At 60.2% G+C, this 40,376-nt stretch carries 39 protein-coding genes and 1 pseudogene; 16 read left to right on the top strand and 24 right to left on the bottom strand.

What is annotated here, in order from left to right:
- Nucleotides 1-208: 208 nt before the first annotated feature.
- The 3 genes from M0D69_RS34510 to M0D69_RS34500 are packed head-to-tail and all read right to left on the bottom strand — an operon-like array spanning nucleotide 209 to nucleotide 3,080.
- The gene (locus tag M0D69_RS34510) at nucleotides 209-1,003 is read right to left on the bottom strand and encodes an ATP-binding cassette domain-containing protein (RefSeq protein ID WP_301786311.1); all 795 of its coding nucleotides are present in this window, start codon (nucleotides 1,001-1,003) and stop codon (nucleotides 209-211) included.
- A complete protein-coding gene (locus tag M0D69_RS34505) occupies nucleotides 1,003-2,004 on the bottom strand; it encodes an ABC transporter permease (RefSeq protein WP_301786310.1) in 1,002 nt (333 codons plus the stop codon). The genes M0D69_RS34510 and M0D69_RS34505 overlap by 1 nt, the downstream gene beginning before the upstream one ends.
- Nucleotides 2,001-3,080, bottom strand: coding sequence for a sugar ABC transporter substrate-binding protein (locus tag M0D69_RS34500; protein WP_301786309.1), 1,080 nt, complete (start codon nucleotides 3,078-3,080; stop codon nucleotides 2,001-2,003). The genes M0D69_RS34505 and M0D69_RS34500 overlap by 4 nt, the downstream gene beginning before the upstream one ends.
- Nucleotides 3,081-3,739: 659 nt before the next feature.
- Between M0D69_RS34500 and M0D69_RS34495 the strand changes: the two genes are divergently transcribed.
- The 4 genes from M0D69_RS34495 (at nucleotide 3,740) to M0D69_RS34480 (ending at nucleotide 7,362) form a co-directional block, all read left to right on the top strand.
- On the top strand, nucleotides 3,740-4,399 hold the full coding sequence (locus M0D69_RS34495; protein ID WP_301786308.1) for a M24 family metallopeptidase: 660 nt from the start codon (nucleotides 3,740-3,742) through the stop codon (nucleotides 4,397-4,399).
- A gap of 35 nt (nucleotides 4,400-4,434) precedes the next feature.
- Nucleotides 4,435-5,382, top strand: coding sequence for a LysR family transcriptional regulator (locus tag M0D69_RS34490; RefSeq protein WP_301786307.1), 948 nt, complete (start codon nucleotides 4,435-4,437; stop codon nucleotides 5,380-5,382).
- Between the two features lie 208 nt (nucleotides 5,383-5,590).
- Entirely contained in the window at nucleotides 5,591-6,793 is a 1,203-nt protein-coding gene (locus M0D69_RS34485) for an NAD-dependent formate dehydrogenase (protein WP_047848380.1), read from the top strand.
- A gap of 65 nt (nucleotides 6,794-6,858) precedes the next feature.
- Entirely contained in the window at nucleotides 6,859-7,362 is a 504-nt protein-coding gene (locus M0D69_RS34480) for an HPP family protein (RefSeq protein ID WP_301786306.1), read from the top strand.
- A gap of 14 nt (nucleotides 7,363-7,376) precedes the next feature.
- Here M0D69_RS34480 and M0D69_RS34475 read toward each other — a convergent pair whose 3' ends face one another.
- Entirely contained in the window at nucleotides 7,377-8,165 is a 789-nt protein-coding gene (locus M0D69_RS34475; RefSeq protein WP_301786305.1) for an aldolase, read from the bottom strand.
- Between the two features lie 18 nt (nucleotides 8,166-8,183).
- Nucleotides 8,184-8,897: a haloacid dehalogenase type II gene (locus tag M0D69_RS34470; RefSeq protein WP_301786304.1), complete on the bottom strand. Its 714-nt coding sequence runs from the start codon at nucleotides 8,895-8,897 to the stop codon at nucleotides 8,184-8,186.
- Nucleotides 8,898-9,011: 114 nt separating this feature from the next.
- Here M0D69_RS34470 and M0D69_RS34465 point away from each other — a divergent pair, with 114 nt between their 5' ends.
- Nucleotides 9,012-9,851 carry a LysR family transcriptional regulator gene (locus M0D69_RS34465; RefSeq protein WP_301786303.1) on the top strand — a complete coding sequence of 280 codons (840 nt, stop codon included), beginning with the start codon at nucleotides 9,012-9,014 and terminating at the stop codon, nucleotides 9,849-9,851.
- A gap of 68 nt (nucleotides 9,852-9,919) precedes the next feature.
- Here the strand turns inward: M0D69_RS34465 and M0D69_RS34460 are convergent, their stop codons facing one another.
- The 3 genes from M0D69_RS34460 to M0D69_RS34450 form a co-directional block, all read right to left on the bottom strand.
- Complete coding sequence (locus M0D69_RS34460) at nucleotides 9,920-11,392, bottom strand: aspartate/glutamate racemase family protein (protein ID WP_301786302.1); 1,473 nt, start codon at nucleotides 11,390-11,392, stop codon at nucleotides 9,920-9,922.
- Nucleotides 11,389-12,666 (bottom strand): dicarboxylate/amino acid:cation symporter, encoded by a 1,278-nt coding sequence (locus M0D69_RS34455; RefSeq protein ID WP_301786301.1) that lies wholly within the window; start codon nucleotides 12,664-12,666, stop codon nucleotides 11,389-11,391. Before M0D69_RS34455 ends, M0D69_RS34460 begins: the two co-directional genes overlap by 4 nt.
- A 191-nt stretch (nucleotides 12,667-12,857) precedes the next feature.
- The gene (locus tag M0D69_RS34450) at nucleotides 12,858-13,760 is read right to left on the bottom strand and encodes a LysR substrate-binding domain-containing protein (RefSeq protein ID WP_301786300.1); all 903 of its coding nucleotides are present in this window, start codon (nucleotides 13,758-13,760) and stop codon (nucleotides 12,858-12,860) included.
- Between the two features lie 479 nt (nucleotides 13,761-14,239).
- Between M0D69_RS34450 and M0D69_RS34445 the strand changes: the two genes are divergently transcribed.
- Nucleotides 14,240-14,629 carry a DUF2917 domain-containing protein gene (locus tag M0D69_RS34445; RefSeq protein WP_301786299.1) on the top strand — a complete coding sequence of 130 codons (390 nt, stop codon included), beginning with the start codon at nucleotides 14,240-14,242 and terminating at the stop codon, nucleotides 14,627-14,629.
- A 46-nt stretch (nucleotides 14,630-14,675) separates the two neighbouring features.
- Here M0D69_RS34445 and M0D69_RS34440 read toward each other — a convergent pair whose 3' ends face one another.
- The gene (locus M0D69_RS34440) at nucleotides 14,676-15,599 is read right to left on the bottom strand and encodes a LysR family transcriptional regulator (protein WP_301786298.1); all 924 of its coding nucleotides are present in this window, start codon (nucleotides 15,597-15,599) and stop codon (nucleotides 14,676-14,678) included.
- A gap of 122 nt (nucleotides 15,600-15,721) precedes the next feature.
- Here M0D69_RS34440 and M0D69_RS34435 point away from each other — a divergent pair, with 122 nt between their 5' ends.
- The gene (locus M0D69_RS34435) at nucleotides 15,722-16,660 is read left to right on the top strand and encodes a DMT family transporter (RefSeq protein ID WP_301786297.1); all 939 of its coding nucleotides are present in this window, start codon (nucleotides 15,722-15,724) and stop codon (nucleotides 16,658-16,660) included.
- Nucleotides 16,661-16,682: 22 nt separating this feature from the next.
- Here M0D69_RS34435 and M0D69_RS34430 read toward each other — a convergent pair whose 3' ends face one another.
- Nucleotides 16,683-18,152 carry a mannitol dehydrogenase family protein gene (locus M0D69_RS34430; RefSeq protein WP_301786314.1) on the bottom strand — a complete coding sequence of 490 codons (1,470 nt, stop codon included), beginning with the start codon at nucleotides 18,150-18,152 and terminating at the stop codon, nucleotides 16,683-16,685.
- Nucleotides 18,153-18,262: 110 nt separating this feature from the next.
- On the opposite strand from M0D69_RS34430, the gene manD reads away from it, so the two are divergent.
- The 4 genes from manD to M0D69_RS34410 all read left to right on the top strand — a co-directional run bounded on the left by manD (nucleotide 18,263) and on the right by M0D69_RS34410 (nucleotide 22,904).
- A complete protein-coding gene (gene manD, locus M0D69_RS34425; protein ID WP_301786296.1) occupies nucleotides 18,263-19,471 on the top strand; it encodes a D-mannonate dehydratase ManD in 1,209 nt (402 codons plus the stop codon).
- A gap of 52 nt (nucleotides 19,472-19,523) precedes the next feature.
- The gene (locus tag M0D69_RS34420; RefSeq protein WP_301786295.1) at nucleotides 19,524-20,561 is read left to right on the top strand and encodes an L-idonate 5-dehydrogenase; all 1,038 of its coding nucleotides are present in this window, start codon (nucleotides 19,524-19,526) and stop codon (nucleotides 20,559-20,561) included.
- Between the two features lie 54 nt (nucleotides 20,562-20,615).
- On the top strand, nucleotides 20,616-21,914 hold the full coding sequence (locus M0D69_RS34415; protein ID WP_301786294.1) for an MFS transporter: 1,299 nt from the start codon (nucleotides 20,616-20,618) through the stop codon (nucleotides 21,912-21,914).
- 120 nt (nucleotides 21,915-22,034) lie between these two features.
- Nucleotides 22,035-22,904 carry a GntR family transcriptional regulator gene (locus tag M0D69_RS34410; protein WP_301786293.1) on the top strand — a complete coding sequence of 290 codons (870 nt, stop codon included), beginning with the start codon at nucleotides 22,035-22,037 and terminating at the stop codon, nucleotides 22,902-22,904.
- A gap of 24 nt (nucleotides 22,905-22,928) precedes the next feature.
- On the opposite strand, the gene M0D69_RS34405 is transcribed toward M0D69_RS34410, so the two are convergent.
- The 10 genes and pseudogenes from M0D69_RS34405 to M0D69_RS34360 all read right to left on the bottom strand — a co-directional run bounded on the left by M0D69_RS34405 (nucleotide 22,929) and on the right by M0D69_RS34360 (nucleotide 32,256).
- Nucleotides 22,929-23,213 (bottom strand): cupin domain-containing protein, encoded by a 285-nt coding sequence (locus M0D69_RS34405; protein ID WP_301786292.1) that lies wholly within the window; start codon nucleotides 23,211-23,213, stop codon nucleotides 22,929-22,931.
- Between the two features lie 29 nt (nucleotides 23,214-23,242).
- Nucleotides 23,243-24,424, bottom strand: a complete 1,182-nt coding sequence (locus tag M0D69_RS34400; protein ID WP_301786291.1) for an amidase — start codon at nucleotides 24,422-24,424, stop codon at nucleotides 23,243-23,245.
- 7 nt (nucleotides 24,425-24,431) lie between these two features.
- Nucleotides 24,432-25,454 carry an ABC transporter ATP-binding protein gene (locus M0D69_RS34395; RefSeq protein ID WP_301786290.1) on the bottom strand — a complete coding sequence of 341 codons (1,023 nt, stop codon included), beginning with the start codon at nucleotides 25,452-25,454 and terminating at the stop codon, nucleotides 24,432-24,434.
- Entirely contained in the window at nucleotides 25,451-26,515 is a 1,065-nt protein-coding gene (locus M0D69_RS34390; RefSeq protein ID WP_301786289.1) for an ABC transporter ATP-binding protein, read from the bottom strand. The genes M0D69_RS34395 and M0D69_RS34390 overlap by 4 nt, the downstream gene beginning before the upstream one ends.
- Nucleotides 26,515-27,384 carry an ABC transporter permease gene (locus M0D69_RS34385; RefSeq protein WP_301786313.1) on the bottom strand — a complete coding sequence of 290 codons (870 nt, stop codon included), beginning with the start codon at nucleotides 27,382-27,384 and terminating at the stop codon, nucleotides 26,515-26,517. Before M0D69_RS34385 ends, M0D69_RS34390 begins: the two co-directional genes overlap by 1 nt.
- A gap of 15 nt (nucleotides 27,385-27,399) precedes the next feature.
- Entirely contained in the window at nucleotides 27,400-28,353 is a 954-nt protein-coding gene (locus M0D69_RS34380) for an ABC transporter permease (RefSeq protein WP_301786288.1), read from the bottom strand.
- A gap of 64 nt (nucleotides 28,354-28,417) precedes the next feature.
- Complete coding sequence (locus tag M0D69_RS34375) at nucleotides 28,418-30,073, bottom strand: ABC transporter substrate-binding protein (protein ID WP_301786287.1); 1,656 nt, start codon at nucleotides 30,071-30,073, stop codon at nucleotides 28,418-28,420.
- Nucleotides 30,074-30,142: 69 nt separating this feature from the next.
- A complete protein-coding gene (locus M0D69_RS34370; protein WP_301786312.1) occupies nucleotides 30,143-30,550 on the bottom strand; it encodes a FadR/GntR family transcriptional regulator in 408 nt (135 codons plus the stop codon).
- Between the two features lie 66 nt (nucleotides 30,551-30,616).
- Nucleotides 30,617-30,796 (bottom strand): annotated as a pseudogene (locus M0D69_RS34365) (FadR/GntR family transcriptional regulator); the annotation flags it as partial.
- A gap of 575 nt (nucleotides 30,797-31,371) precedes the next feature.
- Entirely contained in the window at nucleotides 31,372-32,256 is an 885-nt protein-coding gene (locus M0D69_RS34360; RefSeq protein WP_301786286.1) for a LysR family transcriptional regulator, read from the bottom strand.
- Between the two features lie 123 nt (nucleotides 32,257-32,379).
- On the opposite strand from M0D69_RS34360, the gene M0D69_RS34355 reads away from it, so the two are divergent.
- Genes M0D69_RS34355 through M0D69_RS34340 form a run of 4 tightly spaced genes read left to right on the top strand, consistent with a single transcriptional unit; the run spans nucleotide 32,380 to nucleotide 35,593 of the window.
- On the top strand, nucleotides 32,380-33,228 hold the full coding sequence (locus M0D69_RS34355) for a transporter substrate-binding domain-containing protein (RefSeq protein ID WP_301786285.1): 849 nt from the start codon (nucleotides 32,380-32,382) through the stop codon (nucleotides 33,226-33,228).
- A gap of 13 nt (nucleotides 33,229-33,241) precedes the next feature.
- The gene (locus M0D69_RS34350) at nucleotides 33,242-33,925 is read left to right on the top strand and encodes an amino acid ABC transporter permease (protein WP_301786284.1); all 684 of its coding nucleotides are present in this window, start codon (nucleotides 33,242-33,244) and stop codon (nucleotides 33,923-33,925) included.
- On the top strand, nucleotides 33,915-34,577 hold the full coding sequence (locus tag M0D69_RS34345) for an amino acid ABC transporter permease (RefSeq protein ID WP_301786283.1): 663 nt from the start codon (nucleotides 33,915-33,917) through the stop codon (nucleotides 34,575-34,577). Before M0D69_RS34350 ends, M0D69_RS34345 begins: the two co-directional genes overlap by 11 nt.
- A gap of 50 nt (nucleotides 34,578-34,627) precedes the next feature.
- On the top strand, nucleotides 34,628-35,593 hold the full coding sequence (locus M0D69_RS34340) for an agmatinase (protein WP_301786282.1): 966 nt from the start codon (nucleotides 34,628-34,630) through the stop codon (nucleotides 35,591-35,593).
- 39 nt (nucleotides 35,594-35,632) lie between these two features.
- On the opposite strand, the gene M0D69_RS34335 is transcribed toward M0D69_RS34340, so the two are convergent.
- From M0D69_RS34335 to M0D69_RS34320, 4 genes are all read right to left on the bottom strand, one after another.
- Nucleotides 35,633-35,983 (bottom strand): helix-turn-helix transcriptional regulator, encoded by a 351-nt coding sequence (locus M0D69_RS34335; RefSeq protein WP_301786281.1) that lies wholly within the window; start codon nucleotides 35,981-35,983, stop codon nucleotides 35,633-35,635.
- A gap of 71 nt (nucleotides 35,984-36,054) precedes the next feature.
- Nucleotides 36,055-37,308 carry an MFS transporter gene (locus tag M0D69_RS34330; protein ID WP_301786280.1) on the bottom strand — a complete coding sequence of 418 codons (1,254 nt, stop codon included), beginning with the start codon at nucleotides 37,306-37,308 and terminating at the stop codon, nucleotides 36,055-36,057.
- Nucleotides 37,309-37,360: 52 nt separating this feature from the next.
- A complete protein-coding gene (locus M0D69_RS34325; protein ID WP_301786279.1) occupies nucleotides 37,361-38,176 on the bottom strand; it encodes a siderophore-interacting protein in 816 nt (271 codons plus the stop codon).
- A gap of 32 nt (nucleotides 38,177-38,208) precedes the next feature.
- Nucleotides 38,209-38,919 carry a PadR family transcriptional regulator gene (locus M0D69_RS34320; protein WP_301786278.1) on the bottom strand — a complete coding sequence of 237 codons (711 nt, stop codon included), beginning with the start codon at nucleotides 38,917-38,919 and terminating at the stop codon, nucleotides 38,209-38,211.
- Nucleotides 38,920-39,218: 299 nt separating this feature from the next.
- On the opposite strand from M0D69_RS34320, the gene M0D69_RS34315 reads away from it, so the two are divergent.
- Complete coding sequence (locus M0D69_RS34315; RefSeq protein ID WP_301786277.1) at nucleotides 39,219-40,238, top strand: ABC transporter substrate-binding protein; 1,020 nt, start codon at nucleotides 39,219-39,221, stop codon at nucleotides 40,236-40,238.
- Nucleotides 40,239-40,376 lie beyond the last annotated feature (138 nt).

Genomic DNA, 40,376 nt, shown 5'->3' with positions numbered 1-40,376 from the left:
ATTTGAACCCTGAAACGACCCGAGAATCTGCCACGCAATACAAACAAGCTGCGTAACGGTTCACGCGACAACTAGCCTGACATGGGGGGATAGTGATAAAGAGAACAGCTGACATATAACCCGCGAAAGCCTAAGCAGCAACGACCCGGCACCAAACCCCGCCCGCCCCAAAACCCCCAAACAGAACCCCGAGTGCGAACGAAAAAACCTATGGCGCACCCGTCCGCATAGACCGGTATTCACGCCGCACAATATCCATCAACTCGGCGACCGATGTGCTGGCTGCCTCCCGCTCGTAAGTCACGCGGCCTCGCTGCATGAGCATGACGCGATCCGCAATATCGAGCGTCTGGGCGTAGTTGTGCATGATCATGACAATAGACAGCCCCTGCTTGTCCCTCAGCCGCAAGATCAGGTCGATGATCAGTCCCGCCTCGCGGGCGCCCATTGCCGCGAGCGGTTCGTCCAGCAACAGAATCCTTGCATCCGAATTGACCGCGCGAGCGACAGCGATTGCCTGCCGCTGACCGCCCGAGAGTTGCTCGACCGGCAGATCGACCGACGGCACATGCACACCGATTTCTTCGAGGCATTCCGCAGCACGGGCCCGCATCGCGCGATTATTCAACAGGCGGAACGGGAATGGACCGCGTCGCACAATCTCCCGATTCAGGAACATGTTGTGATAAATGCTGAGCGAGTTGGCCAGCGCCAGATCCTGATAGACGCATTCAATCCCTAGCGAGCGGGCGTGGTCGACGGAGCGAAGCATCGTTTCCTCGCCGCCTATAAATAGCTTGCCGCTCGTCTGCTGATGAAACCCCGTGAGGATTTTTATCAGCGTCGATTTGCCCGCGCCGTTGTCGCCGAGGACGCCAAGGATCTCGCCTTGCCTGAGCGTGAGCGACACGCCGTCGAGTGCGGTGACCGCGCCGAAACGCTTGACGATATCTTCGCCTCGCAGCGCCGCCGTCCCCGCTGAAGCCAATGCGGCGGCGGACATCAAAGGTCCCCTTTACGCGCGAGACGAACGACGTGGATATTGAAGATCATGGCCGCCAGGATCGCAGCGCCGAGAATCATGTTGAAGGTGAAGGCGTTGATGCCGATGAGCGTGAAGCCGTCGTTGAGGATGCCAAGCACTGCCGCACCGATCAGCCCGCCAATGATCGTGCCCGAGCCGCCTGCCAGTGGCGTGCCGCCGATCACGGCCGCGGCGACGGCGAGGAACATGATCTGGTTGCCGCCTGCCTGCGGATCGATCGAGGTTATCCGGAAGCCTTCCAGGATGCCGGTGAAGCCCGCAAGCAGCGCAGCAATTACAAAGTTGCCGAGTTTCAGGCGCTTGACGTGAATGCCCGCTTCGCTCGCACCTAACGGATTGGCGCCCGCAGCGATGGTATGCAAACCCCATCGCGTATGACGCAGCAACACATGCATGACCGCGGCGATCGCAATCGTCCAGATGATTTCGCTATAACCCCACGCGCCCATGAACGCCGAAAAATTCGCACCCTCCGGTGGCGAAACCGGCGTGCCGCGTGAAATGGTCAGCGTAAAGCCGTTGACGAAAAAGAGCGTGCCGAGCGTGGTCACGAAGGAGGGGATACGCAGGTACACCGTCACCGCCCCGTTGATCAGGCCGACCACACCCGCCGCCAGCACGCCGGCCAGCAATGCGAGCCACGCGGGCGCGCCCGCTTCGCTCGCGAAGTGCATGACGAAGGGCGCGAATGCGAAGACCATGCCGGCGGAGAGATCGATCTCCCCGCCGATCATCAGCATGATTTCGCCGCAAGCAATGATGGCTACCGGCGCGATGAACTGCGAGAGGTTCTCAAGACTCGCGCTCGTCAGCAGGAAGTCATGGTTGGCCGTCTCGAAGTAGATGCTGAGGATCACCGCGACCGCGAAGATGCGGATCTCGCTGGATCGCCTGATCGCGCCCGGCCATAACCTTGCGCGCCGGCTCGGTTTACCGGCATCCGTCACGGGAGATGTCACGCCTTGATCGGACCTGTGCGCGGCACGATCTGCGGTTTCGTGCTCTTGCCTTCGTAGCGCGTCTCCGTGGTGAGGTATGGATCGACCGTGCCTTTGGTGACGAACTTCAGGCCCGTGTTGATATTGGCAGGCCCAACAAGTCCGCCGGATGCAAGGAAAACGAATGCTTCCAGCACGGTATAAAAACCTTGCACGTAGGGTTGCTGGTCGATCGTGAAGTCGAGAAAACCTTCGTGAATCAGCTCGACCGTGCGCGGCAACAAATCGAAGCCGCCGCCGTGCACGCCCTTGGACGGCAGGTTGGAATCCTTCATGACCTGAGCCACGCCTTGCGTGCTGCCTGCATCGACGGCAAACATGCCTTTCAGATCCTGATGCCCCAGGAAGAACGACTTGATCTTCGAGAGTTCCTCGTTGACGGTCGCCCCGGTCGCGATGGTTTGCGCATCGATTTTCTTGCCCGACTTCTTGATTGCGTCGAGTGCGCCGTCCAGCCGCGGCTGGATGTTGAGCTGGCCGGGCGTCGCGATAAAAAGTCCGACGAGACCGCTATCCACGAGGCTTACGATGCGCTCGCCCATCTGGTAGCCCGACAGATACAGATCCTGGCCGATATACGCAAGGCGAGGATTGGCGCTGCCACTGGGTGCATCGGCGTTGTATGCAAATACTGGGATCCCTGCGTCGAGCGCTTTCTGGATCGGTGTGTTGAACGCCTTGGGGTCGACAATAGGAACCGCGATTGCATCGGCTTTCGCGGCAATCGCCGCGTTGACCGCATTGACCATCTCGCCCACGTCGGCATTGGCTGAGCCGGTCCATTGGTAGTCGAGCCCGAGCAACGCGGCCGCGTCCTGAATGCCGTATTGCGTCGGAACGAAGAATGGATTTGTCGTTACGTGATTGACGAATACGATCTTCCAGCGCTTGTGCGCCGGGAACGAGCCGGCTTCCGCAGCTTGCGCCGGGGTGATTGCGCCGCCTAGCAGCGCTAGCGCCGCCGTCAGGCCGGCACCTTGCAGCAGGCCGCGACGCACGCTCTGTACGTCACCCTGCTCTTCCCGATCTTGCGCCATGTCATTCTCCCGTGTCGTAGTTTTTGAACATCTCGATTCTCATGACGGCGCGGGCCGGGGAAGCGCCGGTGCCGGGCGTCGACGAACTCCGCGAAACTCGCGTGCTCAAGCGCACGCACGGTCGAATGACGACGTATCGACATGCTAGAACAGGCACTTGGCCAATTAATCAATGTATACCCTTAACAAGTCCGACTATTTTTGATGAGTCGCGGAAGAGCGGGGCGTTTGACGGGGGGCCGAGGTGGGCTTAGGAAACGGCCGGCTTGTCGGTCATTCCAGTATCTGGGAACGTCGCGACGGCGGAGTTGGCGATCGTGAGTTGATCCGCCTTACGACGGTGCTTTCTGAATGGCTGAAAACTGGAGGCGCGCTGTCTTTTTCCAGGCGTTTGTTGTTCCGTCAATATATGTAGTAGTCCGTATATCGCTCGCTCGCACCTTTGCCCCCTCGCAATCAATTCCGGCTGGCGAAGGCGAGCCGGACAGCTAAGCCCGCAACACGGAGCCGAGCAGATACTGCGCAAGCCGTTGCCGCGTAGAATATGGCCGTGGCATGCAGAAATTACGCCGCCGGATCTAATGTGAAAGCCGTGAAAATAGACTTTCTACGCGGCCATCGATATATTTATCAGGATATAACGAAGCAGGAGAGCTTCAGTGAGCAATAACGCGCAACAAGCAGTCGGGGAGAAATTCGTTCTCGACTCGATGCACTACGCACGCAACAAGACGTGGGAGGTAGTCGAGCAGGTAGCCGCCAGAATTCAGCCCGGAATGCTGGAATCGGAAGCCGTGACTGAGTGCAAGCGGGTTCTTCAAGAAATGGACATGGAGCGAATCTGGCATCCCATACTGATCCGGTTTGGAGAAAACACCTTGAGGACGTTCAAGCAGCGTTCCGAAGAAGATCCGCGACTGAAGGACGACGACATTTTCTTTGTCGATCTTGGCGTCGTCTGGCAGGGGCATGAAGGCGATGCGGGCGCGACGTTTGTAGTCGGCGCAGACGCCGAGATGAAAGCGTGCGCGGACGCGGCAAAAACTGTTTTCGACGAAGTCGAACATCATTGGCGAACGACGGGAGCCGGCGGCAAGGCGCTGTACGACTACGCGGCAGAACGTGCGTCGGCGCTTGGGTGGAAGCTCAACCTCGATATCAAAGGGCATCGCGTAAGCGATTTTCCGCATGCCATCTTCAAGGCGGGCAATCTCGGGAATTTCGAGCCGCATCCGGACGCCGGGCTCTGGATCCTGGAGATTCAACTGGCTCATCCAACACGGCCGTTCGGCTCGTTCTACGAGGACCTGCTTGCCTGATTGTTGTCGAGGGAGAAAAGCTAACAAAGGAAGCAATGTTCATTCGTCAACTCGAGTATCTCGTCACGCTGGCCCGCGAAAAACATTTCGCGCGGGCAGCAGAAGCCTGCCACGTTTCGCAGCCCGCGCTGTCATCGGCTATTCGTACGCTTGAAGCCGAACTAGGGCTGGTCATTGTCGAGCGGACGCGGCGCTTTGTAGGTTTCACGGAAGACGGCGAGCGCGTGCTGGGCTGGGCGAGGCAAACGCTCGCATCGCTGCAAAACATGCGGCACGACGCGTCCGCTGCGCAAGTCCGGCTCATCGGGACGCTTCGGATTGGGGCTATACCGACCATCATGCCGGTGACCACCCGCATGCTTGCACCGTGCATGCGCGAGCATCCGCATATGCATTTTGAGGTTCGTTCTCTCAGCTCCGACGCGATCCTTCGTCAACTCGACGAGTACGAACTCGATGTCGGCCTGACCTATCTCGACGATCAGGTGCAAGCGGGCTTCAGTGTGTTGCCGCTCTATCTCGAACGCTACATGCTCTTGTCACCCTCGAGCGCCGGCGACCGTTTCAACACGGGTACCGTTCAATGGAGCGACGTTGGCGGATTGCCGCTAGGTCTGTTGACTGCCTCCATGCAGAACCGGCAAGTGATCAATGCGGCGTTTCGACGGGAGAACGTGCCGCCAACCGTGGTTCTCGAAACCGACTCGCTGTTGTCCCTCTACGCGCACGTGCAGCATGCCGGTTTGTTCAGCGTGTTTCCCCATAGTCTTTTGAGCGTCCTGCCTGCGGGCGGCGGCGTGCGTGCCTCGCTGTTACTACCGGAGTTGACACGCGGCATTGGTCTCATCGCACGCAATCGCAATACGCTGCCGCCGCTGGTCGCCGCCATGTGGCGAACCGCCGAGCGGCTTGATCTGCAGCGGGAATTCGACGCGTTGCTACCCGAGGCCGTACGCGCATCCCGGGGATCCGTGACCATATAGGACGCTCCACGAGCAACGCCAGCAGCCCTCTGCAAGCGGCTGCCCGCCGTGATAACAAGCGCTTATCACCTGATTCATCCAAACGATTGGACCCTCTGCGAGTACTTGGAGACACTGCTCCTCGTCGACGTGCCAGCCCCACGATCGGCGAGGCGGCACCTGGACTTCAGGGCCGGTGTTATTCAAATCAGAGCGGAGTGAGACAGTCATGGCCAAAGTTTTATGCGTTTTATATGACGACCCTGTCGACGGTATGCCCAAGAAGTACGCCCGGGACGACATTCCCGCCATCACGAAGTATCACGACGGACAAAGCGCCCCGACGCCCAAAGCAATCGACTTCAAGCCGGGCGAGTTGCTGGGCAGCGTGTCCGGCGAGCTGGGCTTGCGCAAGTTCCTCGAATCACAGGGACACACCCTGGTCGTCACGTCCGACAAGGACGGTCCCAACTCCACGTTCGAGCGCGAGCTGGAGGATGCCGAGATTGTCATTTCCCAGCCGTTCTGGCCCGCCTATCTGACGGCTGAACGCATCGCCCGGGCGCCGAAGCTCAAGCTCGCACTCACGGCTGGCATCGGCTCGGATCACGTCGATTTGCAGGCCGCGATCGATCGCGGCATCACGGTTGCCGAAGTTACCTTCTGCAACAGCATCAGCGTGGCCGAGCACGTCGTCATGATGATCCTGTCCCAGGTCCGGAACTATCTGCCGTCGCATGAATGGGTCAAGAAGGGTGGCTGGAATATCGCGGATTGCGTCTCGCGTGCATACGATCTTGAAGGCATGAACGTAGGGACCGTGGCGGCCGGACGGATCGGTGCGGCGGTGCTGCGGCGGCTCAAACCCTTCGACGTCAAGCTGCACTACACAGACCGGCATCGTCTGCCGGAACAAGTCGAGCGCGAACTTGGCGCAACCTGGCATCCCACTGCTGAATCCATGGCGCGTGTGTGCGATATCGTGACCATCAACTGTCCGTTGCACCCGGAAACGGAACATCTCTTCGACGAGAAGATGATCAGCAAGATGAAGCGCGGCGCTTACATCATCAACACGGCGCGCGGGAAGATTGTCGATCGCGACGCTGTTGTGCGCGCGTTGGAATCGGGCCAACTGGCGGGTTATGCAGGCGACGTCTGGTTCCCGCAGCCTGCACCGAGTGATCACCCGTGGCGGACCATGCCGAATCAGGGCATGACGCCGCACACGTCGGGCACTACGCTTTCGGCACAGGCGCGTTACGCCGCAGGCACGCGTGAAATTCTCGAATGCTGGTTCGCCAAACAACCGATTCGTGAGGAGTATCTGATCGTCGACGGCGGACGTCTTGCCGGTGTGGGTGCGCACTCGTACAGCGCAGGCAATGCGACGTCGGGCTCGGAAGAGGCGGCTCGTTTCAAGAAGGCTTAACGCCGTGGGCACGCTGGTCAGGTTATTCATGGTCAGCGTGCGCATTTCAATGGGCTTAAAACACGATGAACGAACAGATCGCCCACGCGGCGCCCGCGGTTCCTTTCGCGCCATTTAAACAAGCGGCATTCGGTTTCTTAGGTGGTTTCCTGGCGATTGGTGCGATTACTCTGCTAGGACATGTGACAAGCAGCCCCTTGGTGATCGCGCCATTCGGCGCATCGAGCGTCCTGCTATTCGGCGCACCCTATAGTGCGTTCGCCCAGCCCCGCAATCTTGTATTCGGACATCTGCTTTCCACAGCCGTAGGGTTGGCTGTGTATTGGTTCGCCGGACCAGGAATGTGGCAAATGGCGCTGTCTGTGGGGCTTGCCATTGCCTTGATGCAGCTCGCACGTTGTGTACATCCTCCTGCGGGTGCTGATCCGCTAGTGATCATGCTAAGCGGTAATGCATCGGTCGGATTCTTTTTTGTCCCGGTCCTGAGCGGCGTGTGCGCGCTGCTGGTTATAGCGTGGCTGTTCAATAACCTCGTGCGCGGCCGGCGATGGCCCGAGCGATGGTCATGAGGCGCTTATTGGTCTTACTGGTCGAACCCGATCCCTTGACTGCGTAATATCCGCATCGAGCTGTCGAGATGCGCGCGAGCACTTTGTGCATCGCCCAAGCGCATTTGCTCATAAGTGAGCTGTGCTATTTCGTGCGGCACCGGCTTGAGCGGCCGGTTGCTGCTCATCGCTTTGAGCTGAACCTCTGCCGCACGTTCCAGATAATAAAGATCGTCCCAAGCCTCAGCGATGCTCGGGCCTGCCACCATCACGCCGTGATTCTTCAGGAACAGGATGTCGGCGTCTCCCATGGCTTCGGCAATGCGGTCGCCCTCTGACTCATCCAGCGCCAAGCCGTTGTAATCCTCATCGACAGCCGTGCGGCCGTAGAACTTCAACGCCGTTTGCCCAAGCCACAACAGCGGCGGCCCTTCCAGCAGGCAGAGCGCCGTCGCGTTCGGCATATGCGTGTGAAACGCCGCTTTCACGCGCGGCTTCGCCCGATGCAACCTTGCATGAATATAAAACGTCGTGGCTTCCGGCTGGCCGTCGCCAGCGATCACGTGCCCCTCGAAGTCGCAGACGAGCAGGCGGGACGCAGTGATCTCGCTAAACCCGTATCCATAAGGATTGACGAGAAAGAGATCGTCATGACCCGGGACGACTGCCGAGAAATGATTACAAACCCCTTCCTCGTAACCCCGCTGCGCCGCAAGCTGAAAGCATGCGGCAAGCTCGATGCGCGCCTGCATGACAGCGTCGGAATCGAGCCGCACGATATGCGATGGAGCAGTGGAACTGCCAACTGAAAGCGAGTGAGCCATGATGATTGCCTTGAAGATTTACCAGCCGAATTGCTTGAAAAGCGCAGGCACCTGGTCGAGCGTTGCAAGCGTTGCGTCGGGCGTATAACCCGGCAGCGCGGTGCGGCCCGTACCGCGATCGATCCACACGCAACGAAAGCCGATCTCGCGCGCGGCGGCATGATCGAGGTGCGGACTTGCGCAGATATGAACGACCTCGTCCCCGGTTACGCCAAGCTTGTCAAAAGCATAATCGAACAATTTCCGCGATGGTTTGTAAGCCCCGGCTTGCTGCGCCGTGATGACTCGATCGATCAACCCGCCAAGCTGCGCGACGTTGCCGGCGATGATGTCGTCGTCCGTATTCGACACAGTACACAAACGATAACCCGCTTCCTTAAGCTGCCCTAAAGCGCTGATCACTTCCGGAAAAGGCGGCATTGCGGCGATGCTGTCCGTTAGCATGCGGACGTCGTCTTCGCTGCTCTGCAAGCCCAGCTCTTCTAGTGCAAGACGTAATGCATCCGCTGTCACGCTGCGAAACGTGCGATGCGGCGGCGTCTGCTCAAGCGCATGTTCATGCCGATCATAGATGCTGATCAGCCGGGCGGGATCGACCGGGTGCGTTTGTTTAGCGGACAGGATCTTGCTGACTGCGGCTTGCAATCCTTCATCCCACTGGATCAAGGTGCCGTAGCAATCGAACGTGAGCCATTGGGGTCGGAGGGTGTGTTCAAGCGCTTCAAGAGCCATGATGTGCTCGCTTGGTTAAGTGAATGTCGCCAGACTAAAGGGATTGCTTGATATTTGGAAATTAAATTAAACTCTATAGGTCAATCGAAATAAAAATAACGAGGCGGCCCGCTCATGCTAGATCTCGAGTTGTTAAACACCTTGGTTTGCGTGGTCGATGAAGGCAGCTTTACGCGCGCCGGCGAACGTGTGCACCGGACGCAATCGACGGTCAGCCAGCAGATTCGCAAGCTGGAAGAAGCGGTTGGCCGCGCATTGCTGCTGCGGGACCGGACCGGCAATCACGTGACCGCCACGGAGCATGGAGAGCTGCTCGCGCACTATGCGCGGCGGCTGCTGACATTGTCGCGTGAGGCGGAGGATGCGCTGACCAGCGACGTGGCGCTGGAACCGGTACGCATTGGCGTACCCGAGGATTTCGATGCGCGGCGCATGTCCGCCATGCTGTCGGGTTTTGTCAAGACGCAACCCGGCGTGCGGCTCGAAACGGTAAGCGGCATGAGTGCCGATCTCCAGCGCAGGCTTGCGGCAGGCGAGGTCGAGATTGCGCTGGTCAAGCGCGAGCCGGGTAGCGGGGAGTGCCTTGCGTCATGGCCTGAATCGCTGGTGTGGGTAAAGGGCGAGGGCGTGGAGTTGACGGACGAACCGGTCCCGCTTGCGTTGTTTCCGCAAGGTTGTGTGTACAGGCAGCGTGCCATTCGTAGCCTCGACAAAGCGCGCCGGCGTTGGCGCGTTGCGTTCGGAAGTCATAGCCTGACCGGCATCCAGGCGGCGGTTTCATCGGGGCTCGGCGTGTCGGTGTTACCCACAACGGCCGTGCTGCCTGAGCATCGCGTATGTACAGATTTACCGGACTTACCGCCGACCGAGCTTGCGCTGGTGAGCTCGGGCGGGGTGCTCAATGCAGTGCAGCAGGCGTTGATCGAATTTCTGCGTGCTGAGATAAAGGCTTAGTGCAGAAGTGCAGAAGTGCAGAAGTGCAGAAGTGCAGAAGTGCAGAAGTGCCGGAGTGCCGGAGTGACTTAGTGCTGGGATTCCGGCTGAACCGCGGCCGTGGCGTAGACAACGCAGCGTTTCGCCAGGATGTCAGTCGGATCGACCAGTGTGATTGTTTGTCCGCTAGCGCTTAGCCAAAAAGCGTGCGGCAGAAGCAATGGCAATTCGGTGCATCCGAGGATGACGACTTCGGCCCCTTCGTCGGCTAAGCCTTGAAGCGCGGCGTGAATGTCGTCCAGACATTGACCCGTGGTGTAACCCGCTTTCGCGCCTTTTTCGCCGTAGATCGCATTCATCACTCTGGCCTGCAACGCCGGACCGGGCACGATCTGGCGCAGCCCCTCCGCTTTAAGTGCTTCCCGATAAACCCCGCTTGCCACCGTCCCAGAGGTCGCAAGGAGCCCGACTTCGCGAAGCGAAGGAAACGAATCGCGAAGCGTCTGAACCGTCACGGTCAGCATGTTGACGATCGGGATGTTGAGATACGGCTGGATCCGCTGCACAAACGCATGCGCCGTGTTGCATGGAATCGCGATGATGTCCGCGTCGCCAGTTTCGAGTTTCTTGCATGTGGCATACAGGGAGATGGTGGGGTCCGGGCCATCGCCGATCAGATTGTCGGTGCGATCGGGGATCTGCGGGTTCTGCTCGACCAATAGCTTGATGTGATCCTGATCCCGCTTCGCCGACGTATTGCGGACGATCTTCTGCATGAAGTCCACTGTCGCCGCCGGGCCGATACCCCCTACCACGCCAACCTTGAATAGCTTGGCGGGCGACTCGTATTGCCCCGATACGACGTACTGGGCGTATGTCAGATTCGAGTCGATCAGCGGTACGTCCAGCTTGCCGATCTCGTTCGCGATGAGAGCGATCTCGGTCATGCCCGGCACGATGACCTCCGCGCCCTGCGCAATGAGGTCGTTGCAAGCGGCTCTTAGCAGCGCGACTGGCTGGCCCAGCAAATGGCCCGATTTGATGCCGTCTTCTCCGTACACGGCGCGCGTGACGAGATCGGTGGTTTCATCGATTCGCGGATGGACGACTTCGAATTCAGGTGCGGAAAAATACCGCTCGAAGAGACCGTTCTGCCGTGTGTAGTCCGATGCCAGCACGCCGACGCGACGAACCGAAGGGAACTTGCGCCGTATATGGTTTCGCAATGCCTCGATCATGTCCACGATCTGCAGAGGCGAGTTCGCCTTCAGCTCGTCCATGAACGTGTGGCTCAGGAAGCAGGGCAGCACCACCGTATCGATACCGCGCTTCTCGAACGCACGAATGAGATCGAAGATGTACAGCTTGCGTTCGATCGTCGCAGCGCTGGTGGCGCCGGCTCCGCGAAACGGATGCTGCTCGAATATGACGTCGAAGTGATCGGCATCGCCGGTCGCGGGCGTCGACTTGACGAGCTTGAAAAATACGTCGGCGCTGGCGAGCGGGCCGAGTCCACCAATGACGCCAAATGAGCGGCGCCCCTGCATGTTGTCCCCAATCATTTCGCTTCGCTCGGCAACTGATCGAAGCCTCTTGCTTCCGTTTGCGTGACCCGAGCCGTCTCCCACTTTGCGATGACGGCCGTTGCAATGCTGTTGCCGATCACGTTGGTCGCGGTGCGTCCCATGTCCAGTATCTGGTCGATCGCGAGGATCATCACGACGCCGGACGGAGGCAGATGGAACATCGGCGCAACGGCTGCCACGACCACCACCGAGCCTCGTGCGACTCCGGCCATGCCTTTGCTGCTGACCATCAGCACAAGCAACATCAGGATCTGCGTGCCCACCGGCATATCGATACCAAAGGCCTGTGCAATGAAGATGGCTGCAAACGCCTGGTACATCATCGAGCCGTCGAGATTAAAGGCGTATCCAAGCGGCAGCGTGAAACCGACGACCTTCTTGTCCACGCCGAATTCTTCGAGCTTTGCCGTCAAACGCGGATACGCGGCTTCGCTGCTTGCCGCCGAGAACGCCAGCATGGCGGGCTCACGTACCGCTTTGAGCAACGACCAGATGGACTTGCCGAGGAACACGTAACCCGCACCGACCAAAATGATCCACAACAGCACCAGTCCGACATAGAAACTGCCGATCAGCTTGCCGTAAGTCACCAGCACGTCGAGACCATGCAGCGTGACGGCCGAGGCGATTGCACCGAACACGCCGACAGGCGCAAGGCGCATGACGTAGTCGGTGAGCTTGAGCATGGCGGGGACGAGCGCGTCGATGGCTTGCACAAGCGGCGTCACCCGGGCGTCTGCCTTGATCGCGCCCAGCACAATGCCGAACAGCACGGAGAACACCAGGATCTGCAGGATGTCGTTGCGCGCCATGGCGTCGAGAATACTCGTCGGAAATGCGTGCGTGACGAAGTCCTTGAAATTCAGCCCTGCGGTGTTCAGGCCCGTTGTTACATCGGAACTGGTCTGGACCATGTGAAGGCCGGCCCCCGGTTGCAACAGGTTGGCGAGGAAGAGGCCGAGCGCAAGCGACATCAACGAAGCGCAGACGAACCAGCCAACCGAACGAATGCCGATGCGGCGCACGTCGCTCGTTCCCTCCATTCCCGCAAGACCGGACACCAGCGTGGCGAATACCAGCGGCGCAATGATCATCTTGATGAGCCGCAGGAAGATGTCGGTGATGATCGAGAAGTAGCCGGCCATCTCTTTGGCTGCATTTGAATCCGCGGCGGTCTTGTGACAGACGTAGCCGACCACGACGCCAAGCACCATGCCGACGACGATATAGAGCGTTAACCGGTTCTTCATTTTGATCCTTCCAGGTGTGTCTCGCACGAAGATGGGCCTGCGCAACCGTGCGATCGGTTTGACGGAAAGTGCCTTGCCTATGGGCCTTTTCTGTCGCTGGACGGATAGTAGAAGTGGACAAAAAAACCGCGATGCTGGTTTTGCATGTCGTTATGCGAGTGCCGCATAACTAGGGTAAACGCTAGGAAAATTCAGGCTGAGGAGCGCAGGTATCGCCACAGGGTTTCAATGAACTCGTTTCTGTTCGAGGCGTCGCGGTACACGCGAAGCTCGACTTCGAGATTCCATTCCTTGCCGCCGGCCGCCACGAGCTCGCCATTTTTCAGTTCTGTTTGTATCGAGCTTTTTGGCAACCAGGCAATCCCTTCGCCCTCCAGCACCATCTTCTTGAGCACTTCCGCCATATCCGATTCGTAGTGCGGGCGCAGTGCCGGTTGCGTCTTGGCGCGGCGAAGCAGCAGGGCCAAGCAGCGGCCGAAATAGCTGGTTTCCGTGTACGAGATGAGCGGCAAAGGGCGACTGGCGGTTCCGGGCAAGCGCAGCGAAGGGGCAGACTTTTGATTCGGCTTGCAGACGGGCATGAATGTGTCGATGCCTACCGTCAGGTACTCGTAGCGCGTGGGATCGAGATGAAGCGGCAGGTCGGGGTGGTGATAAGCGAACATCAGTTCGCAGTTGCCGTTCACCAGCATCAGGATGGAATCATGGACGTTGGTGGGAATCACCCGCGCCCTGACATCGCGGAATTGCGCGGTCAGCGTGTTCAGCCAGGCCGGAAGAAAACTCAGCGCAATAGTGTGGCCCGCTGCAATCTGCAGCCCGATGCCGGGCATTCGCTGCTCCGTGCGAATGATGGCGCGCGTGTCGAACAGGCGGTTGAGGATGTCGTCGGCGGCTTCCCTGAAGAGACGTCCTGCGGGCGTCAGCGTGGGTGGATAGCTGCTGCGATCGATCAGGTCTGCCCCGACCCATTGTTCGAGCGCCTGGATGCGCCGGCTGAAACCGGACTGCGTGACATTGCGGACCTCAGCGGCGCGCGAGAAACTTTGGTACTGCGCAAGAGCGACAAAGTCCTCGATCCATTTAATCTCCATACCGCTCCCCGTTCTGCTTCTCTTAAAGAAGCGAGTGTGTCCATGTCAAGCGAGCCATTACCTGTTACTCGCGCGCGATGTACGGAGTGTAAGAAGTGGCAAGATGCTTAAGCGGGTTGATCGTCTCGCAATGATTGTATGCGAGGTCGATACACGTTACCGCCGTAGGCAAATTGGCTAGGGAGTCTTGAGCATGCTCAATTCACTTGGGCGTGGTATCGCTTGTTGCCTGGATGTTAGCGCTTGGAGAAAATTTGTTGACAAGCTCTAAGCGATATCTGAAACTCATCAGCATGCAAAAACACACGTCCACAGTAGTTATTAAACGAACGAACGCCCATTGGGGCAGTTCTTCGGGGACGTGTTTGCGTTAGAAACAGGTAAAGATGCGCAATCACCAGGCCCTGCCGAAATACGGTTGGGCCTTTTTTGTTTGTGGGTGCCTCCTCCGTCTTTCGGCTTAATCGACGGAGAAGATGATGGTTGGATCAAGAGAGCAGTTTGTCTTTCGAGCGGCACCCCAGGCTACCGCGTCAGCGCATAAGCTGTCGCCGGAGATGGTCATTCGTTTTGCTGTATTGCCGGGGCAAACTGCATCGTGGCGCGTGCTGGCGGATTCCGAGCTGCGCGTGGGAAACGCGCGAGTCTGGGTCACCCGGATTTTTTCACCCTACGACTACTGGCTGCAAACCGGTGACGTGCTGCGTTTGAAGCGGGGCGAGCGAATCTGGTTGAGCACCGACGCCAATGTATTGGCGGAGATTTCGCTGACAAGTGCTTATGCGGTTGCACGTAGACCGTTGTTCAAGTGGATCGAGCGGCTTAGAGATTGTCTGGCCGATATTTCGCTATTGCGATCACGCGGATGACAATGCGGCCGGTTCTATTCCGGCCGCATTGTCTTAAGAGCGCCGCTTAAGGATCGCGGTCGTGAATATGCTCGACCAGATAATCGATCAATGCCCGCACCTTGGGCGGCAGGAAGCGGTTTGGCGGATAGAGCAACCACACCGAGCCCACATAGGCCCGCGCTTCGAGATCCCAGTCGGCAAGCACTTGCACGAGTTCACCGCTCTGCAATGCACCGGCCGCTGTGAATTCAGGCAGGTTAGCGATGCCGAAATCCTGCTGCGCCGCTTCGAGTCGCGCGCCCGCATGATTGGCGATGTAACGCCCGCTCACTTCGACGGTCTGCGTTTCCGTGCCGCGACGAAAACGCCAGCGGTTGTCGTCGGTGGTTTCGCCCAGATACAGGCAATCGTGCTGCGCGAGATCGCGCGGATGCATGGGTGTGCCGCGCGCCTGCAAATAAGCCGGCGATGCACACAGCACCCAACGCACCGAACCAAGCCGCCGTCCCGCGAGACCGGGCGGTGGGCGTTCCGTCAACCGGATCACGAGATCGAGATCGTTGTCGAGCGGATCGACCTCATGATCGGCGTATAGCAACTGGAGATCGACCTCCTCGTAAGTCCGCAAAAAGCCCGGCACGAGCGGATGAATCACCGTTTTTGCAAAGGCCGTTGGCGCGCTCACGCTGACTTTTCCCTGCGGCCGGCCGGCCAGCGAACCGGCTGCATCCACGGCGCCCGACGCTGCGGTGACTATGTCGCGGCAGTATCGGACCACCTGCTCACCCGACTCCGTTACTCGTACCTTACGCGTCGAGCGTTCGAGCAGGCGTGTTGCCAGCGCTTCCTCAAGCCGCTTGATCTGACGGCTGACCGTTGACGGTGTGCTGCCAAGCTGGCGCGCGGCCACTGAGAAGTTGCCGGCATCGACAACACGGGCGAATACGGCCATGTCGGGCAGCAATGCAAAGAGTTCGGTTGGATTCATCGGGCCGTCGCGAGTGGGGCGCAAGATTAATGCATCTGCGACATAAAGGCTTTGCGCATCGACCCGATTATCGTCGCATGTGCAACGCTCGACAATACGGACTCATCTCCCGAGGTCCAAACATGTCGAAGCAAGACCGCCCGTTATTACTGTCCGATCTGATGCTGCTCGTGGTCGCGGTCGTCTGGGGAACCAGTTATGGAGTCGTCAAGAGCGCGCTCGTGTTCTATCCGGTGCTCGGCCTGCTGGCGCTGCGATTCGGCATCACGTTCGTCATGTTGTCGCCCGCGTTGCGGAGTCTGCGTCACGCTGATGCGCGTACCTTGCGCGGCGTGTTCATCGCGGGCGTGCTGCTGTTCGGCATCTTCCTGAGCGAAACCTTTGGCGTGCTGCTCACACGCGCCGCTAACGCTGCGTTCCTGATTAGCCTGTGCGTGGTGCTGACGCCGTTAGTCGAGTGGATGCTGCTCAAGCGCAGGCCTGGCCGTATTGAATGGGCGGCGGTCGCGCTCTCGCTGTTGGGCGCGTGGCTGCTGGCCGGGGATGGTGCGATTGTCCTCAATCCCGGCGATGCACTGATCTTGTTCGCCGCGTTGCTGCGCGCGCTGAATGTATGCGTAACGAAGCGCGTGATGCGTGACTCGGCGTTGCCGCCTTTGTCAGTGACGGCCGTGCAGTCGGGTGTGGTGGCGTTCGGCAGCGTCGCGGTGGCGCTCCTGTTCGCGCCGCAGCAGTGGCAGCACGTGCCGTCGTTCACCGGACATGAGCCGTTTTGGGCTAGCGTGTTTTATCTGGTTTTTGCGTGCACGCTGTTCGCGTTCTTCGCGCAGAACTACGCGATCAAACGCAGCAGTCCAACCCACGTCGCGTTGCTGATGGGCAGTGAACCCGCGTTCGGTGCTTTGTTCGCTTGCCTGTGGCTGGGCGAAAAAATATCCCTTACGGCATGGGTCGGCGGTGGTTTGATTGTCGTGGCGTCGATGCTGGCGACCGTGCGCTGGCGCAATGCGCGCAAGACGATGGCGGTCGTTGTGCCGCGTGCTTCAGAGGCCGCGCGTTGACGGATACGCAGACATCTCGCGCTCATCCGAACTTGGCGGCGTTTTCGATGGCCGCTTTCGCGCCGCCACTCAGCTGAGTGACCGCTTCAATCAGCGCGCGCCGGAACACCTCGTTCGAAGCGAGTTCGGAACTGAATACGTCGCGGCAACCGAGCAGTGCATCGACCAGACTCTCCGGCGCATTTCCTGCATTTGTCGCAAGCGCGGTCAGGCGTGAGGCCAGCGGATCGCTGATCGCAAACGGCGTGCCGTCGTCAGCGCGGCCGCGCAAGAAAACGAACCATGCTCCAACGCCAAGCGCCAGCCGTGAAATCGGCTGACCTCGCTCCAGGCGTGTTGCAATTGTCGCGAGAAGGCGTGGCGGAATCTTCTGGCTGCCGTCCATTGCGATTTGCGCGCAGCGATGTTTCAGCGCCGGATTCGCATAACGTTCGAGCAGCGCATCGCGGTATGCCATCAGGTCGAAAGACGGCGGAACACTCAAGGTCGGTGCGATCTCGTGCGTCATCATTGAATGGATCAGCGCGTGCAGCGGTGCGAAAGAAATCGCTTCGTCGATGGTTGCAAAACCGGCCAGCATCGACAGGTAGGCGAGTGTCGAGTGGGTGCCGTTCAGCATACGCAGCTTGGCGAGTTCGAATGGCATCACGTCGTCCACCAGCTGCGCGCCCACTCGCTCCCACGCGGGCCGTCCAGCGGGAAAGCGGTCTTCGATCACCCATTGCCGGAACGGCTCGCACGGGACCGGCACCTCGTCGCGCAGCCCAAGCGCTTCGGCCGCGGCATCACGATCTGCGTCCGTTGTGGCGGGAACAATGCGATCCACCATCGTCGACGGGAACGCGACTTGATGTTCGATCCAGGTTGCGAGCGCCGCATCGAGCGCGCGTGCATGAGAGCAGACGACCTGGCGTAGTGCTGCGCCGTTGTGCGAGAGGTTGTCACACGAGAGCACGGTGAAAGGCGCGATGCCGGCATCGCGTCGCGTTCGTAATGCGGCGACGAGGATGCCCGGCACCGTGCCTGGTTCCTCAGGATGTTTCAGGTCATGCGCAACGCCGGGATGATCGAGGTCGACATCGCCTGTCTGCGTATCGCGGCAATAACCTTTCTCCGTGACCGTCAACGAGACTATCCGCACGTCCGGGGCGGCGAGCAGGCCGAACAGGCGCGCGCGATCGTACGGCAGCGCAAGCACCTCACGCAGCGCGCGCACAACTATCGTCTTCACACCCTGCGGTCCGCGTTCGACAACGCTATACAGGCCGTCCTGCGCCATCAACGCATCGCGTTTCGTCACGTCGCCCTGCAGCGTGACACCGCAGATCGCCCAGTCGCCGGCGGCGGCAAGCATTGCCTCTTCCGTATAAACCGCTTCGTGCGCCCGATGAAAATTGCCGATGCCCAGATGGACGATGCCGATGCGCGGCTCGCGCCACTCAGGCGCGAACACATGACCCTCGATTGACGTAAGCGTTTTGCGGCAAAGCATGGATTCAGCGTTCATTTTCAAGAGCCTGGAGCGGGAAAACCCGCGATTGACGAAGACGTCTACTTGTATGGTAGCATCAATTCCAACGATCGCACCTCAAGGAAATCCCCATGAAAATCGTCCGCGCCGATGTCATCGTCACCTGTCCGGGACGCAATTTCGTCACGCTGAAAGTAGTGACGGATGAAGGCGTATATGGAATTGGCGACGCCACGCTCAATGGTCGCGAACTCGCGGTTGCGTCTTATCTCAGGGACCATGTCTGTCCGCTGTTGATTGGCCGCGATCCGGGCCGGATCGAGGATATCTGGCAGTTTTTATACAAAGGTGCGTACTGGCGGCGGGGACCCGTGACCATGACGGCCATCGCGGCGGTGGACGTGGCGTTGTGGGACATCCTCGGCAAGGTTGCGAACCTGCCGTTGTACAAGCTGCTCGGCGGCGCGTCGCGTGAGAGCGTGATGGTCTACGGGCATGCAACCGGACGTGATATTCCTGAAGCGCTCGACCGCTACGCGGAGCATGTCGAGCAGGGTTATCAGGCCATCCGCATTCAGTGCGGCGTGCCCAATATGCGCTCGGTTTACGGGGTATCCAAGGGCAATGGCATGTACGAGCCTGCGACCAAAGGCGTGGTGGAAGAGCAGACGTGGTCGTCGGAAAAATATCTCGACTTCGTGCCGAAGCTCTTCGAAGCCGTGCGCGACAAGTTCGGTTTCGACACCCATCTGCTGCACGACGTCCATCACCGTCTCACGCCGATAGAAGCTGGGCGCCTTGGCAAATCAGTCGAGCCTTACCGGTTGTTCTGGATGGAAGACCCGACCCCCGCCGAAAATCAGGGCGGCTTTCGATTGATTCGCCAGCACACCGTGACACCGATCGCGGTGGGTGAGGTGTTCAACAGCATCTGGGATTGCAAGCAACTGATTGAAGAGCAGTTGATTGACTATATCCGCGCCACGCTCACACATGCAGGCGGCATCACGCATCTGAAGCGCATAGCGGACTTTGCTTCCCTTTATCAGGTTCGCACCGGCTGTCACGGGCCGTCGGATCTTTCGCCGGTTTGCATGGGCGCGGCGCTCCATTTCGACCTGTGGGTGCCGAACTTCGGCGTGCAGGAATACATGGGTTTCCCAAAGGAAGCGCTCGACGTGTTTCCGCATGCGTGGACCTTCGAGCGCGGACTGATGCATCCGGGCGAGGCACCGGGTCATGGCGTTGACATCGACGAGGAACTCGCGGCGCGTTATCCGTACGACCCGGCTTATTTGCCGGTTGCGCGACTCGAAGACGGCACGCTCTGGAACTGGTGAGCGGCGCCTCGACATGTCGATAAACATACGCTTGAAATCAAGGAGTCGAACCATGCTTGCAGCCGTCCTTCACGAACCGAAACTCCTGCGCATCGACGAAGTCGATGCGCCTCAACCGCAGCCGGGTCAGGTCCAGATCCGCGTGCGTGCCGGCGGTATCTGCGGGTCGGATCTGTCGTATTACTTCAAGGGCAAGAGCGGCGATTTCGCGGTGCGAGAACCGTTCGTACTCGGTCACGAAGTCGCGGGTGAAGTCGCTGCGCTTGGCGAGGGTGTGACCGGCTTGCGCGTCGGCCAGCGCGTTGCCGTGAATCCTGGTCTCAACTGCGGAGAGTGCCGGTTTTGCGTCAAGGGCATGACCAATCATTGTCTGAACATGCGCTTCATGGGCAGCGCTTCGACGTTCCCGCACATGCAAGGCATGTTCCGCCAATACATCGCCGTTGCCGCGCGGCAATGCGTGCCCGTGCCCGACGCTTTGGACTTTGCACAGGCATCGATGGCCGAGCCGCTCGCCGTTGCATTGCATGCGTTGCGGCACGCAGGATCGCTGGTCGGCGCACAAGTGCTGGTGATCGGATGCGGGCCGATAGGCTGCATTTTGTTGTCGGTGGCGCGGCGTGCCGGTGCGCATCGTCTCGTCGCACTCGACCTCGCTGAGAAAGCGCTGCAGATGGCCGCCACGCTTGGCGCGGACCAGACGGTACTCGCGACTGATCAGGCGCAGGTCGAAGCGTGGTCGCAGGCACGCGGCACCTTCGATGTCGTGATCGAAGCTTCCGGCAGCCCCGCCGGGCTCGACACCGCACTGTGCGCGGCACGCGCGGATGGCGCTGTGATCCAGGTGGGCAACCTGCCCGCGGGGCAGTCGCCGGTCGCGGCTAATCTCGTGATGGCGAAGGAATTGCGTTATCAAGGCTCGTTCCGTTTCACTGATGAATACGCCATCGCCGCCGAAGAAATCGCCACGGGAAAAATCGATCTGAGCCCGCTGATGACCCATGTTTTTCCGCTCAGCGATGCGAACCACGCATTCGAAGTGGCGCATGACCGCAACCAGTCGATGAAAGTGCATTTGCAGTTCGACTGAATCACCCATTACTCGAACGCCCGGTAACGAAGAGGCGTATCCCAGGAGACATTCATGTTCAGAAGCCAGCGCTGGTTCGTGGTCGGTTTGCTGTTTCTCGCCGGCGTGATCAACTATCTCGATCGCGCTGCGCTCTCGATCGCCGCACCCCTGATCCAGAAGGACCTCGATTTTTCGCATGCGCAAATGGGCATTGTGTTCAGCAGCTTTTTCATCGGCTATGCGCTGTTCAACTTTGTCGGCGGTGTGCTGTCGGACAAGATTGGTGCGAAGAAAGTGTTCGGGGCGGCGATGGGCATCTGGTCGATATTTTGCGGCGCGACCGCGCTGGCAAGCAGCCTCGTTTCGTTGATCGTCCTGCGGGTTCTGTTCGGCATGGGCGAGGGGCCTTTCAGTTCGTCCAACAGCAAGATGGTCAACAACTGGTTTCCTCGACGGGAGGTGGCGAGCGCGATTGGCGTAATCAGTTCCGGTACGCCACTGGGCGGCGCGCTCGCCGGGCCTGTGGTGGGCTACATGGCAATCCGTTTCGGCTGGCGCTGGGCGTTCGTCGCGATCATGTTGCTCGGTCTGGTGTGGCTCGTGGTATGGACGTTGACCACGACTGAACAGCCGCAGCAGGACAAACGCGTGAAACCCGAAGAACTTGCATTGATCGTTGCGGGGCAGCAGCAGGCTTCATCGATGGAACACGCACCCGAAGGCGAGAAAGTGGGTCTGCGGTACTACCTGAAGCAGCCGATCATTCTCGCAACCGCGTTCGCGTTTTTTGCCTACAACTATGTGCTGTTTTTCTTCCTGTCATGGTTTCCCACGTACCTGACGGAAGCACACCATATGTCGTTGCACGACATGAGTATCGCGACGGTGATTCCGTGGGTGCTCGGCAGCATCGGCCTTGCGGCCGGGGGGTTTATCACGGACATGATCTTGCGCATCACCGGTAAACCGTTGCTTGCACGGCGGATTGTCTTGTCGGTATGCCTCGGCGTAGCTGCCTTATGCGTTGGATTTGCCGGCCGCGTTGAAAGCATGGAGGGCGCGGTCGCGCTGATGTCGGTCTCGATCTTCTTCCTGTACGTCACGGGATCCGTCTATTGGGCCGTGATCCAGGACACCGTTCGACGCGAGAATGTTGGGGGTGTCGGCGGTTTCGTGCATCTGCTAGCTAACCTCGCGGGCGTGATCGGGCCGGCGGTGACGGGCTTCATCGTGCAAGCGACTCATGGTGCGTATGGCAGTGCGTTTGTGCTTGCAGGCGCGGTCGCGGTGCTGGGCTCGCTATGCTCGATGATCTGGATTCGCGAGCCGCGAAGCGGCAAGCTCAAGGCTCGCCGCGCGCTTGTATCGTAGGCGCGTTTGCGCTCTGTGGACGCCTGGATCCATTGCTGCGGCGTGGTAGTATGGTAGATGACAAGATGAAGGTTGAGCTCCATCTTTGTCCTCTCTTTACTCTTCGTTCAGGTGTGGGTCATGGTCACGAAAAACGTCTTGCCGCCGCCGTTGCGACGTGACGCGTCCTCGTCAGACGGTGTTAATAGCAATGCAATAGCGTTATCTTCTGCGCCGCCGGCCGCGGCGACCCGTGGCCGTGGCCGCGCGACTGAACCGCGCGTAGCGCTGCCCAACCTGCGCGGTCAGCTGCGTGTCGATTCCCACGAACCGATCGGCAAGCAAATTTTTCGCGCATTGCGTGAAGCCATTTTTTCGGGTGCACTGGTGCCGGGCACGCCGCTTTCCGAAACCGAGGTTTCGGAAATGTTTCAAGTCTCGCGGCAGCCGGTTCGCGAGGCTTTTATCAAGCTGGTGGAATCAGGCGTGCTGCAGGTGCTGCCCCAACGAGGCACCTTCGTTAAGAAGATCTCACCGCGACGAGTCCGGGAAGGCAGATTTATCCGGGAAGCGATCGAGGCTGCGGTGGCCCGCAAGGCAGCGCTTGAAATCACGCCGGAGCAACTTGCCGACCTCGCTGAAAATCTACGCGATCAAAAAACTGCAGCCAAGGTCAATGACACCACGTCGTTTCTCGCACTCGACGAGCGGTTTCATTTCCTGATCGCGCAATCCATTGACTGCGTTGCTGCGTGGGACACCATCCAGGACATCAAGGCACAGATGGATCGTGTGCGTTATTTGAGCTTGCCGGAAGTCTCACCGCTTGAATTGCTTATCAAGCAGCACGCACGGATTGTGAGTGCGTTGAAAGCGCATGACGCCGATGGCGCAGAAGAAGCGATGCGTGCACATCTGCGCGAGATCCTGGTCTCGCTAGGACCTGTTGCAGAGCGCAATCCGGATTGGTTCGAACCGGACGAAGGCGAGCGCGTCCACCTTGCTAACTAGTTTGTTAGCGCTCGCGTCCTGTTCTCAGAGAATCTCGATCTCGACGAACACAACTTCGTGTTCACTCGCGTTGACGACGTTGTGTTCAATGCCCTTCAAGCCGGCATAACTCTGCCCGGCATGTAGTGCGGAAACACGATTTCCTGTTTTAGTTTCAAGCAGCAGTTCACCGTTGGTTTGCGGAACGACAATGTAATCGTGCCCGTGAACATGCCAGCCGGTCTCGGCTCCCGGAGCGAATCGCCACTCGGTGACGATCGCGCGTTCATTCAGAACCTGCTGCGTGGGAACTGCCGGTGTGCGGGTCATGCGGTTTCCTCCTGTGGATGTGTATGGCCTCAGGCCAGCAGCCTGCGGCCCAGTTCGATCAGCCCTTTGTCGCTTCCCGGCGGCCCGATCAGCGAGAACCCCAGCGGCACACCGTCTATCTGCATCAACGGCAGCGAAAGCTGTGGGCATCCGCTGAGTCCCGCTACACACAGCATCTTGATCGCCTGGTTACGGTAGGACTCAAGTGCTTCGTCGCTATCTGAGAGCAGTGGAGCGACGTCGGGCATCGTGGGCATGAGAATGATGCGCCCGCCGCCGAGCATGCTCAACAGGTTCTCGCGGAAATGCTTGCGTACACGCTCGCTTTCCTCGTTCTGCGCAGGCGTGATCGCGCGCGACCATGAGAAACGTTCGCGTACACCCGGGCCGAGCTGGAAGTCGAAACGGTCGATCGCCACGCCGTGACTTTGCCATGCCTGAAAACCTTGCGCGTGGCGGAAGGCCCAATAGAGCGCGTCGACGGAGGGCGTCATGATATCGATGCTTTCGATCGATCCGAACCGCGGCTTGAGGCGTTCGAGCGTCGCGGAGAAAACCTTGGCGACAGGTTCTGGCAAGCCCGCGAGCACCTCCCGCGGCAAGTAGGCATCCGGTGCCGCAGGGAGCGCCACCGTATCTTCGCCGAGCAACACGTCGCCCACGCGCGTGAAGGTTTCGATGTCGCGCGTAAACCAGCCGCAGGTGTCGAACCCTGGTGACAGCGGCATGCAACCGTCGAGCGATACGCGAGCATGGGTTGGCCGCAAGCCGATCAAACCGCAGTGGCTTGCCGGCGCGCGGACCGAGCCGCCGGTGTCGGTGCCGAGCGCGAAGTCGCACAGTCCATTCGATACCGCCGACGCCGAGCCCGAACTGGACCCCCCGGACACGCGATCCGGCGCGGCGCCATTGCGCGGAGCGCCAAAGTGCGCGTTCTTGCCGGTCATCGAGAACGCGAGTTCCTCTGTGTAGGTCTTGCCGGCGAAAATGGCGCCGGCGGCGAGCAGCGTGTCCACAACCGGCGCGTTGGCTGTCTTGATACCCGACATTGCCAGCATGTGCGGGTTGCCACAGCCGGTAGGATAGCCTGCCACATCGAAGATGTCCTTCACGCCGAACGTCAGGCCCGTGAGCGGGCCGTTGGCGGCATTGGGTACGGCAGCATTCGGGTAGGGTACGAAAGCGCGATATGAGGCGAGATCTGGAGTCATGTCGTGATTAGTGGGTGGGGGCGGTTTCAGTCGTCGGGTGCAGCGTGGCAATTTCATCGACCCGGATGCAACGGGCCGAATGCGCGTTGCCTACACCGCGTTCTTCAGGCTGTGTCTGCAAGCAGCGGTCGATCGCATGCGGGCAGCGCGGAGCAAACGCGCAGCCGGGCGGCAGTGCGGAGAGGTCAGGCGGCGCGCCGCCTATCGTCTCCAGCCGCACGCCTTTTTTCATCGCGCCTTGCGTGCGGCCTTTGAGCAGCGCAATGGTGTAGGGATGCCGGGGCTCGGTCAGCAGCGCAAGCGCCGGTCCCTGCTCGACGATACGACCTGCATACATGACTGCGATACGATCCGCCACTTCGGTCGCCGCACCAATGTCGTGTGTGACGAACACGATGGAGAGGCCCAGTTCCTGTTGCAGGTCCCGCAAGAGCAGCAGGATCTGGATCTGCACGGTGGCATCGAGCGCGGTGGTCGGCTCGTCGGCGAGCAGGACACGCGGTTCGCATGACAGCGCGAGGGCAACCATCGCGCGCTGGCGCATGCCACCGGACATCTCATGCGGATAAGCATCGAGGCGGCGTTCAGGGCTTGGAATACGGACTTTTTCGAACAACGCGAGCGCGCGCTTGCGCGCTTCGGCTTTCGATACCCCCTGATGCCGCCGCACCATTTCTACAATCTGCGCGCCCAGCGTGTAGACCGGATCGAGGGCGAGCAAGGGCTCCTGGAAGATCATCGATACGACCTTGCCACGCAGCTCTGAAAGCTGGTTGCGCGAGAGTTTCAGCACGTCATTGCCCTCGACGTCGAGACCGCCCTCCATCTGCGTGGTCTTCTCCGAATGCAGCCGCATGATCGCGCGCAGCGTGACACTTTTGCCCGAGCCCGACTCGCCAAGCAACGCGACTACTTCGCCGCGTCCCACCTCCAGATCGACGCCGTTGACCGCGTGGATCGTCCGGCCTGGTGTGATAAAGCGGACCTTCAGGTCGCGCAAGCTGATGCTGACGTCCTGCTTCGTGTTCATGACAGCACCTCCTGCGCAGCCACAACCGATATTGGAACGTAGCCGCTGCCCGGCTCGTATTCAAGGCATGTCACCTGTCCTGCACCTACTGTCGAGACGGCCGGTGCGCGTTTGCTGCAGACGTCCTGTGCCTGCGGACAGCGCGTATGAAAGCGGCAGCCGCTGGGAGGGTCTATCGGATTTGGCGGATCGCCGAAGAGCGGTGCGGCCGTTGTGCGACGGGTCGGATCGACGCTTGGCATGGAATTGAGCAAAGCCCGCGTGTACGGATGCAGCGCGTGCGCGAACACGTCCTCTGCCTCGCCGATCTCGACGATCTCGCCAAGGTACATCACCACCAGGCGATCCGAGATGTAACGGACCACGTTCAGGTCGTGGCTGATGAAGACATAGGTCAGCCCGAACTCCGCTTTGAGATCGGCGAGCAGATTCAGCACCTGGGCTTCGACGGACTTGTCGAGCGCCGACACGGCCTCGTCGAGGATCACGAGGCGTGGACCGAGCGCCAACGCCCGCGCGATATTCACGCGCTGCCGCTGACCACCCGACAACTCATGCGGATAGCGGCCCGCAAAACGCACCGGATCGAGTCCGACACGCGCGAGCAGGTCGCGTCCCCGCGCAATTGCGTCTTTCGGTGAAACACCGTGAACGGTCGCGCCGAACGCGATCGAATCCTCGATTGTCATGCGAGGATTGAGCGACGAGAAACTGTCCTGGAACACCATCTGCACCTGGCGGCGAAACTCGCGCAAGGGCAGGGCGCGCGAGCCCACGGTCTCGCCGTCGAAGATGAGTTCGCCGCTATCCTGCAGCAGCAGTTGCATCATCACCCGGGCCATGGTGGACTTGCCGCAGCCCGACTCGCCGACGACTCCGAGGGTTTCACCCTTCAGTACATTGAAGGAGATGTCGTCGACGGCGCGCACCACGTTGCGTGTGTCTTTCAAGAACGGCAGTCCCTTGTTCCCGAGCGGAAAATGCCTGACCACATTCTTTACGCTCAAGAGCGGTTGCGCAGGGCCGCCGATGTCACGTTCGTCTGTCATGAGCGCGGCCATCACTTGATCTCCATCGCGGCGCGCAGGCCGTCGGACAGCAGGTTGAACGCAATTGATGTCGCGAAGATAAACAAGCCCGGCAGCGCGGCAAGCCAGGGCTGGATATAGATCGCGGTGCGCAACGTATTGAGCATGAGACCCCATTCGGGGTTCGGCGGCGTGACGCCCAGGCCGAGGAACGAGAGGCCGGAGGCGAGGATCATCGAGACGGAGATGAGGCTGGTCGAGAACACGAAGATCGGGCCGATCACGTTGCCGAGCACATGCACGCGCACGATCGTGAAAGCGCTTGCGCCAGAAGCGCGGGCGGCATCGACGAAATCGCTGCGGCGGACTTGCGTGGTCACGCTCTCCGCAATCCGCGCGATCTGCGGAATGAACACCACGGTCAGCGACACCAGCGCATTGCCGATGCCCGTGCCCAGCGCACCAGACAACGCGATGGCAAGCAGCACCGACGGAAAGGCGTAGAGCACGTCGATGGTACGCATCACGAGCGCGTTGAGCAGGCCGCCCGCGTAGCCCGCCATGATCCCGATCGCCCCGCCGATACCGAACGCGAGCAGCACCGGCGTCACGCCCATGAAAAGCGATAACCGTGCACCGAGGATCAGGCGGGACAGCATGTCGCGGCCGAGTTCGTCGGTGCCGAGCACATAACCGGGGGTGCCGATCGGCTTCAGGCGGTTGAACATGGAAGCGGCGAACGGATCGGCCGGCATCAGGAGCGGCGCGGCAACGGCCATGATCAGGAAGACGAGGATCACGGCGGCGCCGAGCATGGCCTGGGGATTACGGACCAGGCGCCGCAGTACGTTTGCCCCGTGTCCGCGCGAGCGAAGCGGTGTGACAACGGGCTGGGTAGTCATAGTGGTAGTCACGGCTCAGCCCCTTTCGATACGCGGATCGAAGACGGTTTGCAGGATGTCGACCAAGAGGTTCAGGATCACGAAGAATAGTGCGAGGACCAGGATCGTGCCCTGCAGGAGTGGCAGGTCGCGCTGAAAGATCGCGGCGTTGAGCAGGAAGCCAGTGCCTGGCCACGAGAATACGGTCTCGATCAGGATCGAGCCGCCTAGCAGATAACCGAGTTGCAGGCCCATGACGGCGAGCGCGGTCGGCGCGCAGTTCTTCAGCACGTGCCGGAACAACGCGAATTCGCTCAAGCCTCGCGCTCTCAAGCCGACCATGAATTCCTGCGCCAGCGTATCGGCGACCAGCGCCCGCATCGTGCGCGCGATGATACCCATGGGTATGAACGACATGGTGACGGCAGGCAGGACGAGGTATTGAAAGTGCGCCCAGTCCCACTGCCAGTCGGCCGAGCCATCCGGCCCTGCGCCGGTGGCAGGCAGCCACATCAGTTTTACCGAGAACACGATCACTAGCACCATGCCCAGCCAGTAATGCGGCACGCTCACGCCCGTGACGGAGATGAGCGAAGCGGCGCGGTCGATCCACGAGCCGCGCATATACCCTGCGACAAAACCGAACAGCGCACCGAATGCAAAGCCGATCAACGTTGCGAGTGCGGCGATCATCATGGTGTTGCCGACGGCCTTGATTACTTCGCCGGCGACGGGGCGGCCGGTTGCAATCGAGGTGCCGAGGTCGCCATGCAACGCGCGCCAGACCCAGCTAAAGAACTGAACCGGCAGCGGCCGGTTAAAGCCGTAAAGCTCCATCAGTTGCTTCTGCAGGTCGGCCGAAGCATCGGGCGGCAGGATCGAGACCAGCGGATCGCCCGGCGCGATGTGGACCAGCATGAAGCAGAGGAACGCAACGCCCAGCATGATCGGCAACGCATAGAGCGCGCGTCGTAGAAGATAGGAAAGCATGAGGTGAGGCCCGGTTGCCACCGCTTGGGTGCGGACTTAGCGCCTAAGCGACGGCGGGTTCGGATCAGTTTATCGACATGGTGGCGATGTCGATAAACCAGCTCTTCGGTTGCACTACGCCGTGCACCTTGGCCGAGATCGCGCGCGGACCGGTGTCGTGCGCGATCCAGATGAACGGCGCGTCGTCGACAATATCGCTGTGCAACTGCGCCAGCAGTACGTCACGCTGCTTCGCGTCGAAGGTCGTGCGGGCCTGCTGGATCAGTGCATCGATCTTCGGATTGCCGTAATAACCCCAGTTGTTCGATACCGGCGGAAAGGCCTTCGTGCTGACGAAGCGGACCATGGCGAAGAACGGGTCCATTGACGCGAAGCTCACATTGGTTGCATCCGCGCCATGTGCCGAAGGGTCCTTCGCACCGAGACGCCAGTTGGTGTACAGCGTGTTCCACTCGACCACGTCGAAGCTGACATCGATGAAACAGGCCTTCAGGTTCTGTTGCACGAATTCGTTCATGGGCAGCGGCTGCATCTGACCGGAACCCGAGGCGGAGATCTGTACCTTGACCTTCAGCGGTTTGGCTGCCGAATAACCTGCTTCGGTCATGAGCTTGCGGGCTGCATCCGGGTCGTACTTGATCTGGAAGGTGGGGTTGCCGCGCCACGGATCGCCCGGCTCGAAGGTGCCGGTCGCCTCGCTCATCATGCCGCCGAGCAACTGCTTGAGCGCGGGACGGTTCACGCAGAGGTTAGCCGCGTAACGTACGCGCTTGTCGAGCCACGGCGAACCTGGCAGGAAGGAGAGTTGCCACGGCCACACGTGCGGCTGCGGGTTCGAATAGATCTTGAAGCCGCGTGACTTGATGGCGTCCATCGAATCAGGCGCGGGCGCCTCGATCCAGTCGACCTGTCCTGACAACAAGGCCGCCGTGCGCGTGTTTGCCTCGGGCAGCGGCAGCAGGACCACGCGATCGATCTTCGGCTTGCGCGCCGGGTCCCAGTAGTCGGTGTTCTTGACCATCTCCAGCCGTTCACGCGGCACGAAGCGCGCCATCTTGAACGGGCCTGTCCCCGACGCGTCGGCCGCGAACGCGATCCATGCCTGCTTGTCGCGCTCGGCGGGATCGGTGACCGTTGCCGGGACAGCAGCAAGTGTTTTCTGCCACTGTGCAGGCGAGGCCATGTACAGGTTGGTCAAGTTGATCGGCAGGAACGAGTCCGGCTCTGAGGTTGTCAGCTCGACAGTCAGGTCGTCGATCTTGCGCGCCGAGCGCAGCGTGGGCATGCGTGACGCGGTCACGCCGACCTGGCTTGGATCGAAGTTCGGTGCGCTTTTGTTGAGGACTTTATCGACGTTCCAGACGACTGCGTCGGCGTTGAATGGTGAGCCGTCGTGGAACTTCACGCCGGGACGCAGTTTGAAGACCCATTTGGTTTGATCCTTGGAATCGACTTGCCACGACATAGCGAGATCGGGGATCAGTTCACTTGGGCCTTTCTCATGGCTTAGGTCCCATTGGGTGAGGCCGTCGTACATCGTGATGCCGGTGAAGCGGTTACCCTCGTAACCTTGGTCCGGTTGGCCCAGCGTGCGGGGGATGTCGCCTGCTGTCATCGCGATTCTCAGCACTTTCTCTTGTGCCTGTGCAGAGGCGGGAAAGACGGCGCCGCATGCCAGCGCGCAGGCTAACGTCAGCAAACTCGATTTGATGAAGTTCATGCAAGTACTGTCCTTTATGGAGATTGATCTTTGGTGGAGGCTTACGAAACCGGTTAGCAGTACAGTTATTTATGGAATGGTGAAAGCGACGCCGGCACGTTCCGCTGCGCTTCGCAAATGGTGTTGCATCGCGCTTAATGCGGCGCTGGCATTGCCGCCGACAATCGCGGCAACGATGTGTTCGTGTTCTTCGAACGCTTCGATCAGGCGTGGAGTATTGGCGAGGGGAAAGCGTTGGCTTTTACCGATGCGATCCTCGAACGAATGGGAGATTTCCGCGAGGATGTCGTTGCCGGAATAGGTGGCGATTGCCTGATGGAATGTGAGGTCGCAACTGGCTGCGTCGATGAGGTCGTTGCGTAGTAGGGCGTCTTTAAAGCGTGCTTGCATGTCGCGGAACTGCGTTGCCGCGCGGGGGCCGCTTGTTCTTGCTGCGAGTGCGGCGGCGGAGGGTTCGATGATGTAGCGCAGTTGCATTGTTTGTTCGGCGCTGCGGGTGGCCAGGCCTGCGTCGTGTTGTCCGCGATGTGCGACGAATGTGCCTTTGCCGGGGATTGAGCGAAGGAAGCCTAGTGTTATCAGAACCGATACTGCTTCGCGCAGAGCGCCGCGGCTTACGCCTAGTTGGCCTGCGAGTTCGCGTTGTCCGGGCAGCATTTCGCCGGGCGCGTATACCCCTGACAGGATGCGTTGCTGCAGGGTTTGCGCAACGAAATTCGGCATGCTCATGCGGCGCACTCCTACCGGTAGGACCGGCGGTTGCTATGCGCGAACCATGCCAGGGTGTAGTAGGCTTTTAAAAACAAAGGGTTGAACTGATGGGCGCGGGCAAGGCGCGGGCGCGTGCACTAGTTGCATGCGACCGGTTCGGTGCAGCGCACGAAATCAGGGCAAAAAAAGAGGCCCTTCGTTCTTGAGCTGTTAGTACGCGGATAGCGCGGGGTGAACTAGTGGCAGGTTCAGTCACTGGTGGCGAAGCGTGTGGGTATCGGTGTTCGGAGAAGGAGGGGTTCAAACATTATCGAGTCTGGCGAGCACCGTGCTATCAGGTGCCAAAAGCGCCGGGCCTGCACGCTAGGGACACTAACTTGCTGATTGTTGGGAGGCGTTTTCTTTGCTTCTGTCTCTTTTTCGCCGGTGGAAAAAGAAATGAAGTGCCGCCACGCACAGTGGCTAATAGTGATAAAGAGAACAGCTAACTCACGCAGACCACCACGGCCGAAAGCACCAACCCGGCACAAACCCTATACCACCCGCACCGGCAGACCCAAACCCAACCCCCAGTGCGAACGGCCACCCTACCGATGTGCCTCCAGCAGCAAATTCAAAAACGCCTCAGCAGCCCGCGTCAAGGGCCTAACCTCCTCGACGATTGCACAAAACGGCATCAAATAAAACGGTGACTCCGGCAGCACTGCAAATTCATATCGCGGAGAAAGCTGCGCTGCATAGTGCTCCGGCAACAGCCCGACATAACGTCCGGTGGCCACCATCATCGCGACGGCTTCCAGTCCGCTTACCTCCAACCCCTGCACGAACCCTTGCGTCGCCAACGCATCCTCAACAAACGGATGAGGCCGATACACCAGCGGCAACGCGCGCGTATCGCCATGCGCATGGATCTCGCCCGCAGTTGCCGGTCGATAAAACACCCGATGTGTTTCAGTGAAAAGCGGATAGTGCCGAAACCCCCGAATGCGCTTGTAAGCACCACGAATGGCGATCTGTACGCGCCGGTCGGTCAGCGCGGCGCCCAGGTCACTGAAGTTCATGACGGAGAGCGTCGGCCGCACAAGCGGTGCAATCCGATGCAGTTCGCCCAGCGCTTCGGAGATCCTGCATCCCTCGTGCGTCATCACATGCTCGGACGTGCCGAGCAGGAGCGGACCGGATAAAACACCGCGCACCGCATCGACTTCCGGCTTGATGCGCTCCAACGCCTCAAGCGCCTGCAATGCCACCCGCAACGCGACTTCACCGCCTTCCGTAAGCTGGAATCCGCCGGGACCGCGCTCGCACAGCTTGACCCCAAGCCGCGCTTCAACCTCATTGATGTGCCGGCTGATCGACGCCTTCGACATCGACAACGCGCGCTCCGCCGCCGCGAATCCGCTCGCTTGCGCCGCCGCGCAAAACACGCGCAGCGAACGCAGATCGCGCTCGTTCAGGTCCATTTTCTTCATCGATGCGTGCTCTAAAAGGTTTCGGTTTCCGGAACCATATCAACGAAAAAATGGTTTTCCAAAACTTTTTTGACTACCTACATTTCCCCCACTGACGCTTCGCAACGTTTCCCAGGGAACTCCATGATCACGCTCGACCGACGCAGATTTCTCACCGTGGCAGGGGGCGTTTCGCTCGCGCTGGCCATGCCGTCTTTCGCGTTTGCCGAGGGCGGATCGCTTGCTGACATCCGCCAGCGCGGCAAGCTGACCGTCGGCACCGAGGCAGCTTACGAACCGTTTGAATTCGTCGAAAACGGCAAGGTAGTGGGCTACGGTCACGACATTCTCGAGTACATGGCGAGCAAGCTCGGGGTGACGCTCAATCAGGTCAACCTGCCGTTCCAGGGCCTGCTGCCCGGCCTCATGACGCACAAGTTCGACTTTGTCGCGACGAGCGTCGGCATCAATCCGGAGCGGGCAAAACGCTTCGCATTCTCCGAGCCGGTCGGTGTGGTCGACACGGTACTCGTCGTGCGAGCAAGCGACACCGCCGTCGCCAAGACTGACGATGTCGCCGGGAAGATAGTCGGCACGCAGATGGGCTCGTCGTCACAACCGATCGCCCAGGCGCTCGACACGCAACTGAAAGCGAAGGGTGCGGGTTATGCGGACATCAAGCTATTTCAGGCGTATCCGGACGTGATGGTCGCGCTGACGAACAAGACGCTCGACGTGGGAATCATGCCGTCGAACATCGTCGCCGTTTTGATGAAGAAGGAGCCGGGGCAGTTCCGCGTGATCGGCAAGATCGGTGAGCCGAAGATGCTCGCATGGGTCGCGAATCCGCAAGACAAGGAGATTCGCGAGTTCATCAATACTTCGCTCGCGGAACTGACGAAGAGCGGCCAGCTTGCGCAAATGCAGAAGAAATGGTTCGGGTACACGATGAACCTCCCGACAAGCGGTTATTTGCCCGAAGGCGCGGTCTGAGCCAGTGCACGGCATGTTTGCATCGCTGAGCAGCCAACTCGCCGCACTCGGGCCGTTCCTTCACGATGTCGCCGAGGGCGCCATCACCACGATTGCAGCAAGCGTGGCGGCGTTTGTGCTCGGCATCGTGATCGGCTCGCTGCTGCTGCTCCTGCGTCAGCATGGCGGACGCACGCTCGCCGGGGTCGTGATCGTCTATGTCAGCGTGATACGCGGCACGCCTGCATTGATCCAGATGCTGGTCGCGTATTACGTCCTGCCTGCCGTGCTCAACTTGCCCCTTTCACCGTTGCAAGCCGGCATTCTCGCACTGGCGCTGAACACGGCGGCGTATGTGTCGGAGATCCTGCGCGGCGCGCTGAACTCGCTCGGTCGCGGGCAGATCCCGGCCGCACGGGCACTCGGCATGCCGCGGGTGCAGGTGTGGCGCTACATCGTTTTTCCACAGCTTTTCTATCGTTCCATACCGCCGCTGACCAACGAATTCACGATGTTGCTGAAGGCTTCCTCGCTGATGTCGATTATCGCGGTACATGATCTGGCGACTGTCGCGCGTGATGCCACGCTGCAGACAAATTTGCCCTTACAGGTATTCTCCGCAACGGCGGTGGTCTACTTCGCGATCCTGTTTCTCGCGTCGTCGGCATCGCGTGGGATCGAGCGCCGCGTGGCGAAGGTGCTGCCCAATGTCCATTGACCTTGGCATCGTCGAGTCGTCCATCCTGCCGCTTCTCAAGGGGCTCAAGGTAACGGCGCAAGTCTGCGTGCTCGGCATTCCGCTTGGCATCGTGCTCGGAACAATTGCTGCCTATTTTCGCGCTTCCTCGTGGTGCGTGCTGCGGACGAGCGCGCTGGTTTATGTAGAGATCGTGCGTAATGTGCCATTCCTGATCCTCGTTTATCTAAGCTTCTTCGGCTTGCCGAAAATCGGCGTTGCCATGCCCGCATTTGCCATCGGCGTCGCTGCTACCGCTTTCTATACCGGCGGATACTTCTGCGAAATCCTGCGCGCTGCGTTCGGCAGCCTCGCGCATGGGCAGGTCCAGGCCGCGCGGTCGCTGGGACTGACCGGGCTTCAGGTCCAGCGTCATGTCGTGCTGCCGCAGATCTTTGGTTATCTCGCACCGGCCACCACCAGCCTCACGATCATGATGTTCAAGGACTCGTCGATCTTCTCCGTCATGAGCCTCACGGAACTCACGTATCAGAGCAACCTGCTTACCGCCGATACCTTCGCCTATGTCGAAGTGCTCGGCACTACCGCGCTGATCTACTGGCTATGCAGTGTGCTGCTCGACATCGCAGGGCAGTGGTCGGAGCGCTACGCAACCCGTTACCGGCGCGTCTGACGCCGGTCATCACAGCGCATGTATTCGTTTTAAATAAAGGATACCTAATCATGAAAAAACCGCTTACCGTTCCGCCTAAAACCGGACACAAGACTCTGCTGTACTCGGATCTTGCGTTGGACCTCGACAACCTCGATGCGGACATCGCCGTGCTCGGCATGCCTTACGGCTCCGCGTATTCCGCCGCCGACTTTACCAATGACCAGACCAACGCACCGACGGCGATTCGTCAGGCAACTGATCGCGTGGTCCGCTCGCCCGGTCACTATGATTTCGATATCGACGGTCCGCTCTTGCAGGAACGCGACGATATCCGCTTCGTCGATTGCGGCGATGTGATCGCGGACCTGGCTGCCCCCGGCAGCCATTATGAGCGCGTGGAAACGGTGGTCCGAAAGCTTCTCGCGGCTGGCGCATTGCCGATCGTGATGGGTGGCGACCATGGCATTACGACGCCCGTGTTGCGTGCCTTCGACAGCCTCGGCCCGATCACGCTTGTTCACGTCGATGCGCACCTGGACTGGCGTGACGAAGTGAACGGTGTGCGTGACGGTCTCTCCAGCCCAATCCGTCGGGCCTCGGAGATGAAGCACGTTGCGAAGATCGTGCAGATCGGGTTGCGTGCGCAGGGCAGCGGCCGGCCGGAAGAATTGCGCGCGGCCAAGGCTTACGGCTCAGAGCTGATTACCGCGTACGAGCTTCACGACGTCGGCATGGATGCCGTGCTCGCTCGCATTCCTGACGGCGGCAACTATTATCTGACCATCGACGCCGACGGCCTCGATCCGTCCGTCATGCCCGCCGTTGCGGGACCGGCGCCGGGTGGCGTGACTTTCCTGCAAGCACGCAAGCTGATTCATGGCCTCGTGAAGAAGGGACGTGTGGTGGGTATGGATCTCGTCGAGATTCAGCCTGAGAAAGACGTCAACCAGATCTCGTGCATCACGGCGGGCCGCCTGATTCTCAACCTGATCGGCAGCGCGATTCGTGCAGGTTATTTCGATAACCGACGCTGACTGCCGCGCCGCACTAGCGGCCCCGGGGTCCCCTTGCGATCAATCCTCTACGGCCAGCTTTAGTTTCATCAGCGCGTGATCCCACTGCTGCGCGATCATTTCAAGGGACCGGCGGGCAGCTTTCAGATGCGTCGGTTCGAATTCCCACAGGCGCTCGCGCCCGACCTTGACGTCGCGGACCAGTCCCGCGTTTGCCAACACCTGCAGGTGCTGGGTAACCGATTGCCGCGTGATGTCCGTGCCGGCCGTGCGCTGCGCGATCGACATCGCGCTTCCGGCACACAGGACGGCGATGAGACGCAGGCGCGTCTCATCGCCCAGTGCGGCGAAAACAGCCGCAGCGTTTCGTTGCGCCACGCTCTTGAGCAGCGCTTTGTTCGACGATGTCATATGCAGTCTCCTGACTGCATGTTGGGAAAGTGGGCGCATTTGCTCAGGGTTCGTCTTTATCGGCGTACTGGTTACGCTTCGCCCAGCGGTTCGCCGGCAATGGGGGGCATGACGGCTCTCTCTGACGCCGCTTTCACGCGGCCGACCCAGATCGCCGCAAACGATACGAGTCCGGCTGCGAGCCATCCGTTGAGACCATAACCTTCAATAGTTCCAGTCGGGCTGATCGACAGCCACAGTCCGCCCAACCACGCCCCGCAACCCGCTCCGAGTGCTTGCAGCGCGCTGTTCGTGCTAAGGAAAGCGCCACGGTTAGCCGGCTCCGGAACGGTCGTCAGCAACGCCTGCATCGGCACCATGCGTCCGGACACGATCACCATGAACACGGGGAAAAGCAACACCATGGCGAAAAACGGCAAGCCCGGCAGGTGAGTCATGAACAGCACGGGCAGCAAGGACAGGACCACCATCACGCGGAATATCCGGCGGCTGCCATAGCGATCGGAGAGCCGGCCGACGAGCCGCGATGTGAAGAACGTTGCGGCGCCGCCCGCCATATAAAGCCATGACAACTGTGCGGGAGCCACGCCGTGGTTGGCCACGAGCATAGGCGAGATGAACGGGATCACCAGCATCTGCGAAGCCATTGCGATGAAGGTTAGTGCAAACGCGTTGAGGTAGCGCGGGGTCGAAACCAGCCGCCAAAGCGCGGGTAGCACGCTGCTTAAAGCGGGTTGCTTGCGGTTCAGGTGCTCGGCTAACGAAGGCACGATGCGCATCCCGCCCAGCCAGATCAGGATCGACAATGCCGTCAGCAAGATGAACGGCGCGAACCATCCGAAATGCGCGCCCAACAGAACGCCTGCCGGTACGCCCGCGACCGCCGCCAGCGAAAAGGCTGTCATGATCGTACCGGTCGCGGCGCCGCGCCGGGCGGCAGGAATGACGTCCGCGACGATCGCCATGATGACCGACCCCAGCACGCCACCGGTGATGCCTGCAAAAGCTCGCGCGATCAGCAGCATGGGAAAGCTGGTGGCGCAGGCGCAGGCCAGGTTCGACAGCGCGAACAGCGCGTACACCGCTAACAGAAGACGGCGGCGATCGAATCGGTCGATATAAGTGGCAGCGAACAGGCCCGAGAGACCTGCGCACCACGAGTAGACTGAAACCACGGTGGCGAACGCGGCCGGTGATATCTGAAAGCTCCGCATGATCTGCGGGCCGAGCGGCATCATGATCATGAAGTCCATGATGATGGTGAACTGTGTGAGCGCGAGCAACCAAAGAAGGTGCCGCTCGCGGCTTGCGTCTAGACTATACATATAGCTATCCTTATTAATTCTATTCCAGCGGCTAAAGCGGCGGAGACGCGAGTTAGTCGTCGATCGATTCGTGAACGGCTTCCACGCCTCGTTTCCAGTAACTCGCGGCGCGAATACGGGTCTTGTCGATACCGCGTTCCGTGCATAGGTGCTGACGCACTGCGCGCATGATCGTGGCTTCGCCCGCGGCCCAGACATACCCTTCGCCGGTCGGCAGATACATCTCGCGCAAGGCCAGCAACAAGGCGCCGCCGGGGAAGTCCGATTCGCTGCGATAGCGCCACTCGGCATACAGGTCAGCCTGTGTCGCGAAATCGATTCGTGCCGACGGATCTTCCACTTCGATCAGCGTTGCAACGCGTGTTCCCGACGGCAACTCTTCCAGTCGACGTGCGATGGCGGGCAGCGCCGTCTCGTCGCCAATCAGCAGATGCCAGTCGAAACCGGTGGGAATGGTGAAGGAGCCACGCGGGCCGCCGATTCCCAGGTACTGTCCAACCTGGGCTTGCGCGGCCCAGATAGCGGCCGGTCCCGCCTCGTGCAGCGCGAATTCTATATCCAGCTCGCCCGCTTCGCGATCGTATCGACGCGGTGTGAAGTCTCGAGCGATTGGCCGCGGCTGGTCGTCGGCAAAAACCGGACCGTTCGGACCAGCACTGGGCATGACGGGTTTGTCGGCTCCGGGCGGCGGAAAGAAGACCTTGATGTGGTCGTCGAAAGACGCGGATTCGAAGTCGTGGAGATCGTCGCCGCTTAACGTGACGCGCACGAGATGGGGCGTCAGCGGTTGCACGCGCTTGACTTGAGCCAAGCGGAATTTAAGTTGATGGCGGACACGGCCGACCGCCAGATCGGGTCTGTTTTGCATTGTGCTTTCTCTTGTGACTCTTGAGTGTTGGTTCATGCCGCATCGCCGGCGGCTTTGCCTTCTATCTCGGCGGTAGCGCGCGCAAGGATGGCTGCGATGCGGCGTTGCTCGCTAGCGGGGGCGTCGGTTCGAATCAGCAGCGCGTGCTTAAGCGCGCGGCGCGCCTGGATAAACTCGGGCAGCCAGGCGTTGCTGTCGCCGTTAGCGTCCGCGTTTTCATCGGGTGCTTCGCCTGCAAACGCGCGGCGTACCGAATCCATCTTGCGGGCGAAATGGCTTAGCTTGGCCAGCATCAGGTCGACGCGTTCCCGGTTAGCCGCCAGATAATCGCGGCCGGGATCGGCTAAGGCATAACGCTTACGATTGCCTTCTACCTCAACCGTTGCATAGCCCAATTCCTCCAGATAAGTCAGCGCTGGATAGACCATGCCCGGACTCGGGCTATAGAAACCGTTCGATCGAACTTCGAGCGCCTTGATCAACTCGTAGCCGTGGCGCGGTTGTTCGGCCAGAAGCGCAAGCAGAAGCAATTGAAGATCGTCGGACGTAAATTTGCGACCGCGCGGCATGCAGTCGTCACCGCCTCCACCGAATCCTCCCGGGGCGCCGGGGAACCGGCTGTCGTCGTGATGGCGGTGGTGGTGGCGTCCGATTGCATGCCACAGCGCATGCAGGGAAAAACGGTCTGAAGATTCGAATCCGGCGTGCGGGTGTGCGAAGTCGCGGCTTCGGTGATGTCTCATGGCGGAGCTCCTTTAATATCGTAAAACACATCTTAAGATATATATCTTAAGATAGGTTGTCAATATTTTTTCGGAGAAGGGGCGATGGAAGCTGCGGCGGCGTTGCGGGTCGTCGTCACCGTTTTTCTTGTGGATCGCTTAGCGTGGCCTAAGCCGACGCGTGCCGCTAAGCGCGTTAAGCATCACGCTGAAACCTGCGTTGCTTAAGTATCCGTCGGTCATAACCATATCGGAATTGAATAATTCTCAAGGCGGTGCGGCGTCGCTACTCTGGGCGTTGATTTCGCCTGCGAGGATTTATGCAAATTTCTGGTTCCGATGGTCCCGATGTTTCTGATGTTTCCGCTGGACGGCGGCGCGTATTGCGCTTGCTTGGCGCCGCGCCGGCCGTCGCCGCGCTTGGTGGTTTCGCGTCCCAAGCCGCCAGGGCTGCGGATGCGGCCCTGGGCTCCGTCACGCTTGTGCTGGGCGATCAGGCGGGCGGTACGCGCGCGCTAGCCGAGGCCGCCAAGGTTCTCGACGGCACGCCGTATACATTTAAGTGGGCTAATTTCCAGGGTGCCGCGCCGCTCTTTGAAGCGCAGCGTGCGGGCGCCGTCGACCTGGCGCCTGCAGGCGATTTGCCGGTGCTGGCGGCTGCCGTCGGCGACCCGACGCTCAAGATCGTTGCGACGCGCGTCGGTTCGGGCGCGCAGTTGGGCATCCTCGTTCCGGCGGATTCGAAGCTGCGCAGCGTGGCGGAACTCAAGGGGCGCACGGTGTTCGTTTCATCGGCACGTGGCAGCATTTCGCAATTTCAGCTCTATGGCGCGCTCGCCGAAGCGGGCCTCTCGCGTAACGACGTTTCGGTACGATTCGTCTTGCCGGTCGATGCGTTTACCGCATTCGAATCGGGAAGCATCGACGTATGGGCAACCTTCGATCCGTACTTCGGGACCGCAGTTCAGCGTGGCGCACGGGTGCTGCGGGATGGCACCGGGATCAATAGCGGTCTGGGTTTCGTGACGGCGTCCGGGGCGGCTGCCGCCGATCCCCTGAAGCGCCTCGCCATTGCAGATGTGCTCCAGCGTTTGCAGCGCGCGGGTGATTGGGCCGTGGCCAACCCCGATGCGTACGCGCATGTCTACGCGTTGCTGACCCGGCTTCCTTACGATGCTGCGAAGACCATCACTGCTCGATCCGCGCTGAAGCAGCGTTTTGTCGCGGACAATGACATTGTCGCGTTGCAGCGGGTTGCGGATATCGCCTTTCGCGATGCGATTCTGCCAAGGCGGATCGATGTGCGTGCGATCTCGGATACGCAGATAGCGAAGACATGAGCGTTGGTTTTCGTTCGCACTCGGGGTTCTGGTTGGGCGGGGTTTTTGGGGGGGGGCGGTGGTCGGGGGTGGCGCCGGGTTGGTGCTTTCTGCGTCTGCGGTCGTTATGTCTTAGCTGTTCTCTTTATCACTATTAGC

The sequence above is a fragment of the Caballeronia sp. SEWSISQ10-4 2 genome, from assembly GCF_030464885.1.
Taxonomy (GTDB): domain Bacteria; phylum Pseudomonadota; class Gammaproteobacteria; order Burkholderiales; family Burkholderiaceae; genus Caballeronia.
The sequence above is the reverse complement of the archived record's forward strand: the minus strand, read 5'-3'. Positions and strand labels throughout refer to the sequence as shown.

Excerpts from the sequence above, each read along its gene's own strand:
- manD (WP_301786296.1), top strand. The coding sequence starts at position 18,263 with ATGAAAATCGTCCGCGCCGATGTCATCGTCACCTGTCCGGGACGCAAT.
- M0D69_RS34475 (WP_301786305.1), bottom strand. The coding sequence starts at position 8,165 with ATGGCTCACTCGCTTTCAGTTGGCAGTTCCACTGCTCCATCGCATATC.
- M0D69_RS34370 (WP_301786312.1), bottom strand. The coding sequence starts at position 30,550 with ATGCAACTGCGCTACATCATCGAACCCTCCGCCGCCGCACTCGCAGCA.
- M0D69_RS34335 (WP_301786281.1), bottom strand. The coding sequence starts at position 35,983 with ATGACATCGTCGAACAAAGCGCTGCTCAAGAGCGTGGCGCAACGAAAC.
- M0D69_RS34435 (WP_301786297.1), top strand. The coding sequence starts at position 15,722 with ATGTCGAAGCAAGACCGCCCGTTATTACTGTCCGATCTGATGCTGCTC.
- M0D69_RS34485 (WP_047848380.1), top strand. The coding sequence starts at position 5,591 with ATGGCCAAAGTTTTATGCGTTTTATATGACGACCCTGTCGACGGTATG.
- M0D69_RS34420 (WP_301786295.1), top strand. The coding sequence starts at position 19,524 with ATGCTTGCAGCCGTCCTTCACGAACCGAAACTCCTGCGCATCGACGAA.
- M0D69_RS34355 (WP_301786285.1), top strand. The coding sequence starts at position 32,380 with ATGATCACGCTCGACCGACGCAGATTTCTCACCGTGGCAGGGGGCGTT.
- M0D69_RS34345 (WP_301786283.1), top strand. The coding sequence starts at position 33,915 with ATGTCCATTGACCTTGGCATCGTCGAGTCGTCCATCCTGCCGCTTCTC.
- M0D69_RS34375 (WP_301786287.1), bottom strand. The coding sequence starts at position 30,073 with ATGAACTTCATCAAATCGAGTTTGCTGACGTTAGCCTGCGCGCTGGCA.
- M0D69_RS34480 (WP_301786306.1), top strand. The coding sequence starts at position 6,859 with ATGAACGAACAGATCGCCCACGCGGCGCCCGCGGTTCCTTTCGCGCCA.
- M0D69_RS34395 (WP_301786290.1), bottom strand. The coding sequence starts at position 25,454 with ATGAACACGAAGCAGGACGTCAGCATCAGCTTGCGCGACCTGAAGGTC.
- M0D69_RS34490 (WP_301786307.1), top strand. The coding sequence starts at position 4,435 with ATGTTCATTCGTCAACTCGAGTATCTCGTCACGCTGGCCCGCGAAAAA.
- M0D69_RS34405 (WP_301786292.1), bottom strand. The coding sequence starts at position 23,213 with ATGACCCGCACACCGGCAGTTCCCACGCAGCAGGTTCTGAATGAACGC.
- M0D69_RS34460 (WP_301786302.1), bottom strand. The coding sequence starts at position 11,392 with ATGATTGGGGACAACATGCAGGGGCGCCGCTCATTTGGCGTCATTGGT.
- M0D69_RS34510 (WP_301786311.1), bottom strand. The coding sequence starts at position 1,003 with ATGTCCGCCGCCGCATTGGCTTCAGCGGGGACGGCGGCGCTGCGAGGC.
- M0D69_RS34325 (WP_301786279.1), bottom strand. The coding sequence starts at position 38,176 with ATGCAAAACAGACCCGATCTGGCGGTCGGCCGTGTCCGCCATCAACTT.
- M0D69_RS34330 (WP_301786280.1), bottom strand. The coding sequence starts at position 37,308 with ATGTATAGTCTAGACGCAAGCCGCGAGCGGCACCTTCTTTGGTTGCTC.
- M0D69_RS34455 (WP_301786301.1), bottom strand. The coding sequence starts at position 12,666 with ATGAAGAACCGGTTAACGCTCTATATCGTCGTCGGCATGGTGCTTGGC.
- M0D69_RS34470 (WP_301786304.1), bottom strand. The coding sequence starts at position 8,897 with ATGGCTCTTGAAGCGCTTGAACACACCCTCCGACCCCAATGGCTCACG.
- M0D69_RS34315 (WP_301786277.1), top strand. The coding sequence starts at position 39,219 with ATGCAAATTTCTGGTTCCGATGGTCCCGATGTTTCTGATGTTTCCGCT.
- M0D69_RS34360 (WP_301786286.1), bottom strand. The coding sequence starts at position 32,256 with ATGAAGAAAATGGACCTGAACGAGCGCGATCTGCGTTCGCTGCGCGTG.
- M0D69_RS34400 (WP_301786291.1), bottom strand. The coding sequence starts at position 24,424 with ATGACTCCAGATCTCGCCTCATATCGCGCTTTCGTACCCTACCCGAAT.
- M0D69_RS34450 (WP_301786300.1), bottom strand. The coding sequence starts at position 13,760 with ATGGAGATTAAATGGATCGAGGACTTTGTCGCTCTTGCGCAGTACCAA.
- M0D69_RS34440 (WP_301786298.1), bottom strand. The coding sequence starts at position 15,599 with ATGAATCCAACCGAACTCTTTGCATTGCTGCCCGACATGGCCGTATTC.
- M0D69_RS34445 (WP_301786299.1), top strand. The coding sequence starts at position 14,240 with ATGGTTGGATCAAGAGAGCAGTTTGTCTTTCGAGCGGCACCCCAGGCT.
- M0D69_RS34390 (WP_301786289.1), bottom strand. The coding sequence starts at position 26,515 with ATGGCCGCGCTCATGACAGACGAACGTGACATCGGCGGCCCTGCGCAA.
- M0D69_RS34320 (WP_301786278.1), bottom strand. The coding sequence starts at position 38,919 with ATGAGACATCACCGAAGCCGCGACTTCGCACACCCGCACGCCGGATTC.
- M0D69_RS34465 (WP_301786303.1), top strand. The coding sequence starts at position 9,012 with ATGCTAGATCTCGAGTTGTTAAACACCTTGGTTTGCGTGGTCGATGAA.
- M0D69_RS34380 (WP_301786288.1), bottom strand. The coding sequence starts at position 28,353 with ATGCTTTCCTATCTTCTACGACGCGCGCTCTATGCGTTGCCGATCATG.
- M0D69_RS34385 (WP_301786313.1), bottom strand. The coding sequence starts at position 27,384 with ATGACTACCCAGCCCGTTGTCACACCGCTTCGCTCGCGCGGACACGGG.
- M0D69_RS34350 (WP_301786284.1), top strand. The coding sequence starts at position 33,242 with ATGTTTGCATCGCTGAGCAGCCAACTCGCCGCACTCGGGCCGTTCCTT.
- M0D69_RS34500 (WP_301786309.1), bottom strand. The coding sequence starts at position 3,080 with ATGGCGCAAGATCGGGAAGAGCAGGGTGACGTACAGAGCGTGCGTCGC.
- M0D69_RS34340 (WP_301786282.1), top strand. The coding sequence starts at position 34,628 with ATGAAAAAACCGCTTACCGTTCCGCCTAAAACCGGACACAAGACTCTG.
- M0D69_RS34430 (WP_301786314.1), bottom strand. The coding sequence starts at position 18,152 with ATGCTTTGCCGCAAAACGCTTACGTCAATCGAGGGTCATGTGTTCGCG.
- M0D69_RS34415 (WP_301786294.1), top strand. The coding sequence starts at position 20,616 with ATGTTCAGAAGCCAGCGCTGGTTCGTGGTCGGTTTGCTGTTTCTCGCC.
- M0D69_RS34410 (WP_301786293.1), top strand. The coding sequence starts at position 22,035 with ATGGTCACGAAAAACGTCTTGCCGCCGCCGTTGCGACGTGACGCGTCC.